The sequence below is a fragment of the Actinacidiphila acidipaludis genome (genome assembly GCF_019890725.1).
GTDB lineage: Bacteria > Actinomycetota > Actinomycetes > Streptomycetales > Streptomycetaceae > Actinacidiphila > Actinacidiphila acidipaludis.
Genome location: NZ_JAINZZ010000047.1, coordinates 1 through 57671 on the forward strand (window position 1 = coordinate 1; position 57671 = coordinate 57671).

Sequence of the window (57671 nt, forward strand, 5' to 3'; positions counted from 1 at the left end):
CGGACGAAGTCTGGGGGACCCCGCGCCCCTGATCACGTGCCGTTGTCCGTCTGTTGGGGGCAGTCCGGAAGCGTCTCCTCGGACTTGTGCGTGACTGTTCTTTCGTCCTGCTGGGCGGGTGTGTGCACAAGTCCTTGCGGGGAGCGCTTCCTCCCCACCCCCTTGGTGGTCCATGGGGCCGCCTGGGCAGGACCGGGGTACCCCTGGACTGCCCCTGCGGCCACTTTCACTGCCAGGGGGTGGGGAGGAAGCGATCCCCGCAGGAATGTGCATACGCCCGGGCACGCATACGGACGAACCCGCCATGCACAGTCCGAGGAGACGCTTCCGGACTGCCCCCAACAGACGAACGAACGGCAAGCGATAACAGGGGCGCGGGGAACTGCGCGACAAGCCACGACGCACCGTGAGACGGCAATGGCACCGCAAGGGGCAGGACGAGCCCCGAAGGGGCGCGGGGTCCCCCAGACTTCGCCCGGGAGGTGCTCCCAATGCGAACAGCCACGACGCGCGGCAGACGGCGAACAAGGGTCAGGGGCGTCCCGGAAGCCGAAGAGGGACGGGCTGGGCCGAAAGGGGACGGGGAGCCGGGCCGGCCCGGGCGAACGGGGGCAGAAAATGGAGCCGCGAACCGCCAGGTTCGCCCGCTCGTGGGTAGGCTCCGCCGCATGGAGCACGAGTCCTTCGTCCCGATCCCCCCCGCCCGCCTGGCGCAAGCCCTCCGCTCGCCGGCCGCCCTGGCCGACAGCCTGCCCGGCTGGCAACCCGACCGCGCCGACACCCCGGCCGCGGCGAACGGCGACGCGGAGACCACCGAAACCCCGGCGGACGCCGACCCCGCACCCACGGCGGACGCCGCCGAGGCACACCCCGCGGACGCGAACGCCACCACCGCGAAAGGCCGCCTACGCCTCCGCGTAGCCGGCTCCACCATCACGTACCGCGGCACGGTCACGCTGACCGGCACGACCTCCCCGTTCACTCTGGAGGCCCAGGGCGAGGAGGTCCGCGGCTCCGGCACCGTCCAGGCCCGTCTCGAACTGACGCTCGCGGCCACCGAGCAGCCCGAGCCCGGCACGACCGTGACGTTCCGCGGCACCGCGGAGGCCGGCGGCCGCCTCACGACGTACGACGACGCCGTCGTGGAAGCCGCCGTGCGCCGCCTGCTGGACCGCTTCTCCGCCGAGCTGGCCGCCCACGCGCCGGAGGCGGAGGACGAGGAGCCGGACGTCGTGGACGACGACGGCGAGCCGGTGCCGCCCGGCGAACTGGAGGAGTTCGAGCTGGTCGAGGTGGAGGTCGAGGTCCCGGAGAGCGCCGCCGCGCTCGACGACCTGGTGACGCCGGCCGAGGCCGCCCACGCCCGCCGGACCATGATCGGCCGCAGCGCCGAGGAGGTGGACCACGCCCCGCCGCGCGGCCGCTACGCCCCGGTGCCGGCCCCCGACGCGGGCACCGCGTCCGCGACCCTGCGCTGGGCGGCCCCCGCCGCGGCGGCCCTGCTCGCCTCGGCCGTCGTCGTCGGACGGGTTCTGCGCCGCCGCAGGTGAGACGGGTGCGCCAAGTGGGTCCGCCGGACACCGCCCGCTAGGCTCGTTTCCGTGCAGAATGACACGACGCTGACGGCGGGCGACGCCGAACTGACCTTGCAGCCCGAGCACGGTTGCCGGATCGCCTCGCTGAAGGTCGGCGGGACGGAACTCCTGCGCCAGGGCGAGAAATTCGGCACCTTCCTGATGGTGCCGTGGTGCGGCAGGACCGAGAACGGCGTGTTCCGCAACGGTGGGGTGAGCCACCAGCTCCCCATCGACGCGCCGCCGCACGCGATCCACGGCACCGGCCGGCACTCCGTCTGGCACGAGGCCGCGCCGCCCACCGAGACCACCGCCGCGTACTACTACGACCTCGCCGACCCCTGGCCCTACCCCGGACGGGTCACGCACACCGTGGAACTCGCACCGCACACCGTCCGGCTGACGATGAGTGTGGAGGCGACCGGCGACTCCTTCCCGGCGCAGGCCGGCTGGCACCCGTGGTGGCTGCGCAACCTGGGCCAGGGCGGCCAGGACGTCGAACTCACCTTCAGCGCGGCCTGGCAGGAGGAGCGCGGCGACAACCACCTGCCGAACGGCAACCGCATCGACCCGAAGCCGGGCCCCTGGGACGACTGCTTCGGCATGCCCGACGGCGTGGACGTCACCCTGACCTGGCCGGGCGAGATGCGGGTGCGGGTCACCAGCCCGGCGCAGTGGGCGGTCGTCTACACCGAGCAGCCCGAGGCGGTGTGCGTGGAGCCGCAGTCCGGTCCGCCGAACGGCCTCAACACCCTGCCGCGGCTGGTCACGCCGATCGACCCGCTGGAGATCACCACCGAGTGGACCTGGCACCGGATCCGCTGAGCGACCTCCGGGGTGCGCCCGGCGCCACCGGTGACCTCGGTGGCCTGGGCGTCCTCGGATAGTCTCGGCGGCATGAGCGACGACGTACGCGCTGCCCTGCTGCGGCACATCAAGGACAAGGCCGTCGTGCACGGCAAGGTGACCCTCTCGTCCGGGCTCGAGGCCGACTTCTACATCGACCTGCGCCGGATCACCCTCGACGGGGAGGCCGCGCCGCTCGCCGGCCAGGTGATGCTCGACCTGACCGCGGACCTGGACTTCGACGCGGTCGGCGGCCTGACGCTGGGCGCCGACCCGGTCGCCACCTCGATGCTCCACGCGGCCGCCGCGCGCGGCCGGCGGCTGGACGCTTTCGTGGTGCGCAAGGCCACCAAGACGCACGGCCTGCAGCGCCGGATCGAGGGCACGGACGTCCGGGGCCGCCGGGTCCTGGTCGTCGAGGACACCTCGACCACCGGCGGGTCCCCGCTCACCGCGGTCGAGGCGGTCCGGGAGGCGGGCGGCGAGGTGGTGGCCGTCGCGGTGATCGTCGACCGCGGTGCCGCACCGAAGATCGCCGAGGTGGGGCTGCCGTATCTCGCGGCTTACACGCTCGCCGACCTCGAGCTGGACTGAGCTGGAGTGATCGCCGGTTTCGAGCCGGAGCTGGAGTGATCGCCGGTCCCGAGCCGGAGCTGGAGTGATCGCCGGTCCCGAGCCGGACCGGCCGGCGGCCACGGTCTGACGAATCGTCGGCATCGGGCCCGCCGAACCGCTCTGACCTGCGGCTTCTCGGCCCCCGGTAGGTTTCACGTGAAACCTACCGGGGGCTGTCGTATGCCCGGAGAGCACCGAGGTGGTGTATCCGTTCGAGTCTGCGAAGATAAGGGCGACGATGACGTCGCCACGCCAGCAGGACGACCCGCAGAACCACAAGGAGCGGACACGATGCCCATCGCAACCCCCGAGATCTACAACGAGATGCTCGACCGCGCGAAGGCGGGCAAGTTCGCCTACCCGGCGATCAACGTGACCTCGTCGCAGACGCTGCACGCGGCGCTGCGCGGTCTCGCCGAGGCGGAGAGCGACGGCATCATCCAGATCTCCACCGGTGGCGCGGAGTTCCTCGGTGGCCAGTACAGCAAGGACATGGTCACCGGCGCGGTGGCGCTGGCCGAGTTCGCGCACATCGTCGCCGAGAAGTACCCGATCACGGTCGCCCTCCACACCGACCACTGCCCCAAGGACAAGCTGGACGGCTACGTCCGCCCGCTGCTGAAGATCTCGCAGGAGCGCGTGAGCGCCGGCCGCAACCCGCTGTTCCAGTCGCACATGTGGGACGGTTCCGCCGAGAACCTCGACGACAACCTGGCCATCGCCAAGGAGCTGCTCGCCGAGGCCGTCAAGGCCAAGATCATCCTGGAGATGGAGATCACGCCGACCGGTGGCGAGGAGGACGGCGTCTCGCACGAGATCAACGACTCCCTGTACACCACCGTCGACGACGCGTTCCGTACCGTTGAGGCGGTCGGCCTCGGTGAGCACGGCCGCTACCTGCTGGCCGCCTCCTTCGGCAATGTGCACGGCGTCTACAAGCCGGGCAACGTGGTGCTGCGCCCGAGCATCCTCAAGGAGCTGCAGGACGCGGTCGCCCAGAAGTACGGCAAGGCCGACGCCTTCGACTTCGTCTTCCACGGCGGCTCCGGCTCCACCCAGGAGGAGATCGACGAGGCGCTGGAGAACGGCGTCGTGAAGATGAACCTGGACACCGACCTGCAGTACGCCTTCACCCGGCCGGTCGCCGCCCACATGTTCACCAACTACGACGGTGTGCTGAAGGTCGACGGCGAGGTCGGCAACAAGAAGACCTACGACCCGCGTGTGTGGGGCAAGTCCGCCGAGGCCGGCATGGCCGCGCGCGTCGTGGTCGCCGCCGAGAACCTCCGTTCGGCGGGCAACAAGCGCAAGTAAGGCGAGGCGTCGTCGTCCGTCGCGGTCGTCCCGAAGGGCCCCTGGCATCTGCCGGGGGCCCTTTGCGTGGCCGCTGGGGCAGACTGGAGGCCATGTCCAATCACCAGAACCTGCTCGGGGAACCTGCCCCGACGCTCCTGCCCGACGACCCGGGGCCGCGTGAGCTGATCGCCTCCGGCGCCGCGCCCACCGAGGTCGCCCAGAAGTTCCCCTCCTCCTCCCTGGCCTGGGCGCAGCTCGCCGACGAGGCGTTCGAGGCCGGCCGGGTCGTGGAGTCTTACGCCTACGCCCGCACCGGCTACCACCGCGGCCTGGACGCCCTGCGTCGCGCGGGCTGGAAGGGCCACGGCCCGGTGCCGTTCGAGCACGAGCCGAACCGCGGGTTCCTGCGGGCCCTGCACGCGCTCGCCCGGGCCGCCCAGGCCATCGGCGAGCAGGAGGAGTACGAGCGCTGCACCACCTTCCTGCGGGACAGCTCCCCGACGGCGGCCGACACCCTCGGCTGAGTCCCCTCGCCGCGCCCAGGGCCGCGTCACCGGCCTCAGGCGCCCCCGGCGGTGAACGGCGTCTGAACGCCGCTGACCTGGCCGGAAACCGCGCGGCGGCCGAATGTCGCAGTCTTGCCACAGACGGCCGCCGCTTGGCATAGCCACGTACTTGTGTGCGAAGGTGACCCCTGTTGCCACGAACGTCGATGCGCAGCTCGAAGACACCGCGGGGGCGGGACTGAGGTCTTCGCTGCGCCCCCAGGGGGAGCTTTGGCCGCACAACGCCGCGCCGCGATAGCCGGCTTCGTTGCGGTGTGCGCCATCGCCCTCTGCTGCGGGGTCGGCTACGCCGCGTGGGACTCCCGGCACGGTGGCTCCGCCGCCGCCCTCGACGATGGGATGAGCGCGACGAGCGCCCCTGCGGACCGCTCGGATGGCAACGATGTCACCGGGCCCTCCGACCTTCCCACCTCGGCTCTGTCCACGCCGAGCGCCCCCGCCACGTCGAAGACCCCGACGCCCACGCACACCACGCCCACGACCCCGGCGAGCGTGCCGAAGTCGGGCAGCGGCACCTTCACCACGGCCAAGGCCAGCGGCTCGGCCTCCGGGCACGGCCGCATCCGTCGTTACAAGGTCGAGGTCGAGGGCGGCATCGAACTGTCGTCCAGCTCGGCGGCGCATGAGATCCAGGGGATCCTCGCCGACCCACGCGGCTGGACCGCCGACGGGCGCGACGGTTTCCAGCTCGTCTCGTCCGGGTACGCCGACTTCGTCATCAAGATCGCGACGCCGGACACCGTCGACGCGATCTGCGGCTCGGCCGGCCTGCTCACCCACGGCGAGGTCAACTGCGACGTGGGCGCGACGGTCGTGGTCAACCTCAAGCGCTGGATGCTCGGCTCCCCGGAGTTCGACGGGCCGATCACCGAGTACCGGGCCCTGATCATCAACCACGAGGTCGGCCACCGCATCGGCCACGGGCACGAGAGCTGCCCGGGACCGGGCAAGCTCGCGCCGGTGATGATGCAGCAGATCAAGGGCCTGCATGGGTGCCTGGCCAACGAGTGGCCGTACGACAGCAAGGGCCGGTACATCCAGGGCCCGCCGGCCCCCTGATCAGCGGCGGGCCTTGCCGGATCGGCCGGGACCGCAGATGATCTCGGCACAGCCCGGTGATCCCGGGCCATGCTCTGGAGGTAACCCCATGTCCGATGCACCGACCGACGAGGCGGCGACCCCGAACCTCTCGTTCGAGGGCACGACCCCCTACGAGGACTACGTACAGGCGTCCGTCCTCACCCATCTGCAGCACCCGCTGTCCGATGAACCCGGCGAGATGGCGTTCCTCGTCACCACGCAGGTGATGGAGCTGTGGTTCACCCTGCTGGTCCACGAGTGGACCACCGCGGCCGCCGCCCTCCGCAAGGACGACCTCCCGCGGGCCATGGCCGCCCTGCGGCGCAGCCTGCCGGAGCTGGAGTCCCTCAACGCCTCCTGGAAGCCGATCGCCAACCTCACCCCCGCGCAGTTCAACGCCTACCGCTCCGCCCTCGGCGAGGGCTCGGGCTTCCAGTCCGCGATGTACCGGCGGGTGGAGTTCCTGCTCGGCGACAAGTCCTCGTCCATGCTGGTGCCGCACCGGGGAACCCCCAGCGCCCACGCCGAGCTGGAGAAGGCCCTCACCGAGCCCAGCCTGTACGACGAGGTGCTGCGGCTGCTGGCCCGCCGCGGCTACGCGGTGCCCGCCGAGGTGCTGAACCGCGACCCGAGCCTGCGCTACGAGCCGCACCCGGAGGTCGAGGCCGTCTGGCAGAGCGTCTACGCCGACGCCGACCAGGACTCCGAGCTGGTCCGCCTCGGCGAGGTGCTCACGGACGTCGCCGAACTCGTCTGGCGCTGGCGCAACGACCACCTCGTGGCGACCCGGCGCGCGATGGGCGCCAAGGCCGGCACCGGCGGCTCCGCGGGGGTGGCCTGGCTGGAGAAGCGCGCCACCAAGAACGTCTTCCCCGAACTCTGGACGGCCCGCAGTCATGTCTGAGCCGACGACGCAGCCCCAGGACGCCGCCGTGGATCCCGCACCCTCCGCACCCGCCTCCGCCGTGACCGCCGATCCCGCGGCCGTTCTGACCGATCGCGCGGCCGCCCTCGACAGCGCCGACCCGCTGCGCGCGGTCCGCGACCGGTTCGCGCTGGTGCCGGACGAGGTCTATCTCGACGGCAACTCCCTCGGTCCGCCGACCACGCAGGTCATGGACCGGCTCTCCGACGTGGTCGGCCGCGAGTGGGGCCGCCTGGGCATCCGCTCCTGGGACGGCAGCGGCTGGTGGACCGCACCCGAGCGCATCGGCGACCGCGTCGGCGCGCTCGTCGGGGCGGCCCCCGGCCAGGTCGTCGTCGGCGACTCCACCAGCGTCAACGTGTTCAAGGCGCTGGTCGCCGCGGTGCGGATGGCCCCGGACGGCCGCGACGAGATCCTGGTGGACGCCGCGACCTTCCCCACCGACGGCTACATCGCCGAGTCCGCGGCGCGGATGACCGGCTGCACGATCCGTGCCGTCGCCGCGGAGGAGATCGGCGCGGCGGCGGGCGAGCGCACCGCCGTGGCGCTGGTCAACCACGTCGACTACCGCAGCGGCCGGCTGAACGACCTGCCGTCCGTGACCGCCGCCCTGCACGCGGCCGGCGCGCTGGCCGTCTGGGACCTGTGCCACAGCGCCGGCGCCCTGCCGGTCGCGCTGGACGGCGACGGCGTGGACCTCGCGGTCGGCTGCACGTACAAGTACCTCAACGGCGGCCCGGGCTCGCCGGCGTACCTCTATGTGCGCCGCGACCTGCAGCCGCGCTTCGACTCGCCCCTGCCCGGCTGGAACTCGCACGCCGACCCGTTCGGCATGGCGCCCGCCTACGCGCCGGCCGACGGAGCGCTGCGCGGCCGGGTCGGCACCCCCGAGATCCTGTCGCTGCTGGCCCTCGACACGGCCCTGGACGCCTGGGACGGCGTGGACGTCGCCGACGTACGGGCCAAGAGTTTGGCGCTGACCGACTTCTTCCTGGAGTCTGTGACCGCACTGGTGCCGCCCGGCCGCGTGGAGACGGTGACCCCGCTCCCGCACGCCGAGCGCGGAAGCCAGGTGTCGCTGCGCTGTGCGAACTCCGGCGAGGTGATGCGCACGCTGACCGAGCGTGGCGTCATCGGCGACCACCGCAGTCCGGACGTGCTCCGGTTCGGCTTCACCCCGCTCTACACCCGCTTCGCCGACGCGCTGCGTGCCGCACGCGTGCTGGCCGACGTACTCGAAGGGACGCCCTGACCGATGGCCGACGCCGCCCCCGACGTGTCCCCGCCCGCGCCCGGGCCACGGCACCCCGACGGTGTGCCGGAACCGGGTGACCAGGCCGCGGCGGAGGAGGCGTCGGCGTTCGGCCACGCGCACGTGCCGCCGGACGTCACGGCGGCCTACGGCGACCTCCCCGACCAGGTCGTCGACTTCTACCGGCCGCGGCCCGCACCGGACCGTCCCGCGCCGCTCGTGGTGGTCTTCCACGGCGGCGCCTGGCGGGCCCGCTACGACCGCGGCCACGTGTCCCCGCTGGCCGCCCACCTGGCCGCGCACGGCTTCGCCGTGGCCTCGGTGGAGTACCGCCGCGGCGGCATGCCGGACGGCGCCCAGCAGAGCGCGGAAGCGGCCGCTGACGCCCTTGACGCCCCCGTCGAGGAGGGGCAGCCGGCCGACGCAGCCGTACCGCCCGCCGGCCGCTGGCCGGACACCCTTGACGACGTGGCCGCCGCAGTGGACGCCCTGCCCCGACTGGCCGTCGCCGCCCTCGGCGAGGAGGCCGTCGACCCCCGGCGTGTCGTGCTCACCGGTCACAGCGCGGGCGGCCACCTGGCCCTGTGGGCCGCCGCACGCCATGTCCTGCCCCCCGAATCCCCCTGGCACCGCTCCTCGCCTCCCCCGTTGCGCGGCGTCGTGGCTCTCGCCCCGATCGCCGACCTTGCCACGGCGGCCCGGCTGCACGTCTGCTCGGACGCGGTCGTCGACCTGCTCGGTGGCCCCGGCCACCTCACGGAACGGCTCCCGCACGCCGACCCGGCCGTGCTCCTCCCCACCGGAATCGCCACGACCATCGTGCACGGGACCACTGACAATGTGGTTCCACCGCAGGTCAGCGAGGCTTTCGCGGACGCGGCGGCCGCGGCGGGGGAGGAGCCGGTGGTGGCCTGGCTCCCGGCCACCGGCCACTTCCCGCTGATCGACCCCGCCGCCTCCGCGGTCTCCGTCGTCGCCGACGAGATCGCCCAACTGGCCTGGTGACCCCGGGCGTCCGGGTGCACCCGGCGCCGGACCCGGACAGCACGAAGCCCCCCGCCGCGGCGGGGGGCTCAGGTGCGTGAGGTCGCGCCGGGCCGGCGCGCGCGGTGCGGCGCGGGTCAGCGGCTCCGCTTCGCCAGGCGCTCGACGTCCAGCAGGATGACCGCGCGGGCCTCCAGCCGCAGCCAGCCGCGGCCGGCGAAGTCGGCGAGGGCCTTGTTCACGGTCTCGCGGGACGCGCCGACGAGCTGCGCGAGCTCTTCCTGCGTGAGGTCGTGGACGACGTGGATACCTTCCTCGGACTGCACGCCGAAGCGCCGCGAGAGGTCCAGCAGCGCCTTGGCCACACGGCCGGGCACGTCGGAGAAGACCAGGTCCGACATCACGTCGTTGGTCCGGCGCAGGCGGCGCGCGACGGCACGCAGCAGCGCGGTGGAGACCTCGGGCCGGACGTTCAGCCACGGCTGGAGGTCGCCGTGGCCGAGGCCCAGCAGCTTGACCTCGGTCAGCGCGGTGCCGGTGGCGGTGCGCGGGCCGGGGTCGAACAGCGACAGTTCACCGATCAGCTCGCCGGGTCCCACCACGGCCAGCATGTTCTCGCGTCCGTCGGGCGAGGTGCGGTGCAGCTTCACCTTGCCCTCGGTGACGACGTACAGCCGGTCCCCGGGGTCGCCCTCGTGGAACAGCGAGTCGCCACGCGCAAGCGTGACCTCCGTCATGGAGGCGCGCAGTTCAGCGGCCTGCTCGTCGTCGAGCGCCGCGAAAAGCGGAGCACGGCGCAGAACGTCGTCCACGAGCTCTCTCCTTGTCGACAGCCGACATCGCCGGGTTTTCCCATGATGCACGACGTCTCCATCAGTGCGATCAATCACAAGGATGTCGTATCTATGCCTGGAGTAGTGCCCCGGGGGCCCGATTGGGCGTCGATTTCGGTGGTTCAGGCCCGGCTGGGGGGCCGAATGAGTGGCGCGGACGCCGGATTCCGCTCTCGGCGAACACCGTTCGAGCGGGTCCCCGGACGGCCCCCGGACGGCATCAGGACGGCCTCAGGACGGCCCCAGGCCGGGCCCGGCGCCGACGTGGTCCCGGCGCGGCGGAATCCGGTGAGCCGTGTCGGCGATGCCCCGTAGGCTGCATGCATGGCGACAAGTGGTACGGACGGGGCCAAGGGCCGGCCGGTGAAGAAGGTCAAGCCACCGCAGACGCACACCGGGCTGGTGCGCCAGGCGCGGAAGATCAACCGCGCACTCGGCGAGGTGTACCCGTACGCCCATCCCGAGCTGGACTTCCGCAATCCCTTCGAGCTGCTGATCGCCACGGTGCTGTCGGCGCAGACCACCGACCTGCGGGTCAACCAGACCACGCCGGCGCTGTTCGCGAAGTACCCGACCCCGGAGGACATGGCCGCGGCCAATCCCGAGGAGCTGGAGGAGATCCTCCGGCCGACGGGCTTCTTCCGGGCCAAGACCAAGGCCGTGCTGGGCCTGTCGGCGGCGTTGCGGGACAACTTCGGCGGGGAGGTGCCCGGCCGCCTGGAGGACCTGGTCACGCTGCCCGGCGTGGGCCGCAAGACCGCCAACGTGGTGCTCGGCAACGCCTTCGGCGTCCCCGGCATCACCGTCGACACCCACTTCGGCCGGCTCTCCCGCCGCTTCGGCTGGACGACCTCGGAGGACCCGGACCAGGTCGAGCGGGACGTCGCGGGGCTGTTCCCCAAGTCGGACTGGACGATGCTGTCGCACCACGTGGTCTTCCACGGCCGCCGCATCTGCCACGCCCGCAAGCCCGCCTGCGGGGCCTGCCCGATCGCCCAGCTGTGCCCGTCGTACGGCATCGGCGAGATGGACCCCGAGAAGGCCGAGAAGCTGCTGAAGTACGAGAAGGGCGGCTTCCCCGGACAGCGGCTCAACCCGCCGCCGGGCTACCCGGGCAAGGCCGCCCCGCCGCTGGGCGCCTCATGACGCAGGCGCAGGGTGCCGACGCCGCCGGGATCCAGGTCAGCGTCGACGGCCTGCCGTCCTGGCTCGACCCCGTGGTCCAGGTGGTCCGCGGGGTGCGCCCCGAGCAGCTCAGCCGTTTCCTGCCGCCGGACGGCGAGGGCCGGCCGTCGGCCGTCCTGATCCTGTTCGGTGAGGGCGAGCAGGGCCCGGACCTGCTGCTCATCGAGCGTTCCGCGGCGCTGCGGTCCCACGCGGGCCAGCCGTCCTTCCCCGGCGGTGCGCTGGACCCGGAGGACGGTGACCCGGAGGGCGACGGGCCGCTGCGGGCCGCCCTGCGCGAGGCCGAGGAGGAGACCGGGCTGAACCCGGCGGGGGTGCAGGTCTTCGGCGTGCTGCCGCGGCTGTACATCCCGGTGAGCGGGTTCGTGGTGACCCCGGTGCTGGGCTGGTGGCGGGAGCCGAGCCCGGTCGACGTGGTGGACCCGGCCGAGACCGCGCGGGTCTTCCGCGTGCCTGTGGCCGATCTCACCGACCCGGCCAACCGTGCGATGCTCGTCCACCCCAGCGGTTTCCGCGGCCCGGCCTTCCTCGTCGAGGGGGCGCTCGTGTGGGGCTTCACCGCGGGCCTGATCGACAAGATCCTGCACTACGCGGGCTGGGAGAAGCCCTGGGACACCGAGCGGACGGTGCCGCTCGCCTGAGGCGCCGGCGGAATGAGGCACCGGGGGCATGAGGCCGTTACGGTCCCGCGTTCTCAGCTCGCCATGAGACCGTGTTCCCCGTGAACGCGCTGGACTTCCTGCTCATCCTCGCCGCCTGCTGGTTCGCCGTGGTCGGCTACCGCCAGGGTTTCGTCGTCGGCGTCATGTCGGTGACGGGCTTCCTCGGCGGCGGCCTCGCCGCCGTCTACCTGCTCCCGCTGATCTGGGACAAGGCGACGGACAACGCGACGCCCGGCTCGGTCGCGGTCATCACCGCCGTGGCCCTGGTGATCGTCTGCGCGTCGGTGGGACAGGCGTTCACCACCCATGTCGGCAACAAGCTCCGCACCCGGATCACCTGGTCACCGGCGCGCGCCGTGGACGCCGGCGGCGGCGCTCTGATCAACGTGATGGCGATGCTGCTGGTGGCGTGGCTGATCGGCAGCGCCCTGGCCACCACGACGCTGCCGACGATAGGCCGCGAGGTGCGGTCGTCGAAGGTGCTGCTCGGGGTCTCCCGGGTGGTCCCCGCGCAGGCCGACACGTGGTTCAACGACTTCAGCACCACGCTGGCGCAGAACGGCCTGCCACAGGTCTTCGGCACCTTCGGCTCCGAGCCGATCACCTCGGTCCCGGCGCCGGACCCGACGCTGGTGAACAACCCCGTGGTCGACCGGGCCGAGCGCAGCATCGTGAAGGTGGTCGGCACCGCGCCGGGCTGCGGCAAGGTCCTGGAAGGGTCCGGGTTCGTCTTCGCCAAGGACCACGTGATGACCAACGCGCACGTCGTGGGCGGCGTGAGCGAGCCGACGGTGCAGGTCGGCGGCAAGGGCCGGCTGCACGACGCCCGGGTGGTCCTCTACGACTGGCGTCGCGACATCGCCGTCCTGGACGTCCCCGGGCTCGACGCGCCCTCGCTGCGCTTCACCGGCACCGACGCCCGCTCCAAGGACGACGCCATCGTGGCGGGTTTCCCGGAGAACGGCGCGTTCGACGTGCGGGCGGCGCGGATCCGCGGCCGGATCGAGGCCAACGGTCCCGACATCTACCGCCGCGGCACCGTGCACCGCGACGTGTACTCCCTCTACACCACCGTCCGGCAGGGCAACTCCGGCGGACCGCTGCTCACCACGGACGGGCAGGTCGCCGGTGTGGTGTTCGCGAAGTCCCTCGACGACGCCAACACCGGGTACGCGCTGACCGCGGACGAGGTTGCACCGGACGTCACCGCGGGACGGACCGCGGACCGGCAGGTGGACAGCGAGGGCTGCGCTCTGTGAGGGGTGAAAGGGGTGGGCTGGGGCCCGGCCGCGGCCCGGGAAGGGGCCTGAGCCCGTCCCTCCCGGCGCCGTGCGGACCCCGGCGCGTCAGTCCCTGACGTGGCGGAGCCGGGCGCCGACCCAGCGCGCCCTGCGGCCCAGGATGCGGGGAATGCCGAGGCTGCTCTGCCCCGGCGGAAGCAGCAACATGGCCGCCGCGCTGCCTGCGGCGGAGGAACTGCGGCGGCGCGAGCGCGATACGTCACTGTAGTCGTGCGTCCAACCCATACCGAGCTACGTGCCCCCGCCTCCGGGTGCGTAATCGCCGGATCATCGTTCAGTCGGCGTATGCGCCCGGCAATTTGAGGACGGTCGGATCGTCCGACCGCAAGGTGTGCGGTGTGTGCGGTGGCTCAGCGATCCGGCTCGGGGTCCTTCAGCCAGTTGATCAGTTCGGTCGAGAAGGCGGCCGGGTCCTCCTCGTGCGGGAAGTGCCCCAGCCCGTCGAACAGCCGCCAGCGGTACGGCGCTTCGACGTACTCGCCGCTGCCCGCCGCGATGCGCGTGCCCATGGCCGGGTCGAGCGAGCCGTGCATCTGCAGGGTGGGCACCCGCACCGGTCGCTTCATCCGCCGGTTGAACTGCAGGCCGTCCGGGCGCGCCATCGAACGCACCATCCACCGGTACGGCTCGATCGCGCAGTGCGCCGTCGACGGGATCTGCATCGCGCGGCGGTAGACGTCCACCGCCTCCTCGTCCGGCAGGCTCGGTCCCGACCACTCCTGCACGAGCCGGCCCACCAGCGCCGCGTCGTCCGCGACGAGCTGCCGCTCGGGCACCCAGGGCCGCTGGAAGCCCCAGATGTAGCCGCCGGACTTGCTCTGCCGCAGGTCGGTGAGCATCGCGGCCCGCCAGCGGCGCGGATGCGGCATCGACGAGACCGCGAGGCGCCGCACCAGCTTCGGGCGCATCGCGGCGGCCGTCCACGCCAGGTAGCCGCCGAGGTCGTGGCCGACGAGCGCCGCGTCGGGCTCGCCGAGCGAGCGGATCACCCCGGTGACGTCGAGCGCGAGGTTGCCCGGGTCGTAGCCGCGCGGCGTGCGGTCGCTGCCGCCCACTCCGCGCAGGTCCATCGCGACCGCGCGGAACCCGGCATCGGCGAGCGCGGTGAGCTGGTGCCGCCACGTCCACCAGAACTGCGGGAAGCCGTGCAGCATCAGCACCAGCGGGCCGTCACCCAGCTCGGCGATGTGGAAACGGGCGCCGTTGGCGGCGACGTCGCGATGGGTCCAGGGGCCGTCCGGACGAGGGACCGCGATGCCCGTTGCGGACGGACGACGCGACCCGTCGGAGTGTTTCATGTTCTGAGCGTGTCACATCCGGGGCCGCGATGGGGGCGGGCCGCCGGTCGTCACCCTTGCGGTCAGTGCGACGACGACGGCGGCAGCTCGGAGTGCGCCTGACGGCGGGGCGCGCCGGTGAGCACCGGCCGCTCGTCGGCGGGCCCCACCGGGCGCGGGTGCGGCTTGGCCTTCTGCAGCACCGCGGCGCTCTCCTTGGCGGAGGTCATCGAACGCTCGGGCTTCTTGACCTTCTTGAAGCGGCCGTAGGCCAGCCCGGCCAGGATGACCGCGAGCAGGATGTAGGCGCCGCAGACGATCAGGAACGACCACCCCAGCGTGATGCCCAGCGCGTGGATGCCGAGGGCGGCGGCCACGCTGCCCATCGGAACGGCGAACAGCGCCAGCGTCAGCGCCGCGACGATCGCGCCGCTGCCCATCGCGGCGCGTTTGGCGTCCTGCCGGACCTCGGCCTTGAACAGGGCGATCTCGTCGTGCACCAGGGCGGAGACCTCCGCCGTGGCGGACGCGAACAGCTGCCCGAGGCTGCGCTCGTCACCGTTCGAGGCTGCGCTCATCGCGGCGTCCTCCGTCGTCATACGTCGTTGCGGTTCGTTACCGGTCGTACAGTGTCTGCCCCGATCATGCCTTACGTCGCATCAGAGCCGCCCATGTCCCGCCCGAGTTGGGCGAGGCGCCGGTGTTCGGCGGCCTGGCGTTCGAGCATCTCGGCCATCCGCAGATGGAACGCGGGCTGGTCCTCCTGGTAGATGTCGGGGACGCCGTCGCCGTCGGAGTCGCGCTCCTCGTCGTCCGTCAGCCGCCGGTAGGTGTTGTTGCGCAGTTTCAGCAGCGTGGCCGCCAGGACGGCCGAGAGCAGCGAACCGAGGAGCACGGCGGCCTTGGACTCGTCGGTCAGCGGCGGCGCGGTGAAGGCCAGTTCGGCGATGAGCAGCGAGACCGTGAAGCCGATGCCGCCCAGCGTGGCGACGGCCAGCACGTCCGGCCAGCGCAGGTCCGCGTTGAGCTCGGCCCGGGTGAAGCGGGCGGCCAGCCAGGTGCCGCCGAACACCCCGATGGGCTTGCCCACCAGCAGGCCGAGCAGCACGCCGAGCGTCTCCGGCTTGTGGAAGACGTCGCCGAGCGCGCCGGCCGTCACCGTCACCCCGGCGGAGAACAGGGCGAACAGCGGTACGGCCACGCCCGCGGACAGCGGCCGGACCAGATGCTCGATGTGCTCGCCGGGTGCCTCCGTCTCACCCTCGCGGGGCGTGCAGCGCAGCATCAGGCCCATGGCGACGCCGGAGATCGTCGCGTGTACGCCGCTGTTGTACATCAGCCCCCAGATCACCAGGGCGAGCGGCACGTACACGTACCAGCCGTGGACCTCGCGCCGCAGCAGCGCCCAGAACACGACCAGGCCGGCGAGTGCGCCGATCAGGGCGGCGTAGTCGATGCCGGAGGTGAAGAAGATCGCGATGATCAGGATCGCGAAGAGGTCGTCTACGACGGCCAGGGTGAGCAGGAACGCCCGCAGCGCGGCGGGCAGGGCGGTCCCGATGACCGCGAGGACGGCGAGTGCGAACGCGATGTCGGTGGCGGTGGGCACCGCCCAGCCCTTGAGCGAGCCGCCGCCCGCGGCGGCCGTGATCGCGTAGACGACCGCGGGCACCGCCATGCCGCACAGCGCGGCGACCACGGGCAGTGCCGCGGCCGACGGCGTGCGCAGTTCGCCGACCACCAGTTCGCGCTTGAGCTCGATCCCGGCGACGAAGAAGAAGACGGCGAGCAGGCCGTCGGCCGCCCAGTGCTCGACGGACAGATGCAGGCCGATGGCGGACGGCCCGAAGGGGAAGGTGCTCGCCGACTCGTAGCTGTGGTGGGCGGTGTTCGACCAGATCAGGGCGGCCACCGCCGCGGTCAGCAGCAGGACGCCGCCGACCGTCTCGGCGCGCAGGGCGTCCGCGAGGAAGGTGCGCTCGGGGAACGGCAGCCGGCCGAGGAGGACCGCGGCGCGGCGGCCGGGGCCGGGTGACGGGCGCGGCGGCTCCGGCGAGGAGCCCGGTTCCCCGTCCGACGGGGGGTGCCGCGGCGGGGGCTGCTCAGTCACGGGGGCGACCTCCTGGGCGGCGTCCTTCCCAGTCTTGTCGCCCGGGCGCCGCCGCGTGGCGCCGTGCTCACCCGAACGAATGAGGAGGGCGCCCGGCCGAACAGCCGGGCGCCCTCACGAGTCCGTCGTCCGCTCAGTCCTCGCTGGGCGCGGAGGGCAGACGGCTCTGGATGAGGTCCATCACCGAGGAGTCGGTCAGCGTGGTGACGTCGCCCAGCTCCCGGTTCTCGGCGACGTCGCGCAGCAGGCGACGCATGATCTTGCCGGAACGGGTCTTCGGCAGCTCGGAGACCACCAGGATCCGCTTCGGCTTGGCGATCGGGCCGAGCGTCTTGCCGACGTGGTCGCGCAGGGCCGCGGTCAGCTCGGCGCTGTCCTCGGCGGTGCCGCGCAGGATGACGAACGCGACGATGGCCTGCCCGGTCGTCTCGTCGGCGGCGCCGACGACCGCGGCCTCGGCCACCTTCGGGTGGGAGACCAGAGCGGACTCCACCTCGGTGGTGGAGATGTTGTGGCCGGACACCAGCATCACGTCGTCGACCCGGCCGAGCAGCCAGATGTCGCCGTCCTCGTCCTTCTTGGCGCCGTCACCCGCGAAGTAGCGGCCCGGGAAGCGGGACCAGTAGGTGTCGATGTAGCGCTGGTCGTCGCCCCAGATCGTGCGGAGCATCGACGGCCACGGCTCGGTGAGGACCAGGTAGCCGCCGGAGCCGTTGGGCACCTCGTTGGCCTCGTCGTCGACCACGGTGGCGGCGATGCCGGGCAGCGCCCGCTGCGCGGAGCCGGGCTTGGTCTCGGTCACACCGGGCAGCGGGGTGATCATCATGGCGCCGGTCTCGGTCTGCCACCAGGTGTCCACGATCGGGGTGCGGCTGCCGCCGATGTGCTCGCGGTACCAGATCCATGCCTCGGGGTTGATCGGCTCGCCGACGCTGCCCAGCACCCGCAGGCTGCTCAGGTCGAACTTCGCCGGGATGTCGTCGCCCCACTTCATGAAGGTGCGGATCGCCGTGGGCGCCGTGTAGAGGATGGTGACGCCGTACTTCTGCACGATCTCCCAGAACCGGCCCTGGTGCGGGGTGTCCGGGGTGCCCTCGTAGATCACCTGGGTGGCGCCGTTGGAGAGCGGGCCGTAGACGATGTACGAGTGGCCGGTGACCCAGCCGATGTCCGCGGTGCACCAGTAGACGTCGGTCTCCGGCTTGAGGTCGAAGACCGCGTGGTGGGTGTAGCTCGCCTGGGTCAGGTAGCCGGCGGAGGTGTGCAGGATGCCCTTCGGCTTCCCCGTGGTGCCCGAGGTGTACAGGATGAACAGCGGGTGCTCGGCGTTGAACGCCTCGGCGGTGTGCTCGGTGGACTGGCGGCCGGTCGCCTCGTGCCACCAGATGTCGCGGCCCTCGGTCCACTCGACGTCCTGACCGGTCCTGCGGACCACGAGGACGTGCTCGACCTGCGGGGTGCGCGACACGGCCTCGTCGATGGCCGGCTTGAGCGCGGACGGCTTGCCGCGCCGGAAGCCGCCGTCGGCGGTGATGACGAGCTTGGCGTCGGCGTCGTCGATGCGCGAGGCCACGGCGTCGGCGGAGAAGCCGCCGAAGACCACGGAGTGCGGGGCGCCGATGCGGGCGCACGCCAGCATCGCGACGACCGCCTCGGGAATCATCGGCAGGTAGATCGCGACCCGGTCGCCCTTGGCGACGCCGAGTTCGGTCAGCGCGTTGGCCGCCTGGCAGACCTCGTCCTTCAGTTGCGCGTACGTGACCGAGCGGCCGTCGCCGGACTCGCCCTCGAAGTGGATGGCGACGCGGTCGCCGAGACCGGCCTCCACATGGCGGTCGACGCAGTTGTAGGCCACGTTGAGCTCGCCGTCGGCGAACCACTTGGCGAACGGCGGGTTGGACCAGTCCAGCGTCTGGGTGGGCTCGGTCGCCCAGGTCAGGCGGCGGGCCTGCTCGGCCCAGAAGCCCAGCCGGTCGGCCTTGGCCTTGTCGTACGCAGCCTCCGTGACGTTGGCTGCGGCGGCCAGTTCGGCCGGGGGAGCGAACCGCCGCTCCTCCTTCAGCAGGTTGGCCAGGCTCTCGTTGCTGCTCACGCCAGCTCCTTGTCAGGGTGTCCCAGATGTCCCAGCACTACCTCACCAGTCCTGACGCACCCTGACAAGGCCTCTCAGCAAAAATGGTTTAGACCTCTGTGCGGCGCCCTCCGTTTTCCGCCCGGCCCCGGACATGGGAGCGGCTTGAGCGGGCCGGACCCATTCCGTTTCCGGGCCGGGGCTGGGGCTGGTGTCGTGGCCAGGGGCTGAGGTGGTGGCGCCCGCGGGAGCGGACACGGCGGTGCCGTCCGGTTCGAGGCCGCCCATGGTGGCCGGGCCGGGCCGGAGGGCGGCGTGGTCGGGGCTGACCGCCGTGAACACCCCGGTGGCCGGGTCCAGCAGATACGCCTGCGCCTCGGCCACGTGGAAGTACATGCCGTGGAGCCGGAGGCCCCCGTCGGCGATCCGCCGCGCCACGCACGGATGGGCCGTCAGATGATCGAGCTGGGTGACCACATTGACCAGGGCCAGTCGCTCGGCCTCGTCCGCGGCGTGCCGTTCGGCCAGCGTCACCCTGCCGGCCCCGGCGGAGTGCGGCTGCCGCAACCGGGCCAGGGCCGGCCGACCGTGCCGCAGCCACCTGGCCAGCGGCGTCGGGGCGCCCGGTTCGTGGTCCGAGCCCAGCAGCGCCTGCATCGCACCGCATCCGGAGTGCCCGCAGACGGTGATACCGGAGACCCGCAGCACGTCCACCGCGTACTCGACCGCCGCGGCCACCGAGTCGCAGGCGGCCTCCGCCCCCGGCAGCGGCACCATGTTGCCCACATTGCGCACGGTGAACAGATCGCCCGGACCGCTCGACGTGATCATGCTGGTGACCAGCCGGGAGTCCGCGCAGGTGAGGAAGAGGTGCCGAGGGCTCTGCCCCTCGTGCGCCAGGCGGGCCAGCTCCTCGCGGACCAGCGGTGCGGTGTTGCGCTGGAAGGCGCTCACGCCGCCGATCAACTGCCCCTCACTCGTCGCGGGAGTACCGCCGCTGACGGGCCGGGTGCAGTGGTGGTTGCGCCAGGGAGTCCACGGGCGGCAGGCGTGCGCGGCAGCCGGTTCGCTGACGGTCCGTCCGGCGCCGTCGCCCAGCACGGCCCGGCCGCCGCGCGACCGGTGACGGTCGCACCACGCCCGGAGCGCTTCGTGCGCGGCGTGGTCCATGAAGGAGCCGTCGAGTTCGACCACCACATTGGACCCCGCCGGCATCTGCGCCAGGGCCCGGGACAGCCGCGGCACCGCCAGGAACGTCAACTGCCCGGTGACGCGCACCCGGTGGCAGCCCGGTTCCTCCGTCACCCTCACCCGGGTGCGGGTGAGGCGGCTCAGGGCGAGCACGGCCGCCACCGCCCCGCCGGCGATCACGCCCTCCAGGACACCGAGCAGGACGACCCCGCCGAGCGTCACCGCGTAGACCGGGAACTCCCGGTGCCGCTGGACGTGCCGGATGTGCGCGAAGCTCACCATCCGCACCCCGACCACCATGACCAGCGCCGCGAGCGAGGCCAGCGGGATCGCCTCCAGCGCGCCGGCCCCCAGACCCGCGCACACCACCACCCACCCGCCGTGCAGGATCGTGGCCCGGCGGGTCCGGGCGCCCGCCGCGACGTTGGCCGAGCCGCGCATGGCACCGCCCGCGATCGGCAGGCCGCCGAGCAGTCCGGAGAGCACGTTCGACAGGCCCTGGCCGAGCAGTTCGCGGTCCAGCCGGGCCGGCGGGGCGTGCGGGCCGGGGCGTCCCGCCTGCAGGGCGTCGACGGCGACCGCCGAGAGCAGGGATTCCATGCCGGCCACGAGCATCACCGTCAGGACGGCTGCGGCGATCCCGAGCACCGGCCCTTCCGGGAACTGCGGCAGCACCGGCATCCGCCACTCCGGCAGTTCGACCCTGGGCACGGTGTGCCAGGCGCTCACCGCGGTGGCCAGCGCGACCGCCACCAGCGGTGCGGGCACCGCCCGCAGCCTCCCCGCCCGCCCGCGCAGCCTCGGCCAGCAGAGCAGCACCGCGGCGGTCAGGGCGCCGAGGAGCGGAGTGGCCGGGTGGCTGCGGAGCAACTGACCGGGAAGGGCGGCGATGTTGGCGAGCGTGGAGCTCTGCGGAGCGCCCCCGAGCACCACGTGCAACTGGCCCACGGCGATGACCGTGCCGATGCCCGCGAGCATGCCGTGCACGATGGCCGGGCTGACCGCCAGCGCCGCCCGGGCCACGCGTAAGGCGCCGAGCGTGAGTTGGGCCAGCCCGGCCAGCACGGTGATCGCGCAGGTGGCCCGCCAGCCGTAGCGGTCGACCAGCCCCGCGGTGACCACGACCAGGCTGGTGGCGGCACCGCTGACCTGGAGCGGAGCGCCACCCAGGCTGCCGGCGACGATCCCGCCCACGGCGGCGGCCACCAGACCTGCCTGCAGGGGCGCGCCGGTGGCGAGCGCGAGCCCCAGCGAGAGCGGGACGGCGATCAGGAAGACCGTGATCGAGGCGGACAGGTCGGATCGGAGGCCACCGAGAGGGCTCGGCGGGGCCGGCGGTGTCATGGTTCCCGTCTCCTTCCATGGGTGGCGCGGGCGCGATGCGATGAAGGGTGTGGATCTTTTCGAAGTCCCAAGTACCGGTAAATGAAGAGTAATGTTGCGTACGCGGAGAGTGAAGAGGTGAGCGCTGATTCGAGCGGTATTTACCGCTATCGAGTGAATCGTCAGGTAAGCAGGCTGGTTGCCTCGGAGACGCTCGGTGAGCGTGCCATGGTGCCCAGCACGGGTGCCCATCGCGCCGCCGTCGAGCCTCCGAGCCTGTCCCCGAGCCTCCGAGCCTGTCCCCCGTAATGAGGTCCGCATGCTGCCCGTGCGCCAGACCCGTCACGAACGCCTGGTTCCGCACGCCCCCGTCCCGGCCCGCCGGACGGCCGCGCTCGTCGTCGTCGCGCTGGCGGCCGGCGCGGTGGGATGTGGCACCGACCCCGGGAACGGGCACGCCGGCCGGTCGGACGCCGGCAGTTCGGCCGAGAAGCCGGCTGTGCGGACCACGTACCCCGTGCGGCTGCTCGGCGACGGCTCGACGTCCGACACCGGCCCCCAGCTCCACCAGCCGGTGCCCTACCGGTTGGTGACCGGCGAGATGCCGCCGCAGTTCGTCGTCTTCTCCTTCGACGGGGCGGCCGAGGACGGGCGCAAGCTCTTCTCGCGGTTCCGCGCGGCGGGCGAACGCGCTCACGCGGCGATGACGTACTTCCTCAGCGGTACCTCACTGCTGCCCGCCGACCGCGCGCGTCGGTACGCACCGCCGGCCGGCGACCATCCCACGGACGGCCCCGGCGCCCCCGACCCGCCGACGATCGCCGACACCCTGCGCGAACTGCGCCTCGCGTGGCGGGAGGGCAGCGAGATCGGCACCGCGTTCAACGCGCGGTCATGCTCCCGGAGCGCGGGCGAGGGCGAGGACGAGTGGACGCAAGGCCGGTGGAGCAGCGAGATCCGGCAGGCCGAGGGCTTCGTCACGCACTGGAAGACCTACGCGGGCCTCACGGACGAGGATCCCCTGCCCTTCGACTACGCCAAGGAACTGGCCGGCGGGCGCGCGCCCTGCCCCGACGGCGGCCCGGGCCTGGTCCCGGCGGAGGCCGCCGCCGGATTCCGCTACGACGCGAGCGGGGCGGACGGCCGGCAGGTGTGGCCCGGGAAGGAGGGGAGCGTCTGGGAGTTTCCGCTGCCTTCCGTTCCCCTGCCGGGCAGCACGCGTGAGGTCGCGGCAACCGATGACGCGGTGGCGAACGACGCGGCGATGGGGGACGCGGCCGCGAGTGGCCCGGCGGCCGGCCTGGGGGCTTTGAGCGCGCGGCAGGTCCACGACAGCCTGGTCGCCGCGTTCGCCCGCTCCTACCGCGGCAACCGGGCGCCGCTGTACGTCGCCGCTCATTTCGCCACCGCGGGTACCGGCTACCTGCAGGGTGTCGAGGACACGATCGAGGACGTGTGCGCCCGGCCCGGCGTCCGCTGTGTCTCCTTCAAGCAACTCGCCGACTGGCTGGACGCGCAGGACCCGCGAGTGCTCGCGCGCCTGCGCACGCTGGCTGTGGGGCAGGCGCCGAAGGAGGGCTGGAAGGACTTCGTCGCCGAGGCGAAGGGACGGAGCTAGCCGGCCGGATCAGGCGCCGACCGCGCGTCCGGCGGCGACCTCCGCGAGCGGGCCCTCGCCCAGCACGAAGTCGGGATCGATCTGGGCCACCAGATCGGCGCCGGTCTTCTCATTGCCCCAACTGCGGGCGTTCTTCTCGTGGAAGAGCGCCATCTGACGGGTGTAGCGCTCCCAGTCGCGGGCCCCGTACGCCCGGTCGGCGTGGGCGTGCACGGTGCTGAGCGCCTCGTGGCTGGCCTGCTCCAGCAGGTCGAACCGCGGCGGGCGGCCCTTCTCCATGGCCCGCACCCAGTCCGAGTGGCCGAAGGCCACCAGCAGATCGTCGCCGACCTCTGTCCGGAGGAACGCCAGGTCGTCCTCGCCCTGCACCTTGTTGCCGACGACGGCCAGCCCGACGCCGAAGTCGCGGGCGTACTCCTTGTACTGCCGGTAGACCGCGACGCCCTTCCGGGTCGGCTCGGCCACCAGGAACGTCATGTCGAAGCGGGTGAACATCCCCGACGAGAACGAGTCGCTGCCGGCGGTCATGTCGACCACCAGGTACTCGTCGCGGCTGTCCACGAGGTGGTTGAGGCACAGCTCCACCGCGCCGACCTTCGAGTGGTAGCAGGCCACACCCAGGTCCGACTCGTTGAAGGGACCGGTGACCATCAGCCGTGCCGTGGCGCCGTCGTCGAGGCGGACGCTGCGGGCGCAGGCCGCGTAGACCGGGTTGTCCTCGACCAGGCGCAGCAGCCGGGAGCCGCGTCCGGGCGGCGTGGTCTTGATCATCGTCGAGGCCGAGGCGATGCGGGGGTTGGCCCCGCGCAGGTACTCCTTGATCTCGGGAAGGTGGGCGCCGAGCGCGGGCAGCGAGGCCGCCTCGTCCTCGTCGAGACCGAGAGCGGGGCCGAGGTGCTGGTTGATGTCCGCGTCGATCGCGAGGACGGGGACGCGCGCTGCGGCGAGGTGGCGGACGAAGAGCGAGGACAGCGTCGTCTTCCCGCTGCCGCCCTTCCCGACGAAAGCGATCTTCATGTTCGGCAGCGTAGTGGCGTCCACCACACCGAAGCGGGGCTGGAGTGGGAAAGGCCACTCGTTCGTGGTCGTTCGCGGTCCCGGGGGGTTTGTAGGGTCGTGCACATGGCTTCGAACGCGTCCCCCTCGCCCGCTCATGGGCATGCCGACCCGCTGGCCGTGCTGGGCGATCTCGCCGGTGTTCCCGAGGCGGTCGCCTCCGTGCGCAAGGCTGTGGACGGCGTCTACGGGCACCGGGTGATGCGTCGCCGCTCCGACGAGGTCGCCTCGGAGGCCGCGCTGCGCGGCGCCCGGGCATCGGCCGCGCTCGCGGGGGCGGACTGGTCCCTGGAGGAACTGCGCCGCCGCAGTGACTTCTCCGCGGACGCGGAAGCGCACACGGTCGGGGCGGCCCTCCGGCTGACCGCGGAGGCCGGTCAACTGCTGGGCGTCTGGCGTCAGTCGCCGGTGCAGGCGCTGGCCCGGCTGCACCTGGTGGCCGCCGGCGGAGTCGCCGAGGACACGACGGTCGGCCGTCCGCGGCTGAGCGGCGAGCCGGTGGACGAGCCGCTGGTGCCGGTCGCGGACATTCCGCTGCCGGACCCGATAGAGGTCAACGCGCGGCTGGAGGGCCTCGCGGACCTGCTGCGTGCCGGGACGTCTGCCCCCGCGCTGGTGGTCGCCGCGGCCGTGCACGGGGAGCTGCTGTGCCTGCGCCCGTTCGGCACGTTCAACGGGCCGGTCGCGCGCGCGGCCGAGCGCGTCGTGCTCGTGGGCAGCGGCCTCGACCCGAAGTCCGTGTGCCCGGCCGAGGTCGGCTATGCGGAACTGGGCCGGGAGGCCTACCTCACGGCGCTCGAGGCGTATGCGTCGGGAACCCCGGAGGGCATGGCCGAGTGGATCGCCCACTGCGGCCGGGCGCTGGAGCTCGGGGTGCGCGAGAGTGTCGCCGTGTGCGAGGCGCTGCAGCGCGGGGCGGCCTGACACGGTTCCGTTTCGCCGCGGAGGGCCCCGGTTTCCGGGGCGTTCCGGGCGGGTCGCCACGCGTGGAGGCCGGACGGAACCCGCACAGAAAGATGCGGCGGCACCGTGAGGATGCCGCCGCTGGCATGTCCGCCGAGTTACCAGTGCGTGCTCGAATTCTGCCCATCAGGCCGGGATCTTTGCCCGTGGCCTGGTGCGGCTGGCCCGGTTGGCGGGTCGGCTACGCGTGGGTGCCCGACTTCCATGCTCGGTCCGTGGGGCCATCTGCTGTGAACTGCGGTCTTCCTCTCGGAACTCCGTGGTCTCGCGGGCCTACGTCCTTTCTACCGCCGACCCGGGCGAAGCGGAACCCCTGGCTTCAGTTTTTACTTTTCCTGCCAATCACGACATAACGATGGACCGGCGGCGCCGTGAGGCGAGCCAGACCAGTCCCGCCGTCGCGGCGGCCGCGCCCACGGCTGCCAGGACCAGCACCGGGCCCTGGGGCATCGACAGCGACGGAAGCCGCTGGTTGAGCCGGACGGGACGGCTGAACGTCAGCACCGGCCACTCGCGCGCCACTGCCTCCTTGCGCAGCGCGCGGTCCGGGTTGACGGCATACGGGTGGCCGACCGCCTCCAGCATGGGAATGTCGGTCACCGAGTCGCTGTAGGCGAACGACCGCTCCAAGTCGTAGCCCTCGGACTCCGCCAGCCGGGCGATGGCCTCGGCTTTCGCCGGTCCGTAGACGTAGTGCTCGATCTCGCCGTTGTACGCGCCGTCCTCGACGATCATCCGGGTGGCGATCACGTGGTCGGCGCCGAGCATCTCGCCGATGGGCTCGACGACCTCGGAGCCGGAGGCGCTGACGATCACCACGTCACGGCCGGCGGCGCGGTGCTCCTCGATGAGCGAGGCCGCCTCGTCGTAGATGATCGGGTCGATCAGGTCGTGCAGCGTCTCGGCGACGATCTCCCTCACCTGCTGGACATTCCAGCCGCGGCACAGATCGGAGAGGTATTTGCGCATCCCTTCCATCTGGTCGTGATCCGCGCCGCCGACGAGGTACACGAACTGGGCATATGCGGTTCGCAATACCGCCCGTCTGTTGATGAGGCCGCCGTGGTAGAAGGAGCGGCCGAAGGCGAGCGTGCTGGACTTGGCGATCACGGTCTTGTCGAGATCGAAGAACGCCGCGGTGCGCGGTGGCAGGTGGTTTTCCACGAGACGAGCATAGGCAACCACCATTCGGCGTAAGCTCAGGCGCGTGGGTTTGCCTGAGAAGGGCTTCGGGTACACCATGGAAGTCACGGATCGTTCGCGACCGTGCTAACCCGGTCTGGCTCCTCCCCCCCCGAGTCGGACCGTGGGGACGACCCCCGCTCTCCCCCCCGGCGGGGGTCGTCGCATGTCCGGGCACCTTTCGGCCCGCTCTCTCCGCGTCTGCGGTGTACATGACCATCTCGCACTCCTTCGTATGTGTGTGCGCTTTGGCGTGTACGACGCGTGACGGTCCGTAATCGATTCCCGATCGGGCGGAACTCACTCCTCCGGGTGGCGGAGTTATCCACAATCGCCGAGTTGTCCACAGATTCCGACCAAGATCATCTCAATTCCGGTTCCGGTCCCAAGCTGTTCGCAGGCGAAGCTCACCGAGCTCGCACGACAAGCGACGGGGGACTCGAAAATGCCCGGAACCACCTTGACGGACCGTCTGATGCCCACTGCCGAGCGGCCGGTCGGTCCGCTGATTGTGACCGAGGACGAAACTCTCCTCGACGATCTGCTCCGGTTGTGCGCCGCGGCCGGCACCGAACCGGAAGTCGCCTTCACCGCGCCTCCGCACGAGACGAGTTGGGACGACGCCCCCTTGGTGCTCGTCGGCGCGGAAGCCGCAGCGCGCGTCCGCGGGGCCCCGCGGCGCCCCGGGGTACTGCTCATCGGCCGCGACCTGGACGACGCGGAGACCTGGCGGCGAGGTGTCGGCATCGGCGCCGACCATGTGCTGTTCCTGCCCGAGTCGGAGAGCTGGCTCGTCGACCGCCTCGCCGACATCGCCGAGGGGGCGGGCGGCCCCGCCCTGACCGTCGGCGTGGTCGGCGGCCGCGGCGGTGCGGGCGCCTCGACTCTGGCCTGCGCGCTCGCGGTCACCGCCGCCCGCAGCGGCCTGCGGGCCATGCTCATCGACGGCGACCCCCTCGGCGGCGGGCTCGACATCCTCTTCGGCGCCGAACGCACCGGCGGCCTCCGCTGGCCGGACTTCGCCGACTCGCGCGGCCGGGTCAACAGCGGCGCGCTCGAGGAGTCCCTGCCACGACTGGACTCGCTCAGTGTCCTGAGCTGGGACCGCGGCGACACCGTGCTGATCCCTCCCGAGGCCATGCGGTCCGTACTGGGCGCCGCGCGGCGGCGCGGCGGCGTGGTCGTGGTCGACCTGCCGCGCCGCGTTGACGACACCGTGACCGAGACCCTCACACAGATCGACGTGGGCCTGCTCGTCGTCCCCGCCGAACTGCGGGCCGTCGCCGCGGCCAGCCGGGTCGCCGGCGCCGTGCGGGCAACGCTCAAGGACCTTCGCGTGGTGGCCCGCGGGCCCTTCGGATCCGGGATCGACGACCACGAGATCGCCCGCCTCATCGGACTCCCTCTTGCCGGTGAACTGCCCCTCGAACCCTCGCTGGCCGACGCGCTGTCGGCCGGCCCTCCCGGATCGGCCCGCCGGGGGCCCCTCGCCCGCTTCTGCGGCGCCTTCCTCGACCAGGCCCTCAGCCACGTCGGGAGGGTGACGGCATGAGCACCGAACTCCTCGACGCCGTAAGACTCCACCTCGCCGAGCACGGCGGAGAACCCACCCCGGCCCGCGTCGCCGCGGCGCTGCGCGCCCGCGGGCGCCTGCTGGGAGACGCCGAGGTCCTGGACGTGGTTGCCGCGCTGCGCTCCGAACTGGTCGGTGCGGGCCCTCTGGAACCGCTCCTCGCCGACCCCGACGTCACCGACATCCTCGTCAACGCACCGGACGAGGTGTGGATCGACCGCGGTCACGGCCTGGAACGCAGCAGCGTCCGCTTCACGGACACCTCGGCCGTGCGCCGACTGGCCCAGCGCCTGGCCACCACGGCCGGCAGGCGACTCGACGACGCCCGCCCCTGGGTGGACGCCCGCCTGCCCGACGGAACCCGGCTGCACGCCGTGCTCCCGCCGGTTGTCGTCGGCTCCCCGTGCCTGTCGCTGCGCGTCGTGCGGGCACGGGCCTTCACCCTCCCCGAACTGGTCGCGGCCGGAACGCTCGACGCCGAGACCGCCGCCCTGCTGCGGGACATCTTGAACGCGCGCCTGTCGTTCATGATCAGCGGCGGCACGGGAACGGGGAAGACGACTCTGCTCAGCTGCCTGCTGGGCCTGGTCGAACCGGATGCCCGGATCGTGCTGGCCGAGGACTCCGCCGAACTGCGTCCCGACCACCCCCATGTGGTCCGGCTGGAGACCCGGCCGGCCAACCAGGAGGGCGCGGGCCGCGTCACCTTGCGGGACCTGGTCCGGCAGGCGCTCCGGATGCGACCGGACCGGCTGGTCGTCGGCGAGGTGCGCGGGGCCGAAGTCACCGATCTGCTGGCCGCGTTGAACACCGGCCACGAAGGGGGATGCGGGACGGTCCATGCCAACGCGGCCGGAGACGTGCCCGCCCGGCTGGAGGCGCTCGGCAGCACCGCGGGTCTCGACCGGGCAGCCCTGCACAGTCAGTTGGCGGCGGCGCTCTCGGTCGTCGTCCACCTGGAGCGGGACGCGGCGGGCCGTCGGCGCCTCGCCGAGATCCATGTCCTGAGGCGTGGGGACGACGGCCTGGTGGTGACCGTGCCCGCGCTCGTCCGCCAAGCCGGTGACGGCTTCGACCGCGGCCCGGGCTGGGACCGGTTGGCACGGTTGTGCGCGGCAGGTGCGCCGTGAACTCCCACGGGGGCTCGACGGCCCTGGTCGCGGCCGCGGCCCTCTGCGGGCTCCTGGCGACCCTCGCGGCCGCCTCCGGCTCCGCCCCCCGCCACCGCGTCCGCCGGCTCCTGAACGAGCCCACGAGGCCTTCCACCAGCCGGAGTTCCGCGCTGGCCCGCCTGGCCGCCGCCGTGACGTCCCTCCTCCGCGGCTCCTCGGCGGAGGACGGGGCCAGGCAGCAGGCTGAACCGTTCCGTACGGGGCGGGAGGAGGGTGACCGGGCTCGGGTCGTCCCCCAGGGGCTTGAGTCGGGGACGGAAGGACTCGCGAAGTCGGCGGCTCATGCGAGGCCCCAGGAGATCGGTGCCGTCCGCACCGGGGCCGCTCGGTCCCGCAGCGCACCTGTCGCGCGAGGCGCCGCCCGCCGACCCAAGAAGGACCCGGAAAGGCTGATGGCGTCCTCGGCCGTCCTGCCGGCGGTCGACGAGATGCCTCGCGTGGTGGAGCCCTCGCGGCCGAGTCTGAGCGGGGCCGACGCCGGAAGGGCGGGGCCCGCGCCTCGCGGCGGCGGGGGGAAGGAAGCGCGAGGAGCGACCGCGGCTGGGCCCCTGGCGCGGATGCGGGACCGGGCGGCGCGGCAGCCGGAAGTGTGGTGTGTGCCTGCGGGGATCGCGGCCGGGTTGATGACGGGATCCCTGGTGCCGGCGGTGGCGGGTGCTGCGGCCCTCGCGCCGGTCGGAAGGGTGCTGCGCGGGCGGGCCGAGCGCGCGGCGGCGGAGCGGGGCGCGGCGGCGGTCAGCACGCTGTGCGGGGCGCTGGCCGGCGACCTCCGCACGGGCCGTCCGGCGCACGCGACTCTTGCCGAGGCGGTCGAGAACGCGGGCTGGGCGCGCGTGCCGGAACTCTCGGCTGCGGGAGGGCTGTTGTCGTCCGCGGCCAGGTTCGGCGGAGACGTGCCCCAGGCGCTGCGGACGGCCTCGGGGCTGCACGAAGGAATGCGGGGCCTCGCGGCTGTCGCGGCCTGCTGGCAGGTCGCGGTGGACGGCGGTGCCGGCTTGGCCGCCGCGCTGGACCGGGTGGCCGCCGCACTCAGGGCCGAGGCCGACCAGCGTGAGGACCTGCGTGCCCAGTTGGCGGGTCCGCGCTCCACGGCGCTGCTGCTGGCGCTGCTGCCGGTGTTCGGAGTGGTGCTGGGTGCCGGACTGGGGGCGAACCCCTCGCGAGTGCTGCTGCACACCGTGCCGGGGCTGGTGTGTCTCTGCCTGGGGGTGGTCCTGGAATGGGCCGGCCTGGCGTGGACCGGGCGGATCATCCGGGCGGCCGAGGGCGGAGCCCCGCGCCGCACCCGTCACGACGACCACCTCGACCGCCCGAAAGCAACGGGATGGCGATCGCTCAAGGGGGTGGGGCGCCGTGAGCGCTGACACTGTCCACAGCCTGGGGATGGCGGTCGGCATTGTGGCGGCGGGGATCGCGTTCCTGCTGACCCTGGCCGAGGCCCGGGAACGCGGCGGGGGAGTCGGCCGACTGCGCCGGGCTCTGGGCAGAGCGCCTTCAGGAGCAGCGCGGCTCTACCGGACGGCCCCGGGGCACGGCCCGCCTCGGAGCGGTGACCAACGGGCGCGAGAACGGGTCCCGGAGCGCCTGCGAGTCGGTGCGGCCTGCCTGGCCGCCGGAGTGGTGGTGGGCCTGCTCCTCGGCGGGGTGCTGGGCGTGCTCGCCGGGGCTCTCGTGGCGGTCGGCGCCGCGCGATGGTGGACCACACGACGGGTCCGGCTCGCGGCGGAGACAGAGGCCGGGGGCGAGCTCGACCCCGCAGAACTCCCCTTGTGCGCCGACCTGATGGCCGCCTGCCTGGCGGCAGGGGCCTCGCCAGGGGAGGCCGCAGGCGCTGTCGGGACGTGCCTCGGCGGCCCGCTGGGAGCGGCGCTGATACGGGCCCAGGCGGAACTCCGGCTCGGAGCGGAGCCCGAGGACTGCTGGGACCGGCTCGGCCGGCTGCCGCAGGCCCGGGAGATGGCACGCTGCCTCGCCCGGGCGTCGACCACCGGCAGTGCGCCGGTCGCGGAGATGACGCGGCTCGCCGCGGACTGCCGTGCCGCGCACGCCCGTTCGGCCCTCGCCCGCGCCCGCAAGGCCGCGGTCATGGCCACCGCGCCGCTCGGGGTCTGCTTCCTGCCGGCCTTCCTGCTCGTCGGTGTCGCCCCCGTGGTGATGGGGCTCGCCGGGGCCGTGCTCGGAGGCGCCATGACCTGACCGCACCCCACTTCCTCGACCAGATCCTTTCCGCACGACCAACCCGAACGTGAACACACCGAGGCCGACTTCGGCCGCACAACAGGAGGTTGCGATGAAGAACCCGACCATGCTCAGCAGCACGGCACCCGTCCCGGCCGCACGGTCGCGCAAGGGCCGCAGGGGCACGTCATGGCTCGCACGACGGCTCCGGCGCTGCCGGGGCGCGGCAGAGGCGGGGATGAGCACCGCGGAGTACGCGGTGGGCACCATCGCCGCGTGCGGGTTCGCCGCGGTGCTCTACAAGATCGTGACGAGCGGACCCGTACGGACCGCGCTGACCGGGGTGATCGAGAAGGCCCTTCATGCGCCGTTCTGACCGGGCGGGGCGGCCGCGGCGCGGTGACCGGGGCTACGTCACGGCGGAGACCGCCATGGTGATCCCGATGCTGGTCGCCCTGACCGGGCTGCTGGTGTGGGGAGTGATGGCCGCGGCCGCCCAGGTGCGCTGCGTGGACGCGGCCCGGGCCGGGGCCCGGGAGGCGGCCCGCTCCGAGGCGCCCGCCGACGTCCTCAAGGCCGCGCGGGCGGCCGCGCCCGCCGGCGCGCAGGTGAGCGTCCGGCGGGACGGCGACACGTTCCGGGTCCGGGTCACCGTGCCCGCGCCGCGGTTCCCCATCACCCTGACGGCCGAGGCCGCCGCCCTCGACGAGGACGCCGTGGGCGGGGGTGGCGGGCCGTGAGGCGGCACGGCGACCGGGGTTCAGCCACGGTCTGGTCCCTCGGGGCGATGGGCGTGCTGCTCGCGGTGTTCGCGGCGGCGCTGTTCATGAGCCAGGCCGTGGTCGCCCGGCACCGGGCGGGCGGCGCCGCAGACCTCGCGGCGCTGGCCGCGGCCGACCACGCGCTGGACGGCTCCCGGGTGGCCTGCGGGCTCGCGAAGAAGGTGGCCGAGGCCCAGGGCGCGCGGCTGCGCAGGTGCGAGGTCGAAGGTGAGGTGGTGGAGGTGGTGGCCGAGGTGGGCGGAGCCCAGGTCCGTTCCCGGGCAGGCCCGGCGGACGAGCCGACGCCGACGCCCGCGCCGACCCCGTCGCCGGGACCGTCCGCCGTCGTCCCGGCGGGAGGGGGTCGCCTGGCCGCCGTCTAAGCCCCGGCCCGCGGCGGCCCGGCCTCGCCCCCGGCTCCGGCGGAAGTGCCGTCGGACCCCTCCGGGGCGCCGTCCGCCTCGGCTGGGGCCGCAGCCTCCAGCCCGTCGCTGGTCCCGTCCCCGTCCGCTCCCGCCGAGGCACCCGCCCCCTCAGCCTCCTGCTCGGCCCCCGCGGCCAGCAGGCAGTCCAGGAGGCTGACGGCGGCGGCCTTGTCCAGCGGGTCGTTGCCGTTGCCGCACTTGGGGGACTGGACGCACGAGGGACAGCCGAACTCGCACTCGCACGCGGCGATGGCCTCCCGGGTGGCGGTGAGCCAGGTGCGGGCGGTGTGGAAGGCGCGTTCGGCGAAGCCCGCACCGCCGGGGTGGCCGTCGTAGACGAAGACCGTCGGCAGTCCGGTGTCGGCGTGCAGGGGTATGGAGACGCCGCCGATGTCCCAGCGGTCGCAGGTGGCGAAGAGCGGAAGGAGACCGATCGAGGCGTGCTCGGCGGCGTGCAGGGCGCCGGGCAGCTCCTCCGGGTGAATCCGGGCGGCGTCCAGCTGGTCCTCGGTGACCGTCCACCAGACAGCCCGGGTGCGCAGGGTCCGCGGTGGCAGGTCGAGCTTGGTCTCGCCCATCACCTCACCGGTGATGAGGCGGCGGCGAAGGTAGGACACCACCTGGTGGGTCACCTCGACCGACCCGAAGTGGATCCGGGCCTCGCCCCAGGGCTCCTCGAGCTCGTCGGTGAGGACCCGCACCTCGGTGGTGTCGCGGGCCATCGTCGAGTACGGCGGGTCGGCGCGCTCGACCAGGGCAACGGAGTCCTCCAGGTCCAGCCGCCGGACCAGATAGGTGCGGCCCTGGTGGAGGTGGACGGCGCCCTCGTGGACGGAGGTGTGGGCGGCGCCGGCGTCGACCGTGCCGAGCAGCCGGCCGGTGCCCGCCTCGACCACCTGGACGGGGGTGCCGCCCTCGCCGCGGATGTCGGTGAGGTCGGCGGCCCGCTCCCGCCGGGTCCAGAACCACCCCGCGGCCCGGCGCCGCAGCAGTCCGCGCTTCTCCAGCTGCGGCAGCAGGGACGCGGCCTCGGGCCCGAACAGGTCGAGGTCGGCCTCGGTGAGCGGCAGCTCGGCGGCGGCCGCGCACAGGTGCGGGGCCAGCACGTACGGGTTGTCGGGGTCCAGCACCGTGGACTCGACGGGCCGCTCGAAGATCGCCTCGGGGTGGTGGACGAGGTACGTGTCGAGCGGGTCGTCCCGGCCGACCATGATCGCCAGAGCGCCCTGCCCGGTGCGGCCCGCGCGGCCCGCCTGCTGCCACAGGGATGCCCGGGTCCCCGGGTAGCCGGCCAGCAGGACGGCGTCGAGCCCGCTGATGTCGACGCCCAGCTCCAGGGCGGAGGTGGAGGCCAGGCCGAGGAGGCGGCCGGAGTGCAGGTCGCGTTCGAGGGCGCGCCGCTCGTCGGCGAGGTAGCCGCCGCGGTAGGCGGCGACGCGGCGGGGGAGCGAGGGGTCGATCTCCGCCAGCCGCTCCTGGGCGATGAGCGCGATGAGCTCGGCACCGCGCCGGGAGCGGACGAACGTCACCGTGCGGACGCCCTGGAGGACCAGGTCGGTCAGCAGTTCGGCGGACTCCGCGGTGGCCGTGCGGCGGACCGGGGCGCCGTGCTCGCCGGACAGCTCGGTGAGCGGCGGCTCCCACAGCGCGAAGGCGAGCTCGCCGCGCGGCGAGGTGTCCTCGGTGACCTCGGCGACCTGGACGCCGGTCAGCCGGGTGGCGGCACGCGCCGGATCGGCCGCGGTGGCCGAGGCGAGCAGGAAGACCGGCTCCGCGCCGTAGCGGGCGCACACCCGCCGCAGCCGGCGCAGCACCTGGGCGACGTGCGAGCCGAAGACGCCGCGGTAGGTGTGGCACTCGTCGATCACCACGTAGCGCAGGCTGCGCAGGAAGGAGGACCAGCGGGCGTGACCGGGCAGGATGCCGCGGTGCAGCATGTCCGGGTTGGTCAGCACGTAGGTGGCGTACTGGCGCACCCACTCGCGTTCCTCGAACGGCGTGTCGCCGTCGTAGACGGCCGGGCGCACCGCCTGGCCCAGTGGGGCGGCCAGGGCCGCCACGGCGCGGCGCTGGTCGGCGGCGAGGGCCTTGGTGGGCGACAGGTACAGCGCGGTCGCCCCGCGCCCGCCGGCGGCCGAGCCGCCCCGGGCACGCGGTCCCGGCTCGGCGCCGTCCAGCAGCGCGCTGAAGACGGGTGCCAGGTACGCCAGCGACTTCCCGGACGCCGTTCCGGTCGCCACGACCACCGACTCGCCCCGCACCGCGTGCGCGGCCGCCCGCGCCTGGTGTTCCCACGGACGGTCGATACCGGCCGTCCTGATCGCCTCCACGACATCCGCCCGGATGCCCTCCGGCCAGGATGCATGCCTGCCGACCCGCGGGGGCAGGTGCTCCGTATGGGTGATGCGTACGGCTCGGTCGTCCCCCGCGGAAAGCCGCTCCAGAGCGGTCCGGGGAGACGTGCGTCCGTGCGCCGACTGCGCAAGATGATCCTGGGCCATCGGCACTCAGTGTGTCACCGGCGTGGCGGTCAAACGCAGTAAGGCGTCGTGCTGCCCCACCGCGAAGTGATTGAATGCCATCGCGGCTGCCGATCCTTCCCCTACCTTTCGGTGAGGAAGGCCCCTACTACCGTTACCTTCGGTGGGTAGCCCCAGGGGGGCGCCGCGTCGATGCAAGGTGCTGGAGGATCCGTGGACCTGTCCCTGTCGACCCGAACCGTCGGCGATCGCACGATCGTCGAGGTCGGCGGCGAGATTGATGTGTACACCGCGCCCAAGCTGCGCGAGCAGCTGGTCGAGCTCGTGAACGACGGGAGTTACCACCTGGTCGTGGACATGGAGGGAGTCGACTTCCTCGACTCCACCGGCCTGGGAGTGCTCGTCGGCGGGCTCAAGCGGGTGCGTGCGCATGAGGGATCGCTGCGTCTGGTGTGCAACCAGGAGCGCATCCTGAAGATTTTCCGCATCACCGGTCTGACCAAGGTGTTCCCGATCCACACCTCGGTCGACGAGGCCGTCGCCGCCACCGACTGACCTTCGAACCAGACGAGGGGCTCCGGACGGGCTCGCCGTCCGGGCCCTTGCGTTGCTCACCCAAAGGAACCAAGGGGGAGGCCCGGCCATGCCCACCGTAGAACTGCTCTTCAGCGCCCAGCCCGAGCACGTGCGCACCGCGCGGCTCGTAGCGGCTGCCGTGGCGCGCCGGGCGGGGGTGGACGAGGCTGCCCTGGACGAGGTGCGGCTGGCTGTGGGCGAGGCGTGCAGCCGTGCCGTCGGCCTCCACCGCAACAGCGGCGTCGAGGACCCGGTGCGCGTGCGGCTCACCGAGGACGAGAAGAAGTTCTCCATCGAGGTGGCCGACGAGGTGCCCGGCACCTCCTCCGGCTCGAACCCCGGCGGCGGCGCCGACGAGCCCGCCGACGACGAGGGCGAGATGGGCCTGGCGGTCATCAGCGGCCTGGTCGACGACTTCGAGGTCATCGACGGCGACAAGGGCGGGATCATCCGCATGAGCTGGCCGACGGTCTCCCTCTAGCCACCCCGCCCCGCGGGGGGCCACACGTCCCCCGAACGGCCCCCTGAAGGCCCTCTTCTTCACCGCGCGCGGAATCGCCCGCGGTCATTTACCGTGGGAATTCCCTACGGGCACCCTTACGTGATCTTCTGCTGCTCCCTACAATCCGTCCATCTTTGCTCAGCTCGCCTGAGCGCGCGGCTTGATCAGCCGTAGGAGCCGCACGCCCACGCGCCAAACGTCAAGGAGGACGAATGGCGGGGCAACTCACCCCTCAGTCGCTTGCTGCCGAGCCGGTTTTGACCGGCGGAAACCAAGCGATCATATGGATCATCGTGGTGGTCGCACTGGCCGCTCTGGCGCTCGCCGGGGTGCTGGTACGTGAAGTGCTCGCGGCCGACGAGGGCACCGACACCATGAAGAAGATCGCAGCTGCCGTGCAGGAAGGCGCCAACGCCTACCTCGCACGGCAGTTCCGTACCCTGGGGATCTTCGCCGTGGCGGCGTTCTTCCTGCTCATGCTGCTGCCGGCGGACACCATCTCGCAGCGGATCGGACGGTCGATCTTCTTTCTGGTCGGCGCCGTCTTCTCCGCGGTGACCGGCTATATCGGAATGCGGCTCGCGGTCCGCAGCAATGTGCGGGTCGCGGCCGCCGCGCGGGCGGCGACACCGGAATCCGGTGAACCGCCAAAAGATCTTACCGAGGTCTCCCATCACGCAATGAAGATCGCTTTTCGCACCGGCGGCGTGGTCGGAATGTTCACCGTCGGCCTCGGTCTGCTCGGTGCGTCCTGCGTGGTCCTGATCTACAAAGCCGACGCACCGAAGGTGCTCGAGGGATTCGGTTTCGGCGCGGCCCTTCTCGCGATGTTCATGAGGGTCGGCGGCGGGATCTTCACCAAGGCCGCGGACGTCGGCGCCGACCTGGTCGGCAAGGTCGAGCAGGGCATCCCCGAGGACGACCCGCGCAACGCCGCGACCATCGCGGACAACGTGGGCGACAACGTCGGCGACTGCGCGGGCATGGCCGCCGACCTGTTCGAGTCCTACGCCGTCACCCTGGTGGCCGCGCTGATCCTCGGCAAGGTCACCTTCGGCAACGCCGGACTGGTCTTCCCGCTCATTATCCCGGCGATCGGCGTGCTCACCGCCATGGCCGGGATCTTCGCGGTGGCCCCGCGACGGTCCGACCGCAGCGGCATGACCGCGATCAACCGCGGCTTCTTCATCTCAGCGATCATCTCGCTGGCCGGCGTCGCCATCGCCGTCTTCGCCTACCTCCCCTCCTCCTACTCCGACCTCAAGGGCGTCGGCACCGACATCACCGGGCACTCCGGCGATCCGCGGGTCCTGGCCCTGGTCGCGGTGGCCATCGGCATCGTGCTGGCCGCCCTGATCCAGCAGCTCACCGGGTACTTCACCGAGACCAGCCGCCGCCCGGTCCGCGACATCGGCAAGACCTCGCTGACCGGCCCGGCGACCGTGGTGCTCTCCGGCATCTCGCTGGGCCTGGAGTCCGCGGTGTACTCGGCGGTGCTGATCGCCCTCGCCGTCTACGGCGCGTTCCTGCTCGGCGGCACGTCGATCTTCCTGGCGCTGTTCGCGGTCGCACTCGCCGGCACCGGCCTGCTCACCACGGTCGGCGTGATCGTCGCCATGGACACCTTCGGCCCGGTGTCCGACAACGCCCAGGGCATCGCCGAGATGTCCGGCGACGTGCACGGCGAGGGCGCCCAGGTGCTCACCGACCTGGACGCCGTCGGCAACACGACCAAGGCGATCACCAAGGGCATCGCCATCGCCACCGCGGTGCTGGCCGCGACCGCGCTGTTCGGCTCGTTCAAGGAGGCCACCGACACGGCCGTCAGCAAGGCCCATCCAGCCGCGTCGGACTCGCGCTGGCTGTCCCTGGACATCTCCCAGCCGAACAACCTCGTCGGGCTGCTGCTCGGCGCGGCGGTGGTCTTCCTCTTCTCGGGCCTCGCCATCAACGCGGTGTCGCGGTCCGCGGGCGCGGTCGTCTACGAGGTGCGCCGGCAGTTCCGCACCCGTCCCGGGATCATGGACGGCACCGAACTGCCCGAGTACGGGCGGGTGGTGGACATCTGCACCAAGGACGCCCTGCGGGAGCTGGCGACACCGGGACTGCTCGCGGTGCTGGCACCCATCGCCGTGGGCTTCTCCCTCGGCGTCGGCTCGCTCGCCTCGTACCTGGCGGGCGCGATCGGCGCCGGCACCCTGATGGCGGTGTTCCTCGCCAACTCCGGCGGGGCCTGGGACAACGCCAAGAAGCTCGTCGAGGACGGCCATCACGGCGGCAAGGGCAGCGACGCCCATGCGGCGACCGTCATCGGCGACACCGTCGGCGACCCGTTCAAGGACACCGCGGGCCCGGCGATCAACCCGCTGCTGAAGGTGATGAACCTGGTGGCGCTGCTGATCGCCCCCGCCGTGGTGAAGTTCAGCTACGGCGTCGACGCCAACCTCGCGGTGCGGATCCCCGTCGCCGCGTTCGCGCTGCTGGTCATCATCGGTGCGGTGTACGTCTCCAAGCGCCGCGGCATCGCCATGGACGACCAGGGGGAGGACGGTGACCAGTCTCACGCCGACCACGGATCGACGGTGGCCGCCTGATCCCTGACGGTGTGTCATCCATCACGGCGTCCGGAACGGCGTCCGGAACGGCGTCCGGAACGGCGGAGGCGAATCGGCCGCCGTGGGACGAGGAACCGTCACCGGAACGGCGGGCGTCCGGCGTTGGCCGGGCGCCCGCCGTCGTGCGGGTCCGGCCGCTTGCGGCGAACGGCTTGAATATCGGATGAATCGGGTTGTTCCGGACCACGGATTCGTGGTGCCCACCCGGTACCCGTGTATGTTCCGGGGCGGTAAGGCCACGGAAGGGACCCATCCGGTGAAGGTGAACACGAAGTTCCTGGCCGCGCTGTCCGGAGCGGCCCTGCTCCTGGCGCTGGCCGGGTGCAGCAGCGACGACTCCGGCAAGAAGCTGGACAGCTGGGCCAAGGGCGTCTGCGACCAGGCGGCCGGCCCGGCCAAGCAGATCGACGCCGCGAACACCGCCATCAGCAAGGTGAACAGCGGCGGCAGCCCGCAGGAGGTCAAGAACGCCGACTCGGCCGCCTTCCAGCAGCTCTCCACCGCGTACAAGGATCTCGCCGCGATCTTCCAGAAGGCCGGCGCCGCGCCCAACGGCGACGAGGGGCAGACGTTCCAGCAGAACGCCGTCACCACCCTCAACCACCTCTCCGCGCAGTACGAGAGCCTGAAGAAGCAGGTCGACGGGCTGAACACCAGCGACCAGACCAAGTTCGCCGACGGTCTCAAGGGCGTCTCCGACTCCCTGACCAAGACCACCGCGGACGTCCAGAGCTCCATCACCACCCTCAGCCAGGGCGACGCGGGCAAGGCTCTCGCCCAGCAGCCCGGTTGCCAGCGGGTGTCCGGCACCGCGTCACCCACCGCGAGCTGACCGGTCGGCAGGTCCCGGGGCAGCCGAGCAGCCCGGCGCGCACCCGCCGGCCCGCGCCCTTCCCGGCGCGGGCACCCACGCTCGCGCGCCCCGGGCGCGGCGTTCCGCGACAATGAGCCGTGTGAGTACCCCCGGCACCGCCCGCATCCCCGCTCCCGGCAGCGCCGCGTCGCTGCGTGACGACCTGCTCGCCGCCGACTTCACCGCCGACGGCTGCCTCGACCTGCTCGGCGCGGTCGCCTACGCGGCGCTCTCCCGGGCCGAGACCGTCCCGGCGCTGCGCGCCACCCGTGGCGGCAGCCCGCTGGAGAGCCTCGTCCGGCTCTTCCTGCTCCAGCGCTCCGTCCCCTACGCCCGGGCCCGCGCCGCCCTGCCCGGCATCGAGCGGTACGAGGCGGACGGCTGGCTGGAGCGCGACGGCGACGAGGTCCGCGCGACCGTGGACGTCCGCCCGTACGCGGGGGACGGCGGCGAGGACTGGTGGATCGTCTCCGACCTGGGCTGCGCGGTCGGCGGCGCCGGCGGGATCGGCAGCGCGCCCGGAGTCGACCGCGCCGAGCTGGTGCTCGGCGTCGGCGGCGCGTCCACCACGCTGTCCGGGATCACCGTGCGGAACCCGGTGGACCGGGCGCTGGACCTCGGCACCGGTTCGGGCATCCAGGCGCTGCACGCGTCCCGGCACGCCACCCGGGTCACCGCCACCGACCTCAACCCGCGCGCCCTGGACTTCGCCCGGCTCACCCTGGAGCTCTCCGGCGCCCGTGAGCCGGACCTGCGCCAGGGCAGCCTCTTCGAGCCGGTGGGCGACGAGCGGTTCGACCTCATCGTGTCCAACCCGCCGTTCGTGATCTCCCCGGGTGGCCGCTTCACCTACCGGGACGGCGGCATGGCCGGGGACGAGTTGTGCCGCACCCTGGTGCGGGAGTCCGCCGGGCACCTCACGGACGGCGGCTGGTGCCAGCTGCTCGCCAACTGGCAGCACGTCGACGGCGAGGACTGGCGGGACCGGCTGGCGGCCTGGATGCCCGCGGGCTGCGACGCGTGGGTCGTGCAGCGCGAGGTGCAGGACGTGGCGCAGTACGCCGAACTGTGGCTGCGGGACGCCGGCGACCACCGCGCGGACCCGGCGGCCTACGCCGAGCGCTACGACGCCTGGCTGGAGGAGTTCGAGCGCGCCAAGGTCACCGGCATCGGCTTCGGCTGGATCACGCTGCACAAGTCCGGGACCGCGGAGCCGGTGGTGAGCGTCGAGGAGTGGCCGCACCCGGTCGAGCAGCCGCTCGGCCCGGCCGTGGCGGACTGGTTCGCGCGCCAGGACTTCCTGCGCGCGCACGACGACGCCGCGCTGCTGGGCGCGCGCTTCACCCTCGCCCCGGATGTGGTGCAGGAGCAGGTGGGGATGCCCGGTGCGGAGGATCCGGAGCACGTGGTGCTGCGGTCGGCGCGCGGCATGCGGCGGGCCACGAAGGTGGACACGGTCGGCGCGGGCTTCGCCGGGGTGTGCGACGGGACGCTGCCGGCCGGCCGCATCGTGGACGCGATCGCCCAGCTGCTGGGCGAGGACCCGGTGGTGCTGCGGGACCGCACGCCGGAGTCCATCCGGCTGCTGGTGGGCCAGGGCTTCCTGGAACCCCTCACCGGCCCGGGCGCCTGACCGGGGCGCCTGCTCGGGCGGGCCCGGGCCGCCACGCTCAACCGGCCCGGGGGCCGGCCCTTGCCGGCCCCAGGCGCCGGCGCCCGTCAGTGAACGTTGCGCACGACCGTCCACACCACGGCCAGCGCCAGCACCGCGTACTGCGCCCGGGGCCCGAGCACCGGCCGCCACCGCCGTCCGCGCAGGCCCTCCACCAGCCACCGCCCGCACATCCACAGCAGCACCGGCGAGGCGACGAACAGCAGGGCGTTCTCGTGGAAGGCCCGCACCGGGTCGCCGTGCAGCAGGTCGTAGGCGAGACGGGTGCCGCCGCATGCCGGGCACAGCAGGCCGGTGGCCCAGTTGAAGGGGCAGCGCGGCAGCCAGTGGCCGCTCTGGTGCGGGTCGGTGTTGTAGAGGTAGGCCGAGGCCGCGATCGCCGCCGCGAGGGCGCCGAGCGGCGGGGTGGCCGGGTGATGCCGCCAGCCGCCCGGCCGGCGCACCGTCGAGGGTGCGCCGGCCGGGGCGTGCCGCAGATGGTCAGCCACGCAGGACACGGCCCTGGGCGTCGGTCTGGTTGTTGCCGGCGAGCAGCATGATGCCGTCGATCAGCGCCCAGACCCCGCAGCCGCCGCAGGTGAAGAGCTGGCCGAGGGCTATGCCGGTGTGGCCGGTGTAGAAGCGGCCGACGCCGAAGCCGCCGAGCAGCAGCTGCAGCACACCCGCCGTGACCTTCGACTTCTCGGAGTAGGGGCGGCCGTAGGGGTCGACGCCGAAGGGCGCGTTCGGGTCACCGGTGTAGGTGCCGGGCGGCGGCGGGTACGGACCCCCCTGCGGGTAGCCGCCGCCCTGGGGGTACCCGCCCCCCTGCGGGTAGCCGTACCCGGGCTGCTGGGCGCCGCCCTGTGGATAGCCGTAGCCCGGCTGCTGCTGGCCGTACGGATTCTGGCCATAAGGATTCTGATCGGACAAGGCCGTCCCCCTGCGCTGGAAGTGCGTATGCGGTCTGTTCTGGCCGACATCCTTGCAGTCACCGGCGGTCCCTGTCCCGCCCGGGTTGCGGGGTCCTGTCCCGGGGAATCGCCGCAGGCCGCCGCGGACGCGCGAGGGGTGTGTGGCCGGGGCGGGCGGGCCGGCCGCCGGCGCGCGGAGGGCACGTCCCCGGCCCGTCGGCCGAACCGCTTCCGCGACCCCGGCACGCCCCCCGGCGCACTACCGCAAAGGCGCCGGGCATGGCCGTGGCACCGCCATTTCCGGGCACGATGGCCCGAGGCGACGTAGCCTTTTGAGGACCCCGGCAGTGTGGATAGAACGTACATCGGGTTACCGTTCGAGTGGCGTTGCGGACTTTTCCCGTTTGACACGGGGCCAGGAGGTACGGTCACACTCCGCAGCGACACCCCTTCAACCCGGAGAGAAGAGCGAAGTTGTCCCCGACCCGCGAGACCGCACCAGGCGGCCGCCGACTCGTCATCGTCGAGTCGCCTGCCAAGGCGAAGACGATCAAGGGCTACCTCGGCCCGGGATACGTCGTCGAGGCCAGCGTCGGGCACATCCGCGACCTCCCCAACGGGGCCGCCGAAGTGCCGGCCGAGTACAAGGGCCAGCCGTGGGCGCGCCTCGGCGTCAATGTGGACAGCGATTTCCAGCCGATCTACGTCGTCAACGCCGACAAGAAGGCACAGGTCAAGAAGCTCAAGGATCTTCTGAAGGAATCCGACGAACTCTTCCTCGCCACCGATGAGGACCGCGAGGGCGAGGCCATCGCCTGGCATTTGCAGGAAATCCTGAAGCCGAAGGTGCCGGTGCACCGGATGGTCTTCCACGAGATCACCAAGGACGCCATCCAGGCCGCCGTGCGCAATCCGCGCGAGCTGAACAAGCGCCTGGTCGACGCCCAGGAGACGCGCCGCATCGTCGACCGTCTCTACGGCTACGAGGTCTCGCCGGTCCTGTGGAAGAAGGTCATGCCGCGGCTGTCGGCCGGCCGCGTGCAGTCCGTCGCCACCCGGCTCGTCGTCGAGCGCGAACGCGAGCGCATCGCGTTCCGCTCCGCCGAGTACTGGGACCTGCTGGGCACCTTCAGCACCGGCCGCGCAGGGGACGCCTCCGACCCGTCGTCGCTCACCGCCCGGCTGATCGCCGTGGACGGCCGCCGCGTCGCCCAGGGCCGTGACTTCGACGCCTCCACCGGGCAGCTCAAGGCCGGCGCCAACGTGCTGCAGCTCGACGAGTCCGCCGCCCGCGCGCTGGCCGCGGCCCTCGCCGACACGCAGTTCTCCGTCCGCAGCGTCGAGTCCAAGCCGTACCGCCGCTCGCCGTACGCGCCGTTCCGCACGACCACCCTCCAGCAGGAGGCGTCGCGCAAGCTCGGTTTCGGGGCGAAGGCCACCATGCAGGTCGCGCAGAAGCTGTACGAGAACGGCTTCATCACCTACATGCGTACCGACTCCACGACGCTCTCCGAGACGGCGATCACCGCCGCCCGCGCCCAGGTCACGCAGCTCTACGGGGCCGAGTACCTGCCGGAGAAGCCGCGCGTGTACGCCGGGAAGGTGAAGAACGCGCAGGAGGCGCACGAGGCGATCCGCCCCTCCGGCGACCGCTTCCGCACCCCCGCCGAGACCGGTCTGACCGGCGACCAGTTCCGCCTCTACGAGCTCATCTGGATGCGCACCGTCGCCTCCCAGATGAAGGACGCCGTCGGGCAGTCGGTGACCGTCAAGGTCGGCGGCCGCTCCGCGGACGGCCGCGACGCCGAGTTCTCCGCCTCCGGCAAGATCATCACCTTCCACGGCTTCCTCAAGGCCTACGTCGAGGGCGCCGACGACCCCAACGCCGAGCTCGACGACCGTGAGCGCCGGCTGCCGCAGGTCTCCGAGGGCGACCCGCTGACCGCCACCGGGATCAGCGCCGACGGCCACAGCACCAAGCCGCCCGCCCGCTACACCGAGGCGTCGCTGGTCAAGGAGCTGGAGGAGCGGGAGATCGGCCGCCCGTCGACGTACGCGACGATCCTGGGCACGATCCTCGACCGCGGCTACGTCTTCAAGAAGGGCACCGCGCTCGTCCCGACGTTCCTGTCGTTCGCGGTCGTCAACCTCCTGGAGAAGCACTTCGGCCGCCTGGTCGACTACGACTTCACCGCCTCGATGGAGGACGACCTCGACCGCATCGCCCGCGGCGAGGCCCAGTCCGTGCCGTGGCTGCGCCGCTTCTACTTCGGCTCCGACGAGGGCGAGACCGACGCGGTGCCGTCCGCGGCAAGCGCGGGCAACGGCGACGGCGACCACCTGGGCGGGCTCAAGGAACTCGTCGAGGACCTCGGCGCGATCGACGCCCGCGAGATCTCCTCCTTCCCTGTCGGCGAGGGCATCGTGCTGCGCGTCGGACGCTACGGCCCGTACGTGGAGACCGGCGAGCGCGGCGAGGAGGACCACCGCCGCGCGGACGTCCCCGACGACCTGCCGCCGGACGAGATGTCGGTCGAGTACGCGCAGGAACTCTTCGCCAAGCCCAGCGGCGACTTCGAGCTCGGCAACGACCCGGAGACCGGCCGGCCGATCATCGCCAAGGACGGCCGCTACGGGCCGTACGTCACCGAGGTGCTGCCCGAGGACACCCCGAAGACCGGCAAGAACGCGGTCAAGCCGCGGACGGCCTCGCTCTTCAAGTCGATGTCCCTGGACACCGTCACTCTGGCGGACGCGCTCCGGCTGATGTCGCTCCCGCGGGTCGTCGGTACCGACGCCGAGGGCGTCGAGATCACCGCGCAGAACGGCCGCTACGGCCCGTACCTGAAGAAGGGCACCGACTCGCGCTCGCTGGAGAGCGAGGACCAGCTCTTCACCATCACCCTCGAGCAGGCGCTGGCCGTCTACGCCCAGCCGAAGGTGCGCGGGCGGGCCGCGGCCAAGCCGCCGCTCAAGGAGCTCGGCACCGACCCGGTCAGCGAGCGTCCCGTCGTCGTCAAGGACGGCCGCTTCGGCCCGTACGTCACCGACGGCGAGACCAATGCGACGCTGCGCCGTGACGACGACGTGGAGACGATCACGCCCGAGCGCGGCTACGAACTCCTCGCCGAGAAGCGCGCCAAGGGCCCGGTGAAGAAGGCCGCGAAGAAGGCCCCGGCCAAGAAGACCGCGGCGAAGAAGACGGCGGCCAAGAAGACCGCCGCGAAGAAGACGGCGGCCAAGAAGACCGCCGCCAAGAAGGCGCCGGCGACGAAGGCCACCGCCGCCAAGAAGGCCTCGCCGTCCGACTGACGGCGCCGGCCGGCGGGCCCCCCGCACACAGTGCCGCGACGAGGTGCGCGGGGGGATGAGTGGGCGCGGCGGAGGCGGATAGGCTGTCAGGATGACGCGATCCGAGCAGCCGGCGCACCCCGCGGACGCACCCGACACGTTCGCCACCGACCTCGCGGCGGACTCACGTGAACGAGCAGTGGGGGCTCTGCTGAAGATCCCGGCACTGCGCAGGCTGTGGAGTGCCCAGATCACCGGAGCGGTCGCCGACCGCCTCGGCATGCTGGTGCTGCTCCTGCTCACCGTCCAGGCCGTCGCGAGCTCGCACGCCTTCCAGGGCGGGTACCGGGGCGCGGCGTTCGCCGCCTCCGCGGTGTTCGCGGCCCGCATGGTCGCCACCCTGCTCTTCGGCGCCGTGCTGCTGGGCCCGCTGTCCGCGCTCACCGCCGAGGGCGGCCCGCTCGACCGCCGCTGGACGATGATCGGCGCCGACGCCGTGCGTCTCGCGCTGTTCATCATCGCCCCGCTGTGGATCACCTGGGTGCCGGACTCGGCGCACATCTGGCTGCTCGTCACCGCGTTCGTCACCGGAGCGGCCGATCGCCTGTGGGCGGTCGCCAAGGACGGCGCGGCGCCGGTGCTGCTGCCGCCGTCCGGCGACACCTCGGTCCGCCCCGGACCCGACCGCCTCGCCACGCTGCACCGGCTCGACCTGCGCACCAGCTTCGTCGCGCTGCCGCTGGCCGCCGCGGTGCTCGTCGTCGTGACGATGATCAACACGCTGATCGCGCTCGGCGCGGACTGGTTCCACCTGCACCAGGTGGCGCTGTCCTCGTACGTCGCCGCCGGCCTGTTCTCGTCGTCGATCGCGATCCTCTACCTGCTGGAACTGCCGTCCGGCACGACCGCCCGGCCGCGCTCCCCACTGGAGGGGCTGCGGCTGCCCAAGGGACCGGCGGGCGCCGAGCGCGGCAGGACCGGCACGCTGCCGCTCCTGGTCCTCGCCACCTCCGCTGTGGCCGGCGCGATCGGCGCCGCCGTCGCACTGGCGGTGCTGCGCGCCGGCGGCCTCGGCTTCGGCCCGGTGGGCTTCGGTCTGCTCGTGCTGGCCCTGACCGCGGGCACGGTCATCGGCATCCGGGTCGCCCCCCGGACCCTGCCGGCGCTGTCCCGGCGCCGGCTGCTGGCCCTGGCCATCGGCGTCACCGGCATCGCCCTGCTGCTCACCGGCATCGTCGCCGACCAGACGACGGTGCTGCTGCTCGCCCTGCTGGCCGGCGTCAGCGCGGGCCTCAGCGCCAACACCGGCCACGTGCTCGTCGAGCAGGAGGCCGAGGAGCCGCGCCGCGCCCGCACGGTCGAGCACCTGCAGGCCGTCGCCCGCGCGGTCGTCGCCGTCGGCGCGATCGTCGCCCCGCTGGTCGCCGCCGCGATCGGCCCGCACCGCATCCACCACGGGCACTTCACCTTCGACCACGAGGGCGCCGCGTACACGCTGATCCTCGTCGGCGCGCTGCTGCTGCCTGTCGCCGCGCTCGTTCTGGGCAAGACCGACGACCGCACCGGCGTCCCGCTGCGCCGCGACCTGCGGGAGGCGCTGCGCGGCGCCGAGCCGGCCGCCGCGCCCGCGGACACCGGCTTCTTCATCGCGCTGGAGGGCGGCGACGGCGCGGGCAAGTCCACCCAGGTCGAGGCGCTCGCCGAGTGGATCCGCGCCAAGGGGCACGAGGTCGTCGTCACCCGTGAGCCCGGCGCCACCGCCGTCGGCAAGCGGCTGCGGTCGATCCTGCTCGACGTCTCCGCCGCCGGCATCTCGCACCGCGCCGAGGCCCTGCTCTACGCCGCCGACCGCGCGGAACACGTCGACACCGTGGTGCGGCCCGCCCTGGCGCGCGGCGCGGTCGTCATCTCCGACCGCTACATCGACTCCTCGGTCGCCTACCAGGGCGCGGGCCGCGACCTGGCCCCGACCGAGATCGCCCGCATCTCCCGGTGGGCCACCGACGGGCTCGTCCCGCACCTGACCGTCCTGCTGGACGTCTCGCCGGAGACCGCGCGGGAACGCTTCACCGAGGCGCCCGACCGGCTGGAGTCCGAGCCGGCCGAGTTCCACCAGCGCGTCCGCGCCGGGTTCCTGACCCTGGCCGCCGCCGACCCGGCCCGCTATCTCGTCGTCGACGCCGGGCAGGCCCCGGAGGACGTCACCACCGTCGTACGGCACCGGCTCGACCAGCTCCTGCCGCTGTCGGAGAAGGAGATCGAGGCCCGCGCCGAGGCCGAGCGAAAGGCAGCGGAGGAGGCCGCCCGCCGCGCCGCCGAGGAGGCGGCCCGCAAGGCGGAGGAAGAGCGGCTGGAGCGCGAGCGCCAGGCGCAGCTGGAGAAGCTGCGGCGTGAGGAGGAGGAGCGCAGGCTCGCCGCCGAGGAGGCCGCGCGCCGCGAGATCGCCGAGCGCAAGGCCGCCCAGGAGGCCGAGGCGGCACGCCTGCGCGCCGAGGAGGAGGCCCGCGTCGAGGCGGAGGCCGCCGCCAAGCGCGCGGCCGAGGAGGCCGCCCACGCCGCCGAGCAGGAACGGCTGCGCCGCCTCGCCGATGAGCAGGCGCGGCTGCGCGCGGAGGCCGACGAGCGGCGGGCCGAGAAGCAGCGGAAGGCGGAGGAGGCGCTGCTGCGGGCCGAGGCCGCGCGGGCGGCGGCCGCCGCCGCCGCGGAGCATGCTGCCGCGGAGGAGTCGGACACCGCGGAGACGCAGGTGCTGCCCCAGGTGCCGTCGGAGGGTGCGGCGGCCGCGGAGTCCGCGGACGCGGTGGAGGACGCGGGGGACGCCGGGGGCTCGGACCAGGGCGGGCGAGACTCCGGGGGCGGTTCTGATGACGGCGGTGCCGGTGGGTCCGGAGACTCGGGCCATTCCGGCGACTCCGCGGGCGGGCGCGGCATAGAGGACACCACGGTGCTGACGCCGGTGTCCCGGCAGGCTGAGCGGGCGGACGAGGCCGCGGGTTCGTCGGAGAACACGACGGTCATGACGCCGGTGCCGGCGGCCGAGCCCCGCGCGCAGGCCGAGGAGGGTGCGGACGCGGACGCGGGCCTGCGCTCGGAGCCGGACCCGTCCGAGACGACGACGGTGCTGCCGCCGGTGGTCTCGCGTGACGACGACGAGACGGCCATGCTGCCGCCCGTGCCGGGGACGGCGCGCGACGCGGACCCCGCTGACCGTGTGCCGCCGTGGATGTTCCGGCCCGAGACGTCGGACAACGAGCGGACGCGGGAGCTGCCGTCCGTGCAGTCCGGTTCGGCGGGGGGCGAGAGGTCCGGCGGGACGGCTGAGCCCGGGCGGCGGCCGCGGCCGGCCTGGGCCGAGGAGACGCCGCTGGACGACTTGCCGTCGCTGGCGGACGAGTTGCTGGGGCGGAACGATGAGGGGGAGCCTCCGGCTCGGGGGTCCCGGAAGTAGGGGGCGCCTTCCGCGGCGTGCGGGGCCCTCATGGTGGGCCTTCGCCCGTGTATGGGGTGCCTCGCCGTCGACGGGTACACGTCCGTGCGGGGTTTCCGCGCCTGCGGCGCGGTGTGTGCCCACCCGCACCACCCGTGCAGATTGGTTGTCGGCTCTCCGTCCCCCTGCGGGGGTGCCTCGCCGTCGGCGGCTGCGCGTCCGCGCGGGGTCCTGCGCCTTGCGGGCGCGGGCATCGCCTGTGTTTCCCCTGCAGGGATGATCCGCCGTCGGCGGCTGCGGGTGCCTGCGGCGCGCATCGGCCGTGCTCCCACTCCGCGGGTGCCGCGCTGTCTGGCCGTGGGGATGTCATCGCTTTCGCCGCGGCCCCCCTTCTGTGCCTGGTCCATGGCGCTTGCGGGTGGGGGTGGGCGGACCGGGAGAATAGGGGCGTGCGGCGGTATGGGGTGTTGGGGGTCACGGAGGTGTGGGACGGCCACGCCTCCGTCGCGTTGGGTGGCGGGCGGCTGCGCGCGCTGCTCACCGTGCTGGCCATGAACGCCGGGCGGGCGGTGAGCCCGGAGCGCCTCATCGACGACGTGTGGGCGGACGATCCGCCCGCCGACGCGCCGGGCGCCCTGCAAGCCCTCGTCGCCCGGTTGCGGCGCGTCCTCGGCCGGGAGGCCGTGCTCTCGGAACCCGGCGGCTACCGTCTCGACGCCGCACCCGAGGCCGTCGACCTGTTCGCGTTCGAGGCGGCCCTGCGGGAGGGCGAGCGGGCTCTCGGCGACGGGGACCCGGAGGGAGCCGCGGAGATCCTGGGCCGGGCGCTGGAGATGTGGCGCGGCCCCGCGTTCGCCGACCTGCCGGACCGCGTGGCGGCCGCCGCCCGGCCCGAGGCCCTGCGGCTGACCGCGCGGCGGTTGCGTATCGAGGCGGACCTCGCGGGCGGCCGGGCCGCCCAGGCGCTGCCCGCGCTGAGGGAGGCGGTGGAGGACCACCCACTGGACGAGGCGTTCCATGTCCAGCTCATCCGCGCGCTGCGTGCCGAGGGCCGCACCGCCGACGCCCTGGTGGCGTTCGACAGCGCCAGGACCGTGCTCGCTGATACCCTCGGCGCCGACCCGGGCCCCGAACTACGCGCTCTGCACGCCGAGTTGCTGCGTCAGGACACCCCGCCCCGGCCCGAGGCGCAGCCGCAGCCGCAGCCGCAGCCGCCTCAGCCACGGCCCCGCACCCGCGGCAACCTGCGGGCCCGCCTCACCAGCTTCGTCGGCCGGGAGACCGAACTACGGGACATCGCGGCGGATTTGACCGCCGCGCGGCTCATCACCCTGACCGGGCCCGGCGGTTCGGGCAAGACCCGGCTGGCGCAGGAGGCGGCGGACCGCGGGGAGTACCCGGACGGCGTCTGGCTGGCCGAGCTGGCTCCGCTCGACGACCCCGCGGGCGTACCGCACGCCGTGCTGAGCGCCCTCGGGCGGCGCGACACCCACCTGCTCACGGCGGCCCGGGACCGGCCCGCCGAGGCGCACAGCGAGGACCCGCTGGAGCGGCTGCTGGAGCACTGCGTGCACCGCCGCCTGCTGCTGGTGCTGGACAACTGCGAGCACGTCGTCGGCGCGGCCGCCGCCCTGACCGCCGAACTGCTGGCCGTCTGCACGGGGGTGACCGTGCTGGCGACCAGCCGGGAACCGCTGGGGGTGCCGGGCGAGGTGGTCCGGCCGGTGGAGCCGCTGCCGCCGGAACCGGCCTACCGGCTGTTCGCCGAGCGGGCGGCGACCGTCCGGCCGGGCGGCGCGGCGTACGACACCGTGGAGGACGCGGACGCGGTGCGTGAGATCTGCCGGCGGCTGGACGGTCTGCCGCTGGCCATCGAGCTGGCCGCGGCCCGGCTGCGTGCCCTGTCGCCGCGGCAGATCGCGGACCGCCTGGACGACCGCTTCCGGCTGCTGACCGGCGGCAGCCGGACGGTGCTGCCGCGCCAGCAGACGCTGCGCGCGGTCGTGGACTGGAGCTGGGACCTGCTGGAGGAGCCGGAGCGGGCGTCGCTGCGGGCGCTGAGCGTCTTCGCGGGCGGCTGCACGCTCGCGGCGGCCGAGGCGGTGTGCGGGCCCGACGCGCTGGTGACCGTCGCGCACCTCGTGGACAAGTCGCTGGTGCTGGCCGACCACGGCCGCGCTGGCGGCACCCGCTACCGGCTGCTGGAGACGATCCACGAGTACGCGGCGGAGCGCCTGGCGGAGGTGCCGGACGAGGCCGCGGCGGCGGTGGCCCGGCACACCGGGTACTTCCGGGGTCTGGCCGAGAGCACCGACCCGAAGCTGCGCGGCGGCGACCAGTTGCACTGGCTGGAGGTGCTGGAGACCGAGCTGGACAACGTCCGCGCGGCGCTGCACCGTGCCGTGACCCGGGCGGACGAGGCGGACGCGCTGGCGGTGACCGTGGCCATGGGCTGGTTCTGGTGGCTGCGCAACTACCGCGACGAGGCGGGCGACTGGCTGGACCGGGTCATCGCGCTGAGCCCCGACCCCTTGCCGGCCCCCGCCGGCCCGGACGCCGCACCCACGCCCACAGCTGACCCGGATCCCGATCCCGACTCCGATCCCGACCCGCTGTACTGGCCCCGCATGAACGCCCGCATGCTCGACTTCTTCGTCAAGAGCGACCGTGCGTCCGAGGAGCAGTGGTACGCGCCGGAGGCCAAGGACGCCGCGTTCGCGCTGATGAACGCCTACCGCCAGGGCGGCCCGGAGGCCGCGCGCTTCCCCGGGATGCTGTGGCCGTTCGCGGCGTACCTGTTCGGGCGGCCCGAGGAGGTGCGCGCGCACACGGACGAGGTGGTCGACAACTGCCGCCGTCACGGCGGGGCCTGGGAGCAGGCGGCGGCGCTGATGTTCCGGACCCACATCACCGTCGACTCGCCCGGCGGCCTGCCGGCCGCGGAGACCGACCTGACGGAGATGCGGCAGGTGTGCGCGGGCCTCGACGACCGCTGGATCCGCGCCCAGTTGCACGGAGTCAGCGCGGAGATCGCCACGCTGCGGTGCGACTTCGCCCAGGCGCGGGCCGACTTCGAGGCGGCGCTGCGGCTCGGCACGGAACTGGGCGCGCTGAGCGAGGCGCCGTTCCTGCTGGGGCGGCTGGCCGAGCTGGAGCACCGGGCGGGCGACGACGAGGCGGCCCGCAAGCTGTGCGCGCACGCCGAGGAGGAGGCCGAGCGGTACGCCGTCTGGGACGCGCGCACATACATCCGCTATCTCAAGGGCGTCCTCATGCTGGGCCAGGGCGACGTGGCCGGGGCCCGGGCGATGGCGGACCTCGTCGAGGGGCACGCGGCGGACGGCACACCGCCGCCCAGCTTCCATGTGCTGGTGCTCGCGCTGCGGGCGCGGGTCGCCGCGGCCGAGGGAGACCTGGAGGGCGCGCTGACGGGCCTGGAGGACGCGGCGCGGCGCGCGGTCGAGGTGGGCTGCACCGACCCGGTGGTCGCCGAGCAGCTGGACGCGGCGGCGTCCGTGCTCGGCGCGGCGGGCCGGGCGGCGGAGGCGGCCGGGCTGTCGGCGGCGGCCGAGACGCTGCGGGGGCCGCTCCCGAGGACCGTGCCCGAGCAGCAGGCGCACGAGGAGCTGCAGCGCGCCGTCGCCGGGCTGCCCCCGGAGGCGCTGGCGGCGGCCCGGGCGGCGGGTGCCGGGCTGGACCGGGTCGCGGCGGTGGCCCTGCTCACGGCGGCGGCGCGGGGGGAATAGCCCGGGGCCGTTCCGGGGTTGACGTTGCTTGAGCGCTCAAGTACACAGCGTTCAGGGACGCAACGCCGTGTGACCGGAAGTGGGAGAGCCGTGAAGGTCGAAATCTATTCCGACATCGCCTGCCCGTGGTGCTACGTGGGCAAGAGCAGGTTCGAGCGGGCGCTGTCGGCGTTCCCGCAGGCGGACTCGGTCGAGGTGGTCTACCGGCCGTTCCAGCTCGACCCGGCGGCGCCGCAGCAGCCCCGCGGGCACCGCGAGGTGCTGGCGCAGAAGTACGGGCCGCAGGCGGTCGCCATGGACGAGCGCATCACCCAGCTCGGGGCGGCCGAGGGCATCACCTTCGACTTCGACACGGTGCTGGAGAACAACTCGCTGCTCGCCCACCGCCTGCTGCGGTACGCGCTCGACACCCACGGCGCCGAGACGCAGACCCGGCTCAAGGGCCGTCTGATGGCAGCGCACTTCGGCGAGGGCATGGACATCGGCGACCGCGAGCAGCTGGCCGACGCGGCAGCCGCCGTGGGCCTGGACCGGGACGCCGTCGCCGCCTTCCTGCGCTCCGACGACCTGCGGGCCGAGGTGCAGGCCGACATCGACGAGGCCCACCAGCTCGGCATCTCCGCCGTCCCGACGTTCGTCTTCGAGGGCCAGTGGGCGGTGCAGGGCGGCCAGGAGACGTCGACGTTCCTGCGGGTCCTGGAGCAGGTCGCCAAGGAGACCGCGAACGCGGGTCTCAAGACCCCGGACGCCCTCGCCGCGGACACCGCTGCCTCCGGCGCCGGCGACGCGGCCTGCGCCGACGGCGTGTGCGAGATCCCGCCGGCCGCGGCCCACTGAGCTCAGGGCCGGACGGCCCCGCTGCGCGATCGGCCCCCGACGGCCCCGGCGCAGGACCAGGCCCGGGCGGCCCCTCCCCAGGGGCCGCCCGGGCCTTCGTGTGTCATCCGCAGGTGATGACCGGGTCCGCCCAGTCCGCCAGGTTGGCCGCGTCCAGCCCGCGCGCCAGGGGATCGACCACCAGCCGCAGCGTCGAGACGCCGGCGAGTCCGACGTGCACCGGCACCGCCCGGTCCCCGGCGTGGACCGGGCCGGAGGACCATAGCCGGGCGCCGTCGCCGTAGACCGAGAACCGGACGGCGGCGCCGAAGAGCCGGGTCAGGTCGTCCACCCCGGCCCGCGCGTCGTAGGAGACGCAGGCCCGGTTGAGGTCGATGGTCACCGACGAGGGCGCGTGCACGGTGATGCCGTGCCGGTACTCCTCGCCGCCGATGCTCAGCCGCGAGCGGTCCCACAGCCAGCCCAGCGGACCGCTCCTGCGGATGACCGGCTCGTCCGCGCCGGCCCCGTGCCGGCCGACCGGCAGCAGGTCCACCGGGTACCCGACCGGGGGAGGCGGCGGAGGGCTCGACGGCGGCGTGGTGGACGTGGGCGTGGGCGTCGGCGTCGGGCTGGGTGTCGGCGGGGGCGGCGCCGGAGTGGTGGGCACGGGCGCCGGGCGCGGGGAGGCGGTGGCAGCCGGTGCGGGAGGCGGCGCCGGCGCCGCGGGCTTCGTGACGGGCGGCGGAGGGACGACCACCGGCTTCTTCGACGGCGGAGGCTCCGGCGCCGGGGACGGCGGCTCGGTCGCCACCGGGGCCGTCGAGCTCGGCAGGGCCTGTGGGGCCGGCGCGGGCGCGGGCCGGCCGTGTCCGCCGGTCAGCGCGAACGCCAGCGCGGTCGCCGCCGCCGCGACCACCACGGCCGTCGCGATCCCCGCCTTGATCGGCGCGCCCAGCCCCTCACCGGCGATCGCCGCGCCGCCGGACGCGCCCGCGCCGCCGCTCCCGGACCCCGCGGCCGCCGCGGCGGCCCCGCCCGCGGCACCCGCCGCGGCGACACCGCCGGCCACCGCCGCCCCGGCGGTCTTCGCCGCGTAGACCGCGGCGAACCAGCCGATGTAGGCGACGGGCAGCAGGCCCTTGAGCGCGGAGTTGAGGTCGGCGAGCTCCAGCGAGGCCGCGGTGCAGCGGGAGCACTCCTTCAAATGGCGGTTCAGCTCACGGTCGGCCCGCATCCGCAGTCCGCCGCGGGCGTGCGCGCCGAGCCGGTCGGCGAACCGCGCGCACTCGCCCTCGGCGGTGAGGCTGGAGCTGACATGGGCCTGCAGGTACGCCTGGCGGAGCCCTTCGCGGGCCCGGTGGGCGAGCACGGCGGTGGCGTTGGGGGTCAGCCCGAGCAGCGGCGCGACGGCGCTGGGCGACTCCTCCTCGACGGCGGTGTGCCACAGCACGGTCTGCCAGCGCTCGGGCAGGGTACGGAAGGCCCGCACGGCGAGGCTCTGTTCCGCCTCGTGCATGGCGCGCACCTCGGCGCCCAGGTCGGCGGTGCCCTCGGTTGCGGAGGCGCCGGCCGCGGTGACGGCGAACACCGCGAAGTCCTCGACGAGATGCTCGCGGCGGGCGGAGTTCCCCCAGGTGGCCGCCACCCTGCGGACGGTCGTCAGCAGGTAGGCGCGGACCGCCGACTCGGGGCCGCTGCCGCCGCGGATCGCCTGCAGGGTGCGGGCGAACACCTCGCCGGTCAGGTCCTCCGCGGTGTGCGCGTCGCGGCAGCAGGTCCTGGCGTAGCGGCGGACCGATTCTGCATGGCGGCGGTACAGCTCCTCGTAGGCGCTGTCCTGGCCGGCGCGCACCAGGTCCACCAGCTCGGCGTCGGACAGGGCGGCCGGCCGGCCGCCACCGGCGTCCTGGCCGGGCGCGGGGTGATCGTCGGGGCGACCACCGGGGCGTCCGCCGTCCACGGCGCTCCTGGGCGCGCCCGCGGGTGCGGGCACGCTCGGCGGAGTGGCGGACGGTTCGGGTCGTGCGACGGGGTCGCGTTGCCCGGGCACCCTGCGCGACGGCAGTTCCTCACCGGCTTCCTGGCCCGCGGCGCCCGCGCCGGACTCCCCGTTCGCCTCATCCACGGCGCAAGCCTGGCACACCGGAACCGGGCGCAGTCATGCTCCGCGGAACAACCACCCGTCCGTGGGGACAGCGTTCACACATCCTCCACGTTCACCCGTTCAGAGGTGCGACCGGCCGTCCCCCAGGGGCCGTCGGCCCCGCGGGGACGGCCGGTCGCGGAAGGGCCGGCGGTGCCGGTCCGCGCGGCAGGTCCCGGCTCGTGCCGAACCCCGCCGACGCGGACCGGCTCCCGCCGGCCCGCACTGCTTCCGTCAGCTCACCTCGGCCGCGGCCGTCTCACCCCCGGTGTGCTCCACGGCGTCGGCGGCCACCCGGTCGCGGTCCGCGGGACCGCCGCCGAGCCGTTCGCCGGGCCGGGAGCGCAGCCCCTCCAGCAGGATGTCCAGCAGCCGGTCGGAGGCCGCCGCCTGCTGGGCGGCGTCCGGCAGCGGAGGCGCCGCGGTCGCGATGACCAGCAGCACGTCCGCCACCGACACGTCGCCGCGCAGTTCGCCCGACTCCCGTGCCCGGTCGACCAGTTGGCCGACCACGTCGAGGAGGGCCGGAACACCGTCGGCGTCCCGTCCCGGTCCCGTCACGCCCGCCGTGAGGTGCTCCCCGGCCGCGGCCGGGGTCGTGCGGGTGCGCTGCTGCGGCACCCGGGCCGGCTCGTCCGCGCCGCCGGCCGGTCCCTGGACGCGCAGCACCTGGGGCGGCAGCAGCCGGCCCGCGCCGGAGGCCGCCGACGTGCGCAGGAAGCGGGCGAGCGCGGACCACGCCTCGTCCTCCTGGCCGAGGGCGGTACGGGCCTGCTCGGTGAGCCGGGCCGTCTCCTCCTCGGCGATCCGCCGGACCAGGACGTCCTTGCTCGGGAAGCGGCGGTAGACGGTGCCGACGCCGACCCGGGCGCGCCGGGCGACGTCCTCCATCGGCGCGCCGTAACCGAGCTCGCCGAAGACCTCGCGTGCGGCCCGCAGGACGTGTTCGAGGTTGCGCTGCGCGTCGACGCGCAGCGGAGCGGGACGGCCGGAGCCGCCGTGACCATTGGATACCGCTGTGGTTGTGCGCTGTGAGTCCTGAATGTGCATATCCCATCCCCCGGAAATCCGTAAGTCTCCCCCCGGAGACTCCCCACCCATTACGAAGATCGCTGCGCGTAACGCGCAGTACTACGAGCTACGAACATAGTTGAGGCCGCGTCAATAAAGAAGGGGGCGTTCCGTCACCCGGCGGCCTCCCGGAGGCCGCCGCGCCCGGGATCCGGGCCCGTGGCACGAGGGCCGCGAGGAGCACCCGGCGGGTGCGCGGTTTGCCCTGTGATGGGCGCACCGCGGCACCCCCACGCCGGGGAAAACCCCCAATCGGTGGCGTCCGCCCTGTGGACAAACGCCACCCGCGCATTGCGTCATGGAGCAATGACGGAGTCGGTGGCTTTGGCCAAAGGGAGCACGCCGCGCATTCTCGTGGTCGGCGGCGGCTATGTGGGCATGTACGCCGCTCTCCGGCTGCAGCGGAAGCTGAAGCGCGACGAGGCGGAGATCGTCGTCGTCGATCCGCAGCCCTACATGACCTACCAGCCCTTCCTGCCCGAGGCGGCGGCCGGCTCCATCTCCCCGCGCCACGTCGTCGTGCCGCTGCGCCGGGTGCTGCCGCAGTGCCGGATCGTGGTGGGTGAGGCGCGGGCCGTCGACCACGACCTGCGCGTCGCCACCGTCGCCACGCTCGCCACCGAGGAGGAGGGTGCCGAGGAGCTGCAGATCCCCTACGACCACCTGGTGCTGGCTCCCGGATCGGTCTCGCGCACCCTGCCGATTCCCGGCCTCGCGGAGCACGGCATCGGCTTCAAGACCGTCGAGGAGGCCATCGGGCTGCGCAACCACGTGCTGGAGCAGCTCGACATCGCCTCCTCCACCCGGGACGCCGAGGTCCGCGAGGCGGCGCTGACCTTCGTCTTCGTCGGCGGCGGCTACGCGGGCGTGGAGGCGCTCGCTGAGCTGGAGAACATGGCCCGCTACGCCGTGCGCTACTACCACAACGTCCGTGCCGAGGACATGAAGTGGGTGCTGGTCGAGGCGACCGGCCGCATCCTGCCCGAGGTGGGGGAGGAGCTGGGCAAGTACGCGGTGCGGGAGCTGCGCGGCCGGGGCATCGAGGTCCACCTGGAGACGCGCCTGGAGTCGTGCGAGCACCGCATCGCCGTCCTGTCGGACGGGTCGCGACTCCCCACCAGGACGCTGGTGTGGACGGCGGGCGTCAAGCCCGCGCCCGTGCTGGCCGCCTCTGGGCTGCCGCTGTCCGACCGGGGGCGGCTGCTCGCCGAGGCCACGCTGCGGGTCGCCGGCGTCGACGGCGCCTGGTCGGCCGGCGACGCGGCGGCCGTGCCGGACCTGACCGCGGAGAAGCCCGGCGCCGAGTGCGCCCCCAACGCCCAGCACGCCGTCCGCCAGGCCAAGGTGCTGGCGGACAACATCGTCGCGGGCCTGCGCGGGCAGCCGCTCGCCGAGTACCGGCACAGACACGTCGGCTCGGTCGCCTCGCTGGGCCTGCACGAGGGCGTGGCCTTCCTGTACGGGCGCAAGGTCAAGGGCTACCGCGCCTGGCTGATCCACCGGGCGTACCACCTGAGCCGGGTGCCGACCTTCAACCGCAAGGTGCGGGTGCTCGCCGAGTGGA

Annotated in this window: 44 protein-coding genes (1 of these 44 running past the window's edge); 31 read left to right on the forward strand and 13 right to left on the reverse strand. The window is 73.4% G+C overall.

The features are described from left to right. Window positions 1-668 precede the first annotated feature (668 nt). The 9 genes from K7862_RS27585 to K7862_RS27625 all read left to right on the forward strand — a co-directional run bounded on the left by K7862_RS27585 (window position 669) and on the right by K7862_RS27625 (window position 9159). A complete protein-coding gene (locus K7862_RS27585) occupies window positions 669-1550 on the forward strand; it encodes an SRPBCC family protein (protein WP_222967263.1) in 882 nt (293 codons plus the stop codon). Window positions 1551-1601: 51 nt separating this feature from the next. Further along, entirely contained in the window at window positions 1602-2399 is a 798-nt protein-coding gene (locus tag K7862_RS27590) for an aldose epimerase family protein (protein ID WP_222967265.1), read from the forward strand. A gap of 72 nt (window positions 2400-2471) precedes the next feature. Further along, window positions 2472-3014: an orotate phosphoribosyltransferase gene (pyrE, locus tag K7862_RS27595; RefSeq protein WP_222967266.1), complete on the forward strand. Its 543-nt coding sequence runs from the start codon at window positions 2472-2474 to the stop codon at window positions 3012-3014. Window positions 3015-3326: 312 nt separating this feature from the next. Beyond that, a complete protein-coding gene (gene fbaA / locus K7862_RS27600) occupies window positions 3327-4349 on the forward strand; it encodes a class II fructose-bisphosphate aldolase (RefSeq protein ID WP_222967268.1) in 1023 nt (340 codons plus the stop codon). 92 nt (window positions 4350-4441) lie between these two features. Then, window positions 4442-4855: a DUF3151 domain-containing protein gene (locus K7862_RS27605; RefSeq protein ID WP_222967270.1), complete on the forward strand. Its 414-nt coding sequence runs from the start codon at window positions 4442-4444 to the stop codon at window positions 4853-4855. Window positions 4856-5107: 252 nt separating this feature from the next. Beyond that, window positions 5108-5956, forward strand: coding sequence for a DUF3152 domain-containing protein (locus K7862_RS27610; protein WP_262413910.1), 849 nt, complete (start codon window positions 5108-5110; stop codon window positions 5954-5956). A gap of 88 nt (window positions 5957-6044) precedes the next feature. Beyond that, entirely contained in the window at window positions 6045-6881 is an 837-nt protein-coding gene (locus K7862_RS27615) for a tryptophan 2,3-dioxygenase family protein (protein ID WP_222967272.1), read from the forward strand. Then, window positions 6874-8154, forward strand: a complete 1281-nt coding sequence (gene kynU, locus K7862_RS27620; RefSeq protein ID WP_222967274.1) for a kynureninase — start codon at window positions 6874-6876, stop codon at window positions 8152-8154. The genes K7862_RS27615 and kynU overlap by 8 nt, the downstream gene beginning before the upstream one ends. Before the next feature lie 3 nt (window positions 8155-8157). Continuing rightward, window positions 8158-9159 carry an alpha/beta hydrolase family protein gene (locus K7862_RS27625; protein ID WP_222967277.1) on the forward strand — a complete coding sequence of 334 codons (1002 nt, stop codon included), beginning with the start codon at window positions 8158-8160 and terminating at the stop codon, window positions 9157-9159. 116 nt (window positions 9160-9275) lie between these two features. Here K7862_RS27625 and K7862_RS27630 read toward each other — a convergent pair whose 3' ends face one another. Further along, complete coding sequence (locus K7862_RS27630; protein ID WP_037911812.1) at window positions 9276-9950, reverse strand: Crp/Fnr family transcriptional regulator; 675 nt, start codon at window positions 9948-9950, stop codon at window positions 9276-9278. A gap of 345 nt (window positions 9951-10295) precedes the next feature. Here K7862_RS27630 and nth point away from each other — a divergent pair, with 345 nt between their 5' ends. The 3 genes from nth to K7862_RS27645 all read left to right on the forward strand — a co-directional run bounded on the left by nth (window position 10296) and on the right by K7862_RS27645 (window position 13077). Next, window positions 10296-11117, forward strand: a complete 822-nt coding sequence (nth, locus tag K7862_RS27635; RefSeq protein WP_222967278.1) for an endonuclease III — start codon at window positions 10296-10298, stop codon at window positions 11115-11117. Beyond that, window positions 11114-11797, forward strand: a complete 684-nt coding sequence (locus K7862_RS27640; protein ID WP_222967279.1) for an NUDIX hydrolase — start codon at window positions 11114-11116, stop codon at window positions 11795-11797. Before nth ends, K7862_RS27640 begins: the two co-directional genes overlap by 4 nt. Window positions 11798-11877: 80 nt before the next feature. Next, window positions 11878-13077 (forward strand): MarP family serine protease, encoded by a 1200-nt coding sequence (locus K7862_RS27645; protein ID WP_222967280.1) that lies wholly within the window; start codon window positions 11878-11880, stop codon window positions 13075-13077. A 392-nt stretch (window positions 13078-13469) separates the two neighbouring features. On the opposite strand, the gene K7862_RS27650 is transcribed toward K7862_RS27645, so the two are convergent. From K7862_RS27650 to K7862_RS27670, 5 genes are all read right to left on the reverse strand, one after another. Beyond that, window positions 13470-14417: an alpha/beta fold hydrolase gene (locus tag K7862_RS27650; protein ID WP_222967281.1), complete on the reverse strand. Its 948-nt coding sequence runs from the start codon at window positions 14415-14417 to the stop codon at window positions 13470-13472. A gap of 62 nt (window positions 14418-14479) precedes the next feature. Continuing rightward, window positions 14480-14974, reverse strand: coding sequence for a phage holin family protein (locus K7862_RS27655; protein WP_222967282.1), 495 nt, complete (start codon window positions 14972-14974; stop codon window positions 14480-14482). A gap of 71 nt (window positions 14975-15045) precedes the next feature. Next, the gene (gene nhaA / locus K7862_RS27660) at window positions 15046-16389 is read right to left on the reverse strand and encodes a Na+/H+ antiporter NhaA (RefSeq protein WP_262413920.1); all 1344 of its coding nucleotides are present in this window, start codon (window positions 16387-16389) and stop codon (window positions 15046-15048) included. Between the two features lie 250 nt (window positions 16390-16639). Beyond that, window positions 16640-18598 carry an acetate--CoA ligase gene (gene acs / locus K7862_RS27665; protein ID WP_222967284.1) on the reverse strand — a complete coding sequence of 653 codons (1959 nt, stop codon included), beginning with the start codon at window positions 18596-18598 and terminating at the stop codon, window positions 16640-16642. A 42-nt stretch (window positions 18599-18640) separates the two neighbouring features. Further along, a complete protein-coding gene (locus K7862_RS27670; protein WP_222967285.1) occupies window positions 18641-21112 on the reverse strand; it encodes a SulP family inorganic anion transporter in 2472 nt (823 codons plus the stop codon). 298 nt (window positions 21113-21410) lie between these two features. Between K7862_RS27670 and K7862_RS27675 the strand changes: the two genes are divergently transcribed. Beyond that, window positions 21411-22709 carry a polysaccharide deacetylase family protein gene (locus K7862_RS27675; RefSeq protein WP_262413912.1) on the forward strand — a complete coding sequence of 433 codons (1299 nt, stop codon included), beginning with the start codon at window positions 21411-21413 and terminating at the stop codon, window positions 22707-22709. A gap of 9 nt (window positions 22710-22718) precedes the next feature. On the opposite strand, the gene K7862_RS27680 is transcribed toward K7862_RS27675, so the two are convergent. Beyond that, window positions 22719-23726, reverse strand: coding sequence for an ATP-binding protein (locus tag K7862_RS27680; RefSeq protein ID WP_222967286.1), 1008 nt, complete (start codon window positions 23724-23726; stop codon window positions 22719-22721). Between the two features lie 105 nt (window positions 23727-23831). Between K7862_RS27680 and K7862_RS27685 the strand changes: the two genes are divergently transcribed. After that, complete coding sequence (locus tag K7862_RS27685) at window positions 23832-24689, forward strand: Fic family protein (protein WP_222967287.1); 858 nt, start codon at window positions 23832-23834, stop codon at window positions 24687-24689. 381 nt (window positions 24690-25070) lie between these two features. Here K7862_RS27685 and K7862_RS27690 read toward each other — a convergent pair whose 3' ends face one another. Then, on the reverse strand, window positions 25071-25916 hold the full coding sequence (locus K7862_RS27690; RefSeq protein ID WP_222967289.1) for an HAD family hydrolase: 846 nt from the start codon (window positions 25914-25916) through the stop codon (window positions 25071-25073). Window positions 25917-26385: 469 nt separating this feature from the next. On the opposite strand from K7862_RS27690, the gene ssd reads away from it, so the two are divergent. The 7 genes from ssd to K7862_RS27725 all read left to right on the forward strand — a co-directional run bounded on the left by ssd (window position 26386) and on the right by K7862_RS27725 (window position 31977). Then, window positions 26386-27462 (forward strand): septum site-determining protein Ssd, encoded by a 1077-nt coding sequence (gene ssd, locus K7862_RS27695; RefSeq protein ID WP_262413913.1) that lies wholly within the window; start codon window positions 26386-26388, stop codon window positions 27460-27462. Then, complete coding sequence (locus K7862_RS27700) at window positions 27459-28613, forward strand: TadA family conjugal transfer-associated ATPase (protein ID WP_222967293.1); 1155 nt, start codon at window positions 27459-27461, stop codon at window positions 28611-28613. The genes ssd and K7862_RS27700 overlap by 4 nt, the downstream gene beginning before the upstream one ends. Window positions 28614-29278: 665 nt before the next feature. Further along, window positions 29279-30019: a type II secretion system F family protein gene (locus K7862_RS27705; RefSeq protein ID WP_262413914.1), complete on the forward strand. Its 741-nt coding sequence runs from the start codon at window positions 29279-29281 to the stop codon at window positions 30017-30019. After that, window positions 30009-30851, forward strand: coding sequence for a type II secretion system F family protein (locus tag K7862_RS27710; protein ID WP_222967295.1), 843 nt, complete (start codon window positions 30009-30011; stop codon window positions 30849-30851). Before K7862_RS27705 ends, K7862_RS27710 begins: the two co-directional genes overlap by 11 nt. A gap of 94 nt (window positions 30852-30945) precedes the next feature. Continuing rightward, window positions 30946-31209: a DUF4244 domain-containing protein gene (locus K7862_RS27715; RefSeq protein ID WP_262413915.1), complete on the forward strand. Its 264-nt coding sequence runs from the start codon at window positions 30946-30948 to the stop codon at window positions 31207-31209. Further along, window positions 31196-31573 (forward strand): TadE family type IV pilus minor pilin, encoded by a 378-nt coding sequence (locus K7862_RS27720; RefSeq protein WP_222967296.1) that lies wholly within the window; start codon window positions 31196-31198, stop codon window positions 31571-31573. The genes K7862_RS27715 and K7862_RS27720 overlap by 14 nt, the downstream gene beginning before the upstream one ends. Further along, a complete protein-coding gene (locus tag K7862_RS27725) occupies window positions 31570-31977 on the forward strand; it encodes an Rv3654c family TadE-like protein (RefSeq protein ID WP_308012220.1) in 408 nt (135 codons plus the stop codon). The genes K7862_RS27720 and K7862_RS27725 overlap by 4 nt, the downstream gene beginning before the upstream one ends. Here K7862_RS27725 and sftH read toward each other — a convergent pair. Then, complete coding sequence (sftH, locus tag K7862_RS27730) at window positions 31974-34520, reverse strand: DEAD/DEAH box helicase (RefSeq protein ID WP_222967297.1); 2547 nt, start codon at window positions 34518-34520, stop codon at window positions 31974-31976. The two genes, K7862_RS27725 and sftH, sit on opposite strands and share 4 nt — an antisense overlap. Before the next feature lie 192 nt (window positions 34521-34712). Between sftH and bldG the strand changes: the two genes are divergently transcribed. From bldG to K7862_RS27755, 5 genes are all read left to right on the forward strand, one after another. Continuing rightward, window positions 34713-35054: an anti-sigma factor antagonist BldG gene (gene bldG, locus K7862_RS27735; RefSeq protein WP_031520166.1), complete on the forward strand. Its 342-nt coding sequence runs from the start codon at window positions 34713-34715 to the stop codon at window positions 35052-35054. Window positions 35055-35142: 88 nt separating this feature from the next. Then, complete coding sequence (locus K7862_RS27740; protein ID WP_222967298.1) at window positions 35143-35556, forward strand: ATP-binding protein; 414 nt, start codon at window positions 35143-35145, stop codon at window positions 35554-35556. 233 nt (window positions 35557-35789) lie between these two features. After that, the gene (locus K7862_RS27745; RefSeq protein ID WP_222967299.1) at window positions 35790-38171 is read left to right on the forward strand and encodes a sodium-translocating pyrophosphatase; all 2382 of its coding nucleotides are present in this window, start codon (window positions 35790-35792) and stop codon (window positions 38169-38171) included. Window positions 38172-38448: 277 nt separating this feature from the next. Continuing rightward, window positions 38449-39024, forward strand: coding sequence for a small secreted protein (locus K7862_RS27750; RefSeq protein ID WP_308012221.1), 576 nt, complete (start codon window positions 38449-38451; stop codon window positions 39022-39024). A gap of 112 nt (window positions 39025-39136) precedes the next feature. Continuing rightward, window positions 39137-40678 (forward strand): DUF7059 domain-containing protein, encoded by a 1542-nt coding sequence (locus tag K7862_RS27755; protein ID WP_222967301.1) that lies wholly within the window; start codon window positions 39137-39139, stop codon window positions 40676-40678. Between the two features lie 86 nt (window positions 40679-40764). On the opposite strand, the gene K7862_RS27760 is transcribed toward K7862_RS27755, so the two are convergent. After that, window positions 40765-41160: a DUF2752 domain-containing protein gene (locus K7862_RS27760; RefSeq protein WP_222967324.1), complete on the reverse strand. Its 396-nt coding sequence runs from the start codon at window positions 41158-41160 to the stop codon at window positions 40765-40767. Between the two features lie 37 nt (window positions 41161-41197). Beyond that, window positions 41198-41629 carry a TM2 domain-containing protein gene (locus K7862_RS27765; protein WP_222967303.1) on the reverse strand — a complete coding sequence of 144 codons (432 nt, stop codon included), beginning with the start codon at window positions 41627-41629 and terminating at the stop codon, window positions 41198-41200. Between the two features lie 455 nt (window positions 41630-42084). Between K7862_RS27765 and topA the strand changes: the two genes are divergently transcribed. From topA to K7862_RS27785, 4 genes are all read left to right on the forward strand, one after another. Next, complete coding sequence (topA, locus tag K7862_RS27770) at window positions 42085-44922, forward strand: type I DNA topoisomerase (protein WP_222967305.1); 2838 nt, start codon at window positions 42085-42087, stop codon at window positions 44920-44922. 91 nt (window positions 44923-45013) lie between these two features. Next, on the forward strand, window positions 45014-48349 hold the full coding sequence (gene tmk, locus K7862_RS27775; RefSeq protein ID WP_222967307.1) for a dTMP kinase: 3336 nt from the start codon (window positions 45014-45016) through the stop codon (window positions 48347-48349). A 428-nt stretch (window positions 48350-48777) separates the two neighbouring features. Continuing rightward, on the forward strand, window positions 48778-52074 hold the full coding sequence (locus K7862_RS27780; RefSeq protein ID WP_308012223.1) for an ATP-binding protein: 3297 nt from the start codon (window positions 48778-48780) through the stop codon (window positions 52072-52074). Between the two features lie 90 nt (window positions 52075-52164). Further along, the gene (locus K7862_RS27785; protein WP_222967309.1) at window positions 52165-52911 is read left to right on the forward strand and encodes a DsbA family oxidoreductase; all 747 of its coding nucleotides are present in this window, start codon (window positions 52165-52167) and stop codon (window positions 52909-52911) included. A gap of 103 nt (window positions 52912-53014) precedes the next feature. On the opposite strand, the gene K7862_RS27790 is transcribed toward K7862_RS27785, so the two are convergent. Together K7862_RS27790 and K7862_RS27795 are read right to left on the reverse strand one after the other, a co-directional pair. Next, complete coding sequence (locus K7862_RS27790) at window positions 53015-55018, reverse strand: sigma-70 family RNA polymerase sigma factor (RefSeq protein ID WP_308012224.1); 2004 nt, start codon at window positions 55016-55018, stop codon at window positions 53015-53017. Window positions 55019-55270: 252 nt separating this feature from the next. Next, window positions 55271-56086 (reverse strand): TetR/AcrR family transcriptional regulator, encoded by an 816-nt coding sequence (locus tag K7862_RS27795; protein ID WP_222967310.1) that lies wholly within the window; start codon window positions 56084-56086, stop codon window positions 55271-55273. A gap of 327 nt (window positions 56087-56413) precedes the next feature. Between K7862_RS27795 and K7862_RS27800 the strand changes: the two genes are divergently transcribed. Further along, window positions 56414-57671, forward strand: partial view of an NAD(P)/FAD-dependent oxidoreductase gene (locus tag K7862_RS27800; RefSeq protein WP_222967311.1) — the 5' portion only. The gene runs 110 nt beyond the window's last position; the window shows 1258 of its 1368 coding nt (coding positions 1-1258); it begins with the start codon at window positions 56414-56416; its stop codon lies off the right edge, out of view.

Coding starts and splice junctions, on each gene's coding strand:
- K7862_RS27585 (WP_222967263.1), top strand. CDS start 669: ATGGAGCACGAGTCCTTCGTCCCGATCCCCCCCGCCCGCCTGGCGCAA.
- pyrE (WP_222967266.1), top strand. CDS start 2,472: ATGAGCGACGACGTACGCGCTGCCCTGCTGCGGCACATCAAGGACAAG.
- fbaA (WP_222967268.1), top strand. CDS start 3,327: ATGCCCATCGCAACCCCCGAGATCTACAACGAGATGCTCGACCGCGCG.
- K7862_RS27605 (WP_222967270.1), top strand. CDS start 4,442: ATGTCCAATCACCAGAACCTGCTCGGGGAACCTGCCCCGACGCTCCTG.
- K7862_RS27615 (WP_222967272.1), top strand. CDS start 6,045: ATGTCCGATGCACCGACCGACGAGGCGGCGACCCCGAACCTCTCGTTC.
- kynU (WP_222967274.1), top strand. CDS start 6,874: ATGTCTGAGCCGACGACGCAGCCCCAGGACGCCGCCGTGGATCCCGCA.
- K7862_RS27625 (WP_222967277.1), top strand. CDS start 8,158: ATGGCCGACGCCGCCCCCGACGTGTCCCCGCCCGCGCCCGGGCCACGG.
- nth (WP_222967278.1), top strand. CDS start 10,296: ATGGCGACAAGTGGTACGGACGGGGCCAAGGGCCGGCCGGTGAAGAAG.
- K7862_RS27640 (WP_222967279.1), top strand. CDS start 11,114: ATGACGCAGGCGCAGGGTGCCGACGCCGCCGGGATCCAGGTCAGCGTC.
- K7862_RS27650 (WP_222967281.1), bottom strand. CDS start 14,417: ATGAAACACTCCGACGGGTCGCGTCGTCCGTCCGCAACGGGCATCGCG.
- K7862_RS27655 (WP_222967282.1), bottom strand. CDS start 14,974: ATGAGCGCAGCCTCGAACGGTGACGAGCGCAGCCTCGGGCAGCTGTTC.
- K7862_RS27670 (WP_222967285.1), bottom strand. CDS start 21,112: ATGACACCGCCGGCCCCGCCGAGCCCTCTCGGTGGCCTCCGATCCGAC.
- K7862_RS27675 (WP_262413912.1), top strand. CDS start 21,411: ATGCTGCCCGTGCGCCAGACCCGTCACGAACGCCTGGTTCCGCACGCC.
- K7862_RS27680 (WP_222967286.1), bottom strand. CDS start 23,726: ATGAAGATCGCTTTCGTCGGGAAGGGCGGCAGCGGGAAGACGACGCTG.
- K7862_RS27685 (WP_222967287.1), top strand. CDS start 23,832: ATGGCTTCGAACGCGTCCCCCTCGCCCGCTCATGGGCATGCCGACCCG.
- K7862_RS27690 (WP_222967289.1), bottom strand. CDS start 25,916: ATGGTGGTTGCCTATGCTCGTCTCGTGGAAAACCACCTGCCACCGCGC.
- ssd (WP_262413913.1), top strand. CDS start 26,386: ATGCCCACTGCCGAGCGGCCGGTCGGTCCGCTGATTGTGACCGAGGAC.
- K7862_RS27700 (WP_222967293.1), top strand. CDS start 27,459: ATGAGCACCGAACTCCTCGACGCCGTAAGACTCCACCTCGCCGAGCAC.
- K7862_RS27705 (WP_262413914.1), top strand. CDS start 29,279: ATGACGGGATCCCTGGTGCCGGCGGTGGCGGGTGCTGCGGCCCTCGCG.
- K7862_RS27715 (WP_262413915.1), top strand. CDS start 30,946: ATGAAGAACCCGACCATGCTCAGCAGCACGGCACCCGTCCCGGCCGCA.
- K7862_RS27720 (WP_222967296.1), top strand. CDS start 31,196: ATGCGCCGTTCTGACCGGGCGGGGCGGCCGCGGCGCGGTGACCGGGGC.
- sftH (WP_222967297.1), bottom strand. CDS start 34,520: ATGGCCCAGGATCATCTTGCGCAGTCGGCGCACGGACGCACGTCTCCC.
- K7862_RS27740 (WP_222967298.1), top strand. CDS start 35,143: ATGCCCACCGTAGAACTGCTCTTCAGCGCCCAGCCCGAGCACGTGCGC.
- K7862_RS27745 (WP_222967299.1), top strand. CDS start 35,790: ATGGCGGGGCAACTCACCCCTCAGTCGCTTGCTGCCGAGCCGGTTTTG.
- K7862_RS27755 (WP_222967301.1), top strand. CDS start 39,137: ATGAGCCGTGTGAGTACCCCCGGCACCGCCCGCATCCCCGCTCCCGGC.
- tmk (WP_222967307.1), top strand. CDS start 45,014: ATGACGCGATCCGAGCAGCCGGCGCACCCCGCGGACGCACCCGACACG.
- K7862_RS27795 (WP_222967310.1), bottom strand. CDS start 56,086: ATGCACATTCAGGACTCACAGCGCACAACCACAGCGGTATCCAATGGT.